General features: G+C 37.9%; 44 protein-coding genes and 6 pseudogenes (2 of these 50 cut by a window edge). 37 read left to right on the top strand and 13 right to left on the bottom strand.

Annotated elements, in window-relative coordinates; translation table 11 throughout:
• The 5 genes in view from thiL to tsaD are tightly spaced (each overlapping or abutting the next) and all read left to right on the top strand, a layout consistent with a single transcriptional unit that may run on beyond the window.
• Nucleotides 1-487: the final stretch of a thiamine-phosphate kinase gene (gene thiL, locus NSQ61_RS13645; RefSeq protein WP_340807337.1), read on the top strand. It extends 521 nt beyond the left edge of the window; only the last 487 of its 1,008 coding nucleotides appear in the window; its start codon lies off the left edge, out of view; its stop codon occupies nt 485-487.
• Entirely contained in the window at nt 474-950 is a 477-nt protein-coding gene (gene tsaE / locus NSQ61_RS13640; protein WP_144598518.1) for a tRNA (adenosine(37)-N6)-threonylcarbamoyltransferase complex ATPase subunit type 1 TsaE, read from the top strand. Before thiL ends, tsaE begins: the two co-directional genes overlap by 14 nt.
• Nucleotides 931-1,626, top strand: a complete 696-nt coding sequence (tsaB, locus tag NSQ61_RS13635; protein ID WP_340807334.1) for a tRNA (adenosine(37)-N6)-threonylcarbamoyltransferase complex dimerization subunit type 1 TsaB — start codon at nt 931-933, stop codon at nt 1,624-1,626. Before tsaE ends, tsaB begins: the two co-directional genes overlap by 20 nt.
• Nucleotides 1,596-2,075 carry a ribosomal protein S18-alanine N-acetyltransferase gene (gene rimI / locus NSQ61_RS13630; protein ID WP_340807332.1) on the top strand — a complete coding sequence of 160 codons (480 nt, stop codon included), beginning with the start codon at nt 1,596-1,598 and terminating at the stop codon, nt 2,073-2,075. The genes tsaB and rimI overlap by 31 nt, the downstream gene beginning before the upstream one ends.
• Nucleotides 2,075-3,094, top strand: coding sequence for a tRNA (adenosine(37)-N6)-threonylcarbamoyltransferase complex transferase subunit TsaD (gene tsaD / locus NSQ61_RS13625; RefSeq protein ID WP_094245002.1), 1,020 nt, complete (start codon nt 2,075-2,077; stop codon nt 3,092-3,094). Before rimI ends, tsaD begins: the two co-directional genes overlap by 1 nt.
• Before the next feature lie 272 nt (nt 3,095-3,366).
• Here the strand turns inward: tsaD and NSQ61_RS13620 are convergent, their stop codons facing one another.
• On the bottom strand, nt 3,367-5,289 hold the full coding sequence (locus tag NSQ61_RS13620; RefSeq protein WP_340807327.1) for an ABC-F family ATP-binding cassette domain-containing protein: 1,923 nt from the start codon (nt 5,287-5,289) through the stop codon (nt 3,367-3,369).
• A gap of 311 nt (nt 5,290-5,600) precedes the next feature.
• On the opposite strand from NSQ61_RS13620, the gene NSQ61_RS13615 reads away from it, so the two are divergent.
• The 3 genes from NSQ61_RS13615 to tatC are packed head-to-tail and all read left to right on the top strand — an operon-like array spanning nt 5,601 to nt 7,199.
• Nucleotides 5,601-6,242, top strand: coding sequence for a redox-sensing transcriptional repressor Rex (locus NSQ61_RS13615; RefSeq protein ID WP_063388684.1), 642 nt, complete (start codon nt 5,601-5,603; stop codon nt 6,240-6,242).
• A 14-nt stretch (nt 6,243-6,256) separates the two neighbouring features.
• Entirely contained in the window at nt 6,257-6,430 is a 174-nt protein-coding gene (locus tag NSQ61_RS13610; RefSeq protein WP_063388685.1) for a twin-arginine translocase TatA/TatE family subunit, read from the top strand.
• Between the two features lie 22 nt (nt 6,431-6,452).
• A complete protein-coding gene (tatC, locus tag NSQ61_RS13605) occupies nt 6,453-7,199 on the top strand; it encodes a twin-arginine translocase subunit TatC (RefSeq protein ID WP_066248101.1) in 747 nt (248 codons plus the stop codon).
• A gap of 92 nt (nt 7,200-7,291) precedes the next feature.
• On the opposite strand, the gene NSQ61_RS13600 is transcribed toward tatC, so the two are convergent.
• Nucleotides 7,292-7,495, bottom strand: a complete 204-nt coding sequence (locus NSQ61_RS13600) for a YdiK family protein (RefSeq protein WP_063388687.1) — start codon at nt 7,493-7,495, stop codon at nt 7,292-7,294.
• Between the two features lie 4 nt (nt 7,496-7,499).
• Nucleotides 7,500-8,231 (bottom strand): CPBP family intramembrane glutamic endopeptidase, encoded by a 732-nt coding sequence (locus NSQ61_RS13595; RefSeq protein WP_066248103.1) that lies wholly within the window; start codon nt 8,229-8,231, stop codon nt 7,500-7,502.
• A gap of 248 nt (nt 8,232-8,479) precedes the next feature.
• Between NSQ61_RS13595 and groES the strand changes: the two genes are divergently transcribed.
• Together groES and groL are read left to right on the top strand one after the other, a co-directional pair.
• Nucleotides 8,480-8,764, top strand: a complete 285-nt coding sequence (groES, locus tag NSQ61_RS13590; RefSeq protein WP_063388689.1) for a co-chaperone GroES — start codon at nt 8,480-8,482, stop codon at nt 8,762-8,764.
• Between the two features lie 53 nt (nt 8,765-8,817).
• Nucleotides 8,818-10,440 (top strand): chaperonin GroEL, encoded by a 1,623-nt coding sequence (gene groL / locus NSQ61_RS13585; RefSeq protein ID WP_063388690.1) that lies wholly within the window; start codon nt 8,818-8,820, stop codon nt 10,438-10,440.
• Between the two features lie 419 nt (nt 10,441-10,859).
• On the opposite strand, the pseudogene NSQ61_RS13580 reads toward groL, so the two are convergent.
• From NSQ61_RS13580 to NSQ61_RS13570, 3 genes and pseudogenes are all read right to left on the bottom strand, one after another.
• A pseudogene (locus tag NSQ61_RS13580) lies at nt 10,860-11,694 on the bottom strand (DUF817 domain-containing protein).
• Between the two features lie 387 nt (nt 11,695-12,081).
• Nucleotides 12,082-12,303, bottom strand: coding sequence for a helix-turn-helix domain-containing protein (locus NSQ61_RS13575; protein WP_063388940.1), 222 nt, complete (start codon nt 12,301-12,303; stop codon nt 12,082-12,084).
• Nucleotides 12,304-12,313: 10 nt separating this feature from the next.
• The gene (locus NSQ61_RS13570; protein WP_063388939.1) at nt 12,314-12,796 is read right to left on the bottom strand and encodes a DUF2975 domain-containing protein; all 483 of its coding nucleotides are present in this window, start codon (nt 12,794-12,796) and stop codon (nt 12,314-12,316) included.
• Nucleotides 12,797-13,454: 658 nt separating this feature from the next.
• Here NSQ61_RS13570 and NSQ61_RS13565 point away from each other — a divergent pair.
• Nucleotides 13,455-13,916 (top strand): annotated as a pseudogene (locus NSQ61_RS13565) (DDE-type integrase/transposase/recombinase); the annotation flags it as partial.
• A 160-nt stretch (nt 13,917-14,076) separates the two neighbouring features.
• Here the strand turns inward: NSQ61_RS13565 and NSQ61_RS13560 are convergent.
• Entirely contained in the window at nt 14,077-14,511 is a 435-nt protein-coding gene (locus NSQ61_RS13560; protein ID WP_066248109.1) for a VOC family protein, read from the bottom strand.
• A gap of 381 nt (nt 14,512-14,892) precedes the next feature.
• Here NSQ61_RS13560 and NSQ61_RS13555 point away from each other — a divergent pair.
• Nucleotides 14,893-14,988, top strand: a pseudogene (locus NSQ61_RS13555) (ABC transporter permease); the annotation flags it as partial.
• A 470-nt stretch (nt 14,989-15,458) separates the two neighbouring features.
• Here the strand turns inward: NSQ61_RS13555 and NSQ61_RS13550 are convergent.
• Nucleotides 15,459-16,286: a sugar phosphate isomerase/epimerase family protein gene (locus NSQ61_RS13550; RefSeq protein ID WP_130158259.1), complete on the bottom strand. Its 828-nt coding sequence runs from the start codon at nt 16,284-16,286 to the stop codon at nt 15,459-15,461.
• A gap of 791 nt (nt 16,287-17,077) precedes the next feature.
• On the opposite strand from NSQ61_RS13550, the gene NSQ61_RS13545 reads away from it, so the two are divergent.
• From NSQ61_RS13545 to NSQ61_RS13515, 7 genes and pseudogenes are all read left to right on the top strand, one after another.
• Complete coding sequence (locus NSQ61_RS13545; protein ID WP_339212190.1) at nt 17,078-18,676, top strand: M48 family metallopeptidase; 1,599 nt, start codon at nt 17,078-17,080, stop codon at nt 18,674-18,676.
• Between the two features lie 35 nt (nt 18,677-18,711).
• Nucleotides 18,712-19,002 (top strand): hypothetical protein, encoded by a 291-nt coding sequence (locus NSQ61_RS13540; protein WP_130158054.1) that lies wholly within the window; start codon nt 18,712-18,714, stop codon nt 19,000-19,002.
• A gap of 712 nt (nt 19,003-19,714) precedes the next feature.
• A pseudogene (locus tag NSQ61_RS13535) lies at nt 19,715-19,885 on the top strand (circular bacteriocin, circularin A/uberolysin family); the annotation flags it as partial.
• Between the two features lie 125 nt (nt 19,886-20,010).
• Nucleotides 20,011-21,687: a hypothetical protein gene (locus NSQ61_RS13530; RefSeq protein ID WP_130158053.1), complete on the top strand. Its 1,677-nt coding sequence runs from the start codon at nt 20,011-20,013 to the stop codon at nt 21,685-21,687.
• Complete coding sequence (locus NSQ61_RS13525; RefSeq protein WP_117017319.1) at nt 21,680-22,405, top strand: ABC transporter ATP-binding protein; 726 nt, start codon at nt 21,680-21,682, stop codon at nt 22,403-22,405. Before NSQ61_RS13530 ends, NSQ61_RS13525 begins: the two co-directional genes overlap by 8 nt.
• Nucleotides 22,402-22,956, top strand: a complete 555-nt coding sequence (locus NSQ61_RS13520; protein ID WP_130158051.1) for a stage II sporulation protein M — start codon at nt 22,402-22,404, stop codon at nt 22,954-22,956. Before NSQ61_RS13525 ends, NSQ61_RS13520 begins: the two co-directional genes overlap by 4 nt.
• Nucleotides 22,957-23,833: 877 nt before the next feature.
• Nucleotides 23,834-24,484: a cupin domain-containing protein gene (locus tag NSQ61_RS13515; protein WP_327863434.1), complete on the top strand. Its 651-nt coding sequence runs from the start codon at nt 23,834-23,836 to the stop codon at nt 24,482-24,484.
• A gap of 439 nt (nt 24,485-24,923) precedes the next feature.
• On the opposite strand, the gene NSQ61_RS13510 is transcribed toward NSQ61_RS13515, so the two are convergent.
• Entirely contained in the window at nt 24,924-25,064 is a 141-nt protein-coding gene (locus tag NSQ61_RS13510) for a hypothetical protein (RefSeq protein WP_327863433.1), read from the bottom strand.
• Between the two features lie 229 nt (nt 25,065-25,293).
• The gene (locus NSQ61_RS13505; RefSeq protein ID WP_063387636.1) at nt 25,294-26,058 is read right to left on the bottom strand and encodes a DeoR/GlpR family DNA-binding transcription regulator; all 765 of its coding nucleotides are present in this window, start codon (nt 26,056-26,058) and stop codon (nt 25,294-25,296) included.
• Between the two features lie 311 nt (nt 26,059-26,369).
• Here NSQ61_RS13505 and iolA point away from each other — a divergent pair, with 311 nt between their 5' ends.
• From iolA to NSQ61_RS20330, 16 genes and pseudogenes are all read left to right on the top strand, one after another.
• Nucleotides 26,370-27,833 (top strand): methylmalonate-semialdehyde dehydrogenase, encoded by a 1,464-nt coding sequence (gene iolA, locus NSQ61_RS13500; RefSeq protein ID WP_130158049.1) that lies wholly within the window; start codon nt 26,370-26,372, stop codon nt 27,831-27,833.
• Between the two features lie 178 nt (nt 27,834-28,011).
• Nucleotides 28,012-28,827 (top strand): 5-deoxy-glucuronate isomerase, encoded by an 816-nt coding sequence (gene iolB, locus NSQ61_RS13495; RefSeq protein WP_094245021.1) that lies wholly within the window; start codon nt 28,012-28,014, stop codon nt 28,825-28,827.
• 26 nt (nt 28,828-28,853) lie between these two features.
• Nucleotides 28,854-29,831 carry a 5-dehydro-2-deoxygluconokinase gene (iolC, locus tag NSQ61_RS13490; protein WP_094245022.1) on the top strand — a complete coding sequence of 326 codons (978 nt, stop codon included), beginning with the start codon at nt 28,854-28,856 and terminating at the stop codon, nt 29,829-29,831.
• A gap of 25 nt (nt 29,832-29,856) precedes the next feature.
• A complete protein-coding gene (gene iolD, locus NSQ61_RS13485; protein WP_066248127.1) occupies nt 29,857-31,767 on the top strand; it encodes a 3D-(3,5/4)-trihydroxycyclohexane-1,2-dione acylhydrolase (decyclizing) in 1,911 nt (636 codons plus the stop codon).
• A 15-nt stretch (nt 31,768-31,782) separates the two neighbouring features.
• Complete coding sequence (gene iolE / locus NSQ61_RS13480) at nt 31,783-32,676, top strand: myo-inosose-2 dehydratase (RefSeq protein ID WP_063387631.1); 894 nt, start codon at nt 31,783-31,785, stop codon at nt 32,674-32,676.
• Between the two features lie 158 nt (nt 32,677-32,834).
• Complete coding sequence (locus NSQ61_RS13475; RefSeq protein ID WP_340807315.1) at nt 32,835-33,833, top strand: Gfo/Idh/MocA family protein; 999 nt, start codon at nt 32,835-32,837, stop codon at nt 33,831-33,833.
• Between the two features lie 13 nt (nt 33,834-33,846).
• Nucleotides 33,847-34,866, top strand: a complete 1,020-nt coding sequence (iolG, locus tag NSQ61_RS13470; RefSeq protein WP_066248131.1) for an inositol 2-dehydrogenase — start codon at nt 33,847-33,849, stop codon at nt 34,864-34,866.
• A 102-nt stretch (nt 34,867-34,968) separates the two neighbouring features.
• Complete coding sequence (locus NSQ61_RS13465; RefSeq protein ID WP_340808129.1) at nt 34,969-36,453, top strand: sugar ABC transporter ATP-binding protein; 1,485 nt, start codon at nt 34,969-34,971, stop codon at nt 36,451-36,453.
• Nucleotides 36,453-37,445 carry an ABC transporter permease gene (locus NSQ61_RS13460; RefSeq protein WP_063387628.1) on the top strand — a complete coding sequence of 331 codons (993 nt, stop codon included), beginning with the start codon at nt 36,453-36,455 and terminating at the stop codon, nt 37,443-37,445. The genes NSQ61_RS13465 and NSQ61_RS13460 overlap by 1 nt, the downstream gene beginning before the upstream one ends.
• A gap of 192 nt (nt 37,446-37,637) precedes the next feature.
• Nucleotides 37,638-38,999 carry an IS4 family transposase gene (locus NSQ61_RS13455; protein ID WP_094245809.1) on the top strand — a complete coding sequence of 454 codons (1,362 nt, stop codon included), beginning with the start codon at nt 37,638-37,640 and terminating at the stop codon, nt 38,997-38,999.
• A gap of 50 nt (nt 39,000-39,049) precedes the next feature.
• On the top strand, nt 39,050-40,036 hold the full coding sequence (locus NSQ61_RS13450) for a sugar ABC transporter substrate-binding protein (RefSeq protein WP_117017312.1): 987 nt from the start codon (nt 39,050-39,052) through the stop codon (nt 40,034-40,036).
• A 210-nt stretch (nt 40,037-40,246) separates the two neighbouring features.
• Nucleotides 40,247-41,245, top strand: a complete 999-nt coding sequence (iolG, locus tag NSQ61_RS13445; protein WP_340807311.1) for an inositol 2-dehydrogenase — start codon at nt 40,247-40,249, stop codon at nt 41,243-41,245.
• A gap of 117 nt (nt 41,246-41,362) precedes the next feature.
• Nucleotides 41,363-42,229: a class II fructose-bisphosphate aldolase gene (locus NSQ61_RS13440; protein ID WP_063387626.1), complete on the top strand. Its 867-nt coding sequence runs from the start codon at nt 41,363-41,365 to the stop codon at nt 42,227-42,229.
• Between the two features lie 200 nt (nt 42,230-42,429).
• The gene (locus NSQ61_RS20335) at nt 42,430-42,708 is read left to right on the top strand and encodes a transposase (protein WP_445659451.1); all 279 of its coding nucleotides are present in this window, start codon (nt 42,430-42,432) and stop codon (nt 42,706-42,708) included.
• A 188-nt stretch (nt 42,709-42,896) separates the two neighbouring features.
• Nucleotides 42,897-44,174: an IS110 family transposase gene (locus tag NSQ61_RS13435; protein ID WP_340807310.1), complete on the top strand. Its 1,278-nt coding sequence runs from the start codon at nt 42,897-42,899 to the stop codon at nt 44,172-44,174.
• Between the two features lie 387 nt (nt 44,175-44,561).
• Nucleotides 44,562-44,666: pseudogene (locus NSQ61_RS20330) on the top strand (DUF3231 family protein); the annotation flags it as partial.
• A 599-nt stretch (nt 44,667-45,265) separates the two neighbouring features.
• On the opposite strand, the gene NSQ61_RS13430 reads toward NSQ61_RS20330, so the two are convergent.
• From NSQ61_RS13430 to NSQ61_RS13420, 3 genes are read right to left on the bottom strand one after another with little or no spacing between them, the layout of a single operon-like run.
• The gene (locus tag NSQ61_RS13430) at nt 45,266-46,570 is read right to left on the bottom strand and encodes a (Fe-S)-binding protein (protein ID WP_066248135.1); all 1,305 of its coding nucleotides are present in this window, start codon (nt 46,568-46,570) and stop codon (nt 45,266-45,268) included.
• A gap of 1 nt (nt 46,571) precedes the next feature.
• Nucleotides 46,572-47,981 (bottom strand): FAD-binding oxidoreductase, encoded by a 1,410-nt coding sequence (locus NSQ61_RS13425; protein WP_066248137.1) that lies wholly within the window; start codon nt 47,979-47,981, stop codon nt 46,572-46,574.
• Nucleotides 47,982-48,005: 24 nt separating this feature from the next.
• The gene (locus NSQ61_RS13420) at nt 48,006-48,713 is read right to left on the bottom strand and encodes a FadR/GntR family transcriptional regulator (RefSeq protein WP_063387623.1); all 708 of its coding nucleotides are present in this window, start codon (nt 48,711-48,713) and stop codon (nt 48,006-48,008) included.
• A gap of 458 nt (nt 48,714-49,171) precedes the next feature.
• On the opposite strand from NSQ61_RS13420, the gene NSQ61_RS13415 reads away from it, so the two are divergent.
• Together NSQ61_RS13415 and NSQ61_RS13410 are read left to right on the top strand one after the other, a co-directional pair.
• Nucleotides 49,172-50,494 carry an MFS transporter gene (locus tag NSQ61_RS13415; protein WP_339195645.1) on the top strand — a complete coding sequence of 441 codons (1,323 nt, stop codon included), beginning with the start codon at nt 49,172-49,174 and terminating at the stop codon, nt 50,492-50,494.
• Nucleotides 50,495-50,655: 161 nt separating this feature from the next.
• Nucleotides 50,656-50,791 (top strand): annotated as a pseudogene (locus NSQ61_RS13410) (IS5/IS1182 family transposase); its annotated part runs 23 nt beyond the window's last position; the annotation flags it as partial.

The raw sequence follows: 50,791 nt of genomic DNA, 5'->3' as shown, positions 1-50,791 counted from the left end.
TCTATTAAACGATGAGTTCAATTTGCCGGAGGACGATTATCAATATTTAGTATCTCGCCATAGACGTCCGAAGCCGCAAGTAAAAGCGGGCAGGATTATTTCTGAAGTGGATCGGGCGAGCCTTAATGATATTAGTGACGGTATTGCAAGCGAATTGAATGAGATAGCTGTCATGAGCAACGTACAAATCGTCGTACATAAAGATCTTCTTCCATTAAGTGATTCAATACAATTATTGCCGTTAGAAAAGCAATTTGAGTGGGCTATCACTGGAGGAGAAGATTTTGAACTGGTAGGAACGACTTCTAAACATTCCTTTGAAGTATTGAAAAAAAAATGCGAGCAAGAAGGAATACGCATAACGAAGATCGGAGAAGTATTTGAAGGCAGCCCATCGGTTTATTTGCAAGAAAAAAATATTCGCAAACGGCTATTAAGCAAAGGCTACAATCATTTTAAAAAAGGTGATTCATTTGGATCAATTTGAAATAAAAACAACAAATCCTGAAGAGACAGGGAATATGGCGATGAAGCTGGCTCAGCACTTACAAGCGGGCGATGTGATTACGCTTGAAGGAGATCTTGGAGCAGGCAAAACTACATTTGTGAAAGGACTGGCAAAAGGTTTGGGCATTGGCAGAACAGTGAACAGTCCTACTTTTACAATCATGAAGGAGTATACAGACGGCAGACTGCCGCTTTATCATATGGACGTTTATCGGATTGAAAATAGCGATGAGGATTTAGGGTTTGATGAGTTTTTTGATGGAGACGGTGTAACAGTTGTAGAGTGGGCGCATTATATAGAAGATCAACTGCCGGAGGAAAGACTGGATATATTCATCCGTTACATTCAGGACAATGCAAGATCTCTAATTTTTAGGCCGAAGGGAAAAAGATATATTAAGCTGTGTAAGGAGTTTTTCACTGATGACGGTATTAGCGATTGATACATCAAACGACTGTTTAGGCATTGCGTTAGTAGACGAAACTAAAATTATTGGCGAATATATGACGAACTTGAAAAAAAACCATTCTGTTCGTGCAATGCCGGCAGTTGATTATCTTTTGAAAGAGTGCCACGTTCAGCCCAGCGACTTAACAAAGATTGTGGTTGCCCAAGGTCCTGGCTCTTATACTGGTGTGCGAATCGGTGTAACAATTGCTAAGACGCTTGCATGGGCTAGAAACATTCCTTTAACGGGCGTTTCCAGTCTTGAAGTGCTTGCACTGAACGGGCGTTTTTTTGACGGGTTGATTTGCCCTTTATTTGATGCAAGAAGAGGACGAGTTTATACCGGGCTGTATGAATTTAAAGAAAACATACTTTGTGTGAAAGAAGACAAAAATATTCTGCTAGAAGATTGGTTGAATGAAATAAAACAGCTAAAAAAGCGGGTGCTCTTTTTAGGGAATGACGTTTCTCTTCATTTAGATCTGATCAAAGAAATAATGGGTGAGCTGGCAGTCATCGGGGATCCGTCATTGCACCAGCCGCGTCCGGGATTGCTAGGTTTGCTGGGAATGACTAGAGAAGCAGTCAATGTTCATCAGTTTGTGCCAAATTATTTAAGGTTAGCAGAGGCGGAAGCGAAATGGATCGAGCAGCAAAAAACGTCAACATGATTAATAATCAAGTAAATGTTCGAAAAATGACAGTTGAAGATATACATCGTGTTTATGAAATCGAACAGCTGTCATTTTCGGTTCCTTGGACAAAGGAATCATTTTATCGGGAATTGGTCCATAACCATTTTGCTACTTATTTAGTAATAGAATATGAAGGAAAAGTTGTAGGGTATTGCGGTTTATGGGTGATTGTTGATGATGGGCAGATTACCAATATTGCTATTTCTCCAGCGTATCGGGGAAAAAAGCTGGGAGAGACCCTGCTTAGAAGCGTTTTAAACGTAGCAAAAGAAAAAGGAGCCAAAGCCGTTACATTAGAAGTCCGAGTTTCGAATACGGTTGCGCAATCATTATATAAGAAATTGAATTTTGAACCAATCGGAATACGGGAAAACTATTATACGGATAACCAAGAAGATGCGATATTAATGCAGGTGAATTTATAATGAAAGATCGATTAATTTTAGGAATTGAAACAAGCTGTGATGAAACAGCAGCTGCCATTGTGAAAAACGGAAAAGAAATTGTTGCACAAGTCGTTGCTTCCCAAATTGAAAGCCATAAACGTTTTGGCGGAGTCGTTCCAGAAATCGCTTCACGCCATCATGTCGAGCAAATTACTCTCGTATTAGAAGAAACGTTAAAACAGGCGAATCTTTCGTATCACGATTTGAACGCCGTAGCCGTGACAGAAGGACCGGGGCTGGTTGGTGCATTATTGATTGGAGTCAATGCCGCAAAGGCTTTAGCTTTTGCGTATGATCTTCCACTAATCGGAGTACATCATATTGCAGGACACATTTATGCAAACCGTCTTGTGAAAGAATTTTCTTTCCCGCTGATTGCATTGGTTGTTTCCGGCGGCCATACAGAGCTTGTCTATATGAAGGAGCACGGTTGTTTTGAGGTGATTGGGGAAACACTTGATGATGCAGCAGGAGAGGCTTATGATAAAGTAGCGCGAACATTAAACCTGCCTTACCCGGGCGGGCCTCATATCGACAGGCTAGCACATGAAGGAACTGCTTCCATTGATTTGCCGCGAGCATGGCTTGAAGAAGGCTCGTTTCATTTTAGTTTCAGCGGGCTGAAGTCAGCGGTGATTAACACTCTTCATAACGCGGCGCAAAGAGGGATCACGATAGATCCGAAAGATATGGCTGCAAGTTTTCAGCAAAGTGTTGTAGAAGTTTTAGTGGAAAAAACTGTTCGTGCCAGTGAGAAGTATCAAGCTAAGCAAGTTCTTTTATCAGGCGGAGTAGCGGCGAATAAAGGATTAAGAACTGCTATGGAGGAAGCATTCAAAAAGAAAAAAGGGATCGACCTCGTCATTCCACCATTGTCCTTATGCACAGATAATGCGGCCATGATTGCAGCTTTCGCTGATGTACTTTATGAAAAAGGAATTTTCGGTGATTATCGTATGAATGCTCATCCTGGATTGGAATTAACGTCATATATATAGGCAAAATAGGGTCGAATGAACAGCGGCCCTATTTTTTTATTTTAACCACAGGTTATCCACAAAGAAAATCTTCATTTTGGATAAATAAGACGAAACGTTGAAATAGAAGAAGAAAAAATAAGGTGAAACATGTGGATAACTAAAGGGGTTTGTTGTGGATAATGTGAACAAATAAGAAAAATATTGTAAGGTAAGGAACTAATGATGTGGATAACTGTTTGAGAGAAACATGCTGAAGGAAACAAAATAAATAAAAAACCGGCATGAGCCGGTTATTCAGAAAGAAGTGATTCCCATTCCTCCATCAGCTGTTCTAGTTGTTCCGTTAACATGACATTTTGATCATGAAGTTTTTGAGCTTTTTCATGATCTTGGTATATATTTGGATCGCAAAGCATTTCATTGTTTTCAGCGATCGCTTCTTCAATTTCTGCTATTTTGTTTTCAAGTTCTTCAATGCGGCGCTGTCTTTGCCGTTCTTTTTTTTTCAATATTTTTTCTTGTTCATAAGATATTTTTCCTTGTTTTTGCTCTTTGGTTTCGATAGTTGGTTCTTTCAACTGTTCAAGCTCGATCATCTCCGCTTTTTTTGCAATGTAATAATCATAGTCCCCGATATATTCGGCAATGCCTTCCGTGGATAATTCAAAAATTTTGGTCGCGATTTTGTTGATAAAATAACGATCGTGCGAAACAAACAAGATTGTTCCAGGAAAATTTATCAGAGCGTTTTCCAATACTTCTTTGCTGTCGAGATCCAGATGATTCGTAGGTTCATCCATGATGAGAAAGTTAGCTTTTTTTAGCATTAATTTCGCTAAAGCGAGCCGAGCTTTTTCTCCTCCGCTTAAAGACGAAACGGTTTTCAGCACTTCATCTCCGGAAAAAAGGAAATTCCCTAAAACCGTTCGGATTTCTTTTTCTGTTTTTTCGGGATAGTCATCCCACAATTCATCTAAAACCCGTTTAGATGAAGACAAATCCGCTTGTTCCTGGTCATAATATCCGATTTGGACATTAGATCCAAACTGAATTTTTCCGCTCAGCGGCTTTAAGCGGTTGATGATCGTTTTTAATAAGGTAGATTTTCCAACTCCGTTTGGCCCTATTAAGGCAATTGAGTCCTTCCTGTTGATCGAAAAGTTAATATTTTTCACGATCGGAGTTTTTTGATCGTAGGAAAGGGACAAATCAATGGCTTTTAACACGTCATTGCCGCTTTGCTTTTCGATTTCGAAGGAAAAGCTGGCTGACTTCTCGTCCCCAGCGGGTCTGTCCAGTATTTCCATTTTCTCAAGCATTTTCCTTCTGCTTTGCGCACGTTTCGTTGTCGATGCTCTTGCTAAGTTTCGTTGAATAAAATCTTTCATCCGCGCGATTTCTTCTTGCTGTTTTTCAAATTGTTTTAATTCCCTTTCGTACGCTTCCGCTTTTTGTTTTAAATAAGCGCTGTAATTCCCAACATACTTCGTACAAACTGTTCGTGATATTTCATAAACAGTGTTGACAACGCGATCTAAAAAATACCGGTCATGGGAAACAATTAGAACCGCTCCATTATAATGCTGTAAATATTGTTCGAGCCAGTTTAATGTTTCCATGTCGAGATGGTTTGTCGGCTCGTCGAGTATGAGCAGATCCGGTTTTTTCAACAGGAGCTTTCCGAGTGCTAACCGGGTTTTTTGTCCTCCGCTCAAAACCGAAATTTTAGTTGAATAGTCGTAATCAGCAAACCCTAATCCATGCAGCACAGAACGGATATCCGCCTCATATTGATATCCGCCATTTTCTTTATATAAATGTTGGAGTGAATCATATTCCTTCATTAAGCTTTGCAAAGCATGAGAATCTCCAGCTGAGGAGATAGCTGCCATTTTTTGTTCAATATTTCGCAGCTCAGCTTCGATGTTCCGCAGCTCTTCAAAAACGGTTAGCATTTCATCCCATATCGACTTAGTTGATTCTAATCCTGTGTTTTGTGCCAGATAGCCGATTGTTAAATCTTTTGGCTTCACAATTTCACCAGAATCAAAGGGCATTTCACCGGCAATGATTTTCAATAATGTTGATTTTCCGGCTCCATTGCGGCCTACAACGGCGATTTTATCTCCTGTTTGGATTTCCAGCTTAATATTCGATAAAATAAGGTCAGCACCATAATATTTTGTGATTTTGTTTAACTGCAATAAAATCATCCATAGTTCACCTCAATCTTTGCTAGAATAAGTGTAGCCTATATATTTGACTGCAGGCAACTGACCTGATGAACAAAAGGACAAGAAATTGTAACAATCGTTCAAAAGACACGAATAAAAAAATAGTGTATAGTTTTTATATAAGGAGAGTTTGGAGAAAAAACAAATAAAAAGAAATGTAGACGGAGAAGAAGATCAGGATGGAAGCGTTATCAGTCTGATATTGTTTCATACAGGCGAGCAGCCGCTTGCTAGAAAACATAGTTAAAAACAAAATTAGTCAGGTTGTTTTGGATTGCGAGGGATGAGCATTGAATCAAGATCAATCTAAGATACCGCAAGCAACTGCAAAAAGATTACCTCTATATTATCGGTTTTTGCAAAATTTACATGCCTCGGGAAAACAACGTGTTTCCTCTCAAGAACTGAGTGAAGCAGTCAAAGTAGATTCTGCGACAATTAGAAGGGACTTTTCATATTTCGGAGCGCTGGGCAAAAAAGGTTATGGATATAATGTCAATTATTTGTTATCATTTTTTAGAAAGACGCTTGACCAAGATGAGTTGACCAAAGTTGCCCTCATTGGAGTCGGAAATTTGGGAACAGCTTTTTTAAATTACAATTTTACAAAAAATAACAACACACAAATTGTTATTGCATTTGACATTAATAAACGAAAAGTAGGAATGAAAATTGGTGGAGTTCCAATTTATCATTTGGATCAGCTAGAAAGTGAATTGCCTGATGATGTGCCTGTTGCGATATTAACGGTCCCGGCAACTGCCGCTCAAGGAATAACGGATCGGTTAGTGGAAAAAGGCATAAAAGGCATTTTAAATTTTACGCCGGCTCGCTTAAATGTTCCGGATAAAATTCGGATTCATCATATCGATCTATCTGTTGAACTTCAGGCTCTTGCATATTTTTTAAAACATTATTCGAATGAAGATTGAAGGAGCGATATTAAATGCCAACAATTGGAATTGGAAGCTTGCTGTTGATTGTATTTGCAGCTCTGCTTGTTTTCGGGCCGAAAAAACTTCCTGAGCTTGGAAAAGCTATAGGAGAATCATTAAAGGAGTTTAAAAGTGCCACGAAGGGCTTAGCAGACGATGATGAAGAAAACAAGAAAAATGAATAGCAAGAAGAATGGATGAATAATGATGAGCGAAAAAAAAATGTCCGTGTTGGAGCATATAGCGGAGCTTAGAAAACGGCTGATTATTGTAGTCGTTTTCTTTTTCGTTGCTATGATTACTGGCTTTTTCATAGCGAAGCCAATTATTGTTTTTTTACAGCAAACTGATGAAGCAAAGCAATTCGCCTTAAATGCTTTTCGTCCTGCAGATCCATTGATCGTTTATATGCAGATTACATTTATTATTGCTTTAATTCTAACTTTCCCTGTTTTATTGTACCAGCTTTGGGCGTTTATCAGCCCAGGACTGTATGAAAAAGAAAGGCGGGTCACATTAAGCTATATACCGTTGTCGGTTGCTTTATTTCTTTTAGGAATAAGCTTCTCTTATTTTATTTTGTTTCCTTTTGTCATCGATTTTATGGGGCGGCTTTCCAATGATTTAAACATTCAACAAATGATAGGAATAAATGAATACTTTCGTTTCCTGCTGCAGTTAACATTGCCTTTCGGACTGTTGTTTCAGCTTCCCGTTGTCATTATGTTTTTAACAAGACTCGGGATCATCAATCCGGCGTTTTTGGCAAAGGTTAGAAAATATGCGTATTTTGTATTGCTTGTTATCGCAGCGATTATTACGCCGCCTGAAATTGTGTCGCATTTAATGGTCACGATTCCGCTATTCATTTTGTATGAAATAAGTATCATTGTTTCAAGATTTGCTTACAAAAAAGCACAGTCTTCTCAAATAAAAGAATCAGATCAAAAGTAAAACCGATGGGCTGTTATAAACATATCCCTCTTGTGAAGACAGTATAGGCTTTTTTCCTACTGTCTACACAAGAGGGATAATATCATTACACCTCATCGGTTGTTTTTTGCTTTCCGAATTTTATATGAGAAAGTGAACATGCGGATGGAAACAGCAAAATCAAACGTGGCTAAAATCATTAAAATCATATTTGTAGCTGTCCACATACCATTTTCAGCATGATGAATTGCTAAATATGTAAATAGAACTCCCATGATAAAATAGAAGAGTCCCATGGAAACGGGATGAAAATTCATAATCTTAGCTGCCTCCAATAATGATTTGTATTTGTTCCATTTGCTTCATCATGTTTTCAATCTCATCATGATAAATTGTTTGAATGATGACTACGATTGTATTCATCATTGTATGGGCAAAAATAGGGACTAATATGCGTTTTGTTTTATAATATAAAAAAGCGAACGTAAACCCCATTGCTGTATAACGCAATAAAAGTTCAGGTTCCCCATGCACGATGCCGAACAATAGCGAGCTGACAAGCGCGCCGATCCAAAAATTCGTTTTTTGATAAATCACCCCGAAAATAATTTTTCGGAAGATAATTTCTTCAATAATCGGTCCTATTATTGATGTGACAATAATCAAATAAGGCGTTGCTTCAATTAAATCCATAATAACTTGAGTATTTTCCGACATCGGATTAACTTTAAGTACATATATTTCAATATTGCCAACGATTGTTTGAATGAAAAAAGCTAAAAAAACTCCGAAAACAGCCCATATGGCAGATTCGCCGAAAGAAGCTTTTTCAATCCGGACATTATTTTTCCGTTCATGACGAAGGAGAAATAAAATAATGACGAACGCAGCAGTAAAACTTGTAATCGACCAATATGCTTGCGCTTGAAAAAGTCCTGCATTGAGATTTTCATCGTCGCCAACACCCAGTTCATAAAAAAGGGGAACTCCAATATAGGATGAGAGCTGCATAATGATGTACGTAATGATGATCCACCAATATTGCTTTTTCACGAATAGTTCTCCTTTATAAAAGATTCATATGACTATTTTAACACACAATGGTTTTAAGAAAGAAAAACAATTTTGACAAGGTAAGCACTTAATGGAGGATGTTAAAATTTTTTTAAAAGAGACTTGAAAAATAGAGGAGGTTTCTTTAATATAATAATTGGTGTTAGCACTCGATAGCAATGAGTGCTAATAATGAATAAGGAATAAATTTTGAAAATCTCAAAAGATATTTGAGGAGGTTGTTTCCCTTGTTAAAGCCATTAGGTGATCGCGTTGTAATTGAACTTGTTGAAACAGAAGAAAAAACAGCAAGCGGCATCGTATTGCCTGACACAGCTAAAGAAAAACCTCAAGAAGGTAAAGTAGTAGCAGTTGGTACTGGTCGTGTATTAGACAGCGGTGAACGTGTTGCAGTTGAAGTTGCTGTTGGCGATCGCATTATCTTCTCAAAATACGCCGGCACAGAAGTAAAATATGACGGCAAAGAATACTTAATTTTGCGTGAAAGCGACATTTTGGCTGTGATCGGCTAATAGAGACAGCCCAATATCATAGACAATTTAAATTTTGAGGAGGTTTTCGCAACATGGCAAAAGAAATTAAATTCAGTGAAGAAGCACGTCGTGCAATGCTGCGTGGTGTGGATAAATTAGCAGATGCGGTTAAAGTTACTTTAGGACCAAAAGGCCGTAACGTTGTTCTTGAGAAAAAATTCGGTTCTCCGTTAATTACAAACGATGGCGTTACGATTGCAAAAGAAATTGAATTAGAAGATCCATTTGAAAACATGGGTGCAAAATTAGTTGCAGAAGTTGCTAGCAAAACAAACGATGTTGCTGGGGACGGTACAACTACTGCAACAGTTTTAGCTCAAGCAATGATCCGCGAAGGACTTAAAAACGTAACAGCTGGCGCAAACCCAATGGGTGTACGTAAAGGTATTGAAAAAGCAGTTGCTACAGCTGTTGAAGAATTAAAAGCAATTTCTAAACCAATTGAAGGAAAAGAATCAATTGCTCAAGTTGCTGCTATTTCTGCTGCGGATGATGAAGTAGGTAAATTAATTGCTGAAGCAATGGAACGTGTTGGTAACGATGGCGTTATCACTATTGAAGAATCTAAAGGTTTCACTACTGAGCTTGACGTTGTAGAAGGAATGCAGTTTGACCGCGGATATGCTTCTCCATACATGGTAACAGATTCTGATAAAATGGAAGCTGTTCTTGAAAATCCATACATTTTAATTACTGACAAGAAAATCTCTAACATCCAAGAAATCTTGCCAGTTCTTGAGCAAGTTGTACAACAAGGCAAACCTTTATTAATCATTGCTGAAGATGTTGAAGGCGAAGCTTTAGCAACATTAGTTGTGAACAAACTTCGCGGTACATTTAATGCTGTAGCTGTAAAAGCTCCTGGATTCGGTGACCGCCGCAAAGCAATGTTAGAAGATATCGCCATTTTAACAGATGGTGAAGTTATTACAGAAGATTTAGGTTTAGATCTTAAGAGCGCTACTATTTCTCAATTAGGCCGCGCTGCAAAAGTTGTTGTAACGAAAGAAACAACTACAATTGTTGAAGGCGCAGGCGCAAGCGACAAAATTGCAGCTCGCGTAAATCAAATTAAAGCTCAATTGGAAGAAACAACTTCTGAATTTGATAAAGAAAAACTTCAAGAGCGCTTAGCAAAATTAGCTGGCGGCGTAGCAGTTATCAAAGTTGGTGCCGCTACTGAAACAGAATTGAAAGAACGTAAACTTCGCATCGAAGACGCTCTTAACTCCACGCGTGCAGCAGTGGAAGAAGGAATTGTCTCCGGTGGTGGTACAGCTCTAGTTAACGTTTACAAAAAAGTTGCTGAAATTGAAGCAGAAGGCGACGTGCAAACTGGTGTAAACATCGTTCTTCGCGCTTTAGAAGAGCCAGTTCGCCAAATCGCTCACAACGCTGGTTTAGAAGGCTCTGTTATCGTTGAACGCTTGAAAAAAGAAGAAGTTGGAATCGGCTTTAACGCTGCTACAGGCGAATGGGTGAACATGATCGAAGCTGGTATCGTTGACCCAACAAAAGTAACTCGTTCTGCTCTTCAAAACGCAGCATCCGTTGCCGCTATGTTCTTAACAACTGAAGCAGTTGTTGCTGACAAACCAGAAGAAAACAAAGGCAACGGCAACCCAGGCATGCCTGACATGGGCGGAATGATGTAATAATTGCTCAAAAATCTTGGAACACCAGGGTTTCCTGGTGTTCCTTATTTTTTTGACCACATTTTGACCACGAAAAAATCACAAATTTTTATAAAGCTTCTCATAAGTTTCACTGGGCTTTTGGGGAGCTTCTTTATTATTAATGGCGCAACATTATTTTCTTTTTAATAGAATAACGATGTAGAGAAATGATAATTAATAGGGACAATATTTACTGACTAGGTACCGTCAACAATTTTGTGTAATGTAAGATAGATAGGGGATCGCTGAAATGGATTTGGAATAGAGAGGGACTGTTTCCTCCACGGGGTTGTCCAAAAAATCAGTTACCCTGACTTTTTGGACAGCCTCTTTTATCGTGACTCCAAAAAGGCGCCCGATAACTGAATAACACGTGAGCTTTCATTAGTGGGTATAGCCTAAAAAGAACCTCTATCTCGTTCCTTTAAATGATTATCAAACGCCTCTTTAAACCTTATCCTTCTTGGGTGAAACAATTTTTCCCTTAACCTGCTTTAACGTCGCTACTATAAGAAAGCTAACAATCACTAATAAGAACCACGAACTTACCTTTCCTAGATGAACGAGGCTCCATGCATCGGTTTGGTTTGGATATTCCCAAGCTCCAAAGAACGTTGCGATATTTTCGGCTATCCATATAAAAAATCCGATGAGAACAAAAGAAAGTACGAGTGGCATACGGTAACGAGTTCCATCAACCTCGAATGCGACCCATGATTGCCAAAAAACGATCATTACAATTCCAGTTAACCACCAACGAACGTCAATCCAATAATGGTGGGTGAAAAAATTTAAATAAATCGAAGCTGCAAGAGGTACAACTACCAAAAATGGTGGCCAATTAACCAGTTCAACCTTAAGCCTCCTCCACGCCTGGCAAAGATAACTCGCTACACTTGCGTACATGAATCCACTATACAAAGGCACTCCAAAAATTTTGAAATATCCTTCCTCTGGATAAGACTAGGAGCCCATATGTACCTTGAAAAGTTCAAGAGCAAGTCCAATAAGATGGAACAATGTGATAACCTTTAGTTCATCCCGTGTTTCAAGCCCAGAACGCACCATCCACCACTGCATCAGAAGGCAGATGATGAGCAGCCAGTCATACCGTGGCAGGAAGGGAAGTGGCATGATTTTTGTGAAAGCCAAAGAGGCAAAAATAACGACAGGAAACAAACATGATAGAGCCTGCTCCCAACCAAAACGAACGAGTTGTTTTAGGGCTCTCATGATCTGTGCCTCCAAAGGTTTTTTCTGAATATATGTAAGCCCTGCTTAGTATAGTAGCTAAATAGATTTAGGGTTATGTACATAGGTTCACCACCGAATAATTTCTTTTATTTTAAAAGGCTGTTTAAAGAAGATTTATATCATCTAATTCCTTTTTATTCCAAAACATTATGAATGGTTAAACTCATGAGTAACTCCCCTTATAAATTTGATTCATTTGATACTGGATATTATTACAGCAATGATAGAAACTCAGAATATCATGGTGGAATAGGAGATTGCCAACGAAAAAATGAAATGTTAACCCTCCTACTGCCACCATTTTTGAAAGAATTAGTACTTATAAAAAATGTCAACAATAACATCCTGTAAAATATCACCGCTTTATTATCCTTGGGTGTCTTCGTCACTTCTGTATTCTAAAATATCTCCAGGCTGACATTCTAAAGCCTTACAAATCGCATCTAAAGTTGATAATCGAATCGCTTTTGCCTTTCCATTTTTCAATATAGAAAGGTTAGCCATCGTTATTCCAACCCTCTCCGAAAGCTCTGTAACGCTCATTTTCCTTTTAGCCAGCATTACATCAATATTGATTATAATTGCCAAGTTATTCACCTCAGATCGTTAAATCATTTTCTGATTTTATATCAATGGCAGCTTTTAAAAGCTTTTGAAGAAGAGCTGCAAAGACTGCAATAATCGTTGAAGCAAAAATAACGCCCAATCCGATTAGCATGATACCTGGGGCGTCTTCTAACTTCGCAGCGATATAGAAGAATGGCAAACCTGGCACATACAATAAACTGATTGTGATTGCACAGTATTTTATATTCTTTAAAGCCTTTACAGATAATTCCGAGAAAGCTTTGTTCTTGTCAATATAACTTAAAAGTTTAAAAGCTTGATACAGAGCAAAGAAAAATGGTACCGCCGATACATACATAACTATTAATAAGCTATATAGTACATAAGCGAACTCCGAATCACTTTCTGCTGCTTCTTTAGCTAACATAGGCAACCCAAATATACATAAAGCAAGAACTGGAGTTCCGATAATAAAAACAGCTATTTTTAAAAACAATGTTGATCCTTGTTTCATAAAAACAACCTCACTTATTTATTGTTAATTTGATTTTAATACGCATTTTATCGTTTTACAATAAATTATTATTTAATTTTATTATATTTTTATTGTTTTATAGAAATATCCTTTTAATTTTAGACAAAAATAAAAAGCATTCCTCATTTCAAAGAAATACTCTATAACTTAAACTATTCAATTTACAACTTGTTCAACTAACCTGTAACGTTAATTTAAATACATGAAGCTGCACGGGATAGTTTAGTTATCGGAATTAAGTAAATTTATAAAAACTATATTTTTATAAAATAATGCTTAAAATAGGTGCACAATAACTTCTACATTAAAAATCTAGTATTATTAAGGCTTCAAAAGGTGTCAAAACATAGTGACATAAATCAAAGGAGAAAATAACATGAAATATAAAACATACAAAGCAACAAATTTAACATACCTTAAAACTGCTGGGGGCTCATACGTGTATAAGCATGAAGTTGCTTGCTGAACTGCAAAGAGGCGATACTTTGGTCGTGACAAAATATTTCTAAGTGGCTTATGATGCTAAAGGTCATCAGTTAAGCAACGTATCTATTCCCATTAATTAAATTTTGGTGTGTTTTGTTCAAATAGCAACGATGTTCTTTTTTCAAATGGGTGCGTTTCTGCAATAAACAGAAACGTGTTGAAAAGGGAATTTGACCCACAAGAGGATTAACAGTTGTAGTTAGCGACTTAACATACGTGAGAGTGAAAAAATGGCATTACATCTGTTTATTTGTCGATCTTTATAATCGAGAAATTATCGGCCATAGTGCAGGTCCCAACAAAGATGCCTAACTCGTCTATGAAGCATTGTCGACTGTGAAAGCTGATTTGCAGCAAATTCAATTATTCCACACAGACAGAGGCAACGAATTCAAAAACAAGACCATTGATGAAGCTCTAGATACTTTTCAGATTAATCGGTCGTTAAGCATGAAAGGCTGCCCCTATGACAACGCAGTAGCTGAAGCAACCTTTAAAATCATGAAGACCGGGTAAATATTTCGAAAGTGTAGAACAACTCAAAATGGAATTAGATGATTATGTTCATTGGTTTAATCATATTAGAATCCATGGAACGCTAGGGTATTTGAGCCGATGGAGTATAAAGAAAAACACCTCAAAAAAAGTGTCTCGTTTAGTGTTGACATACCACAGTTTTCTACTCTACTATAAATTGTGTATAACTTTGCGGGTAACTTGATTCGTACAATAAACCAATTTAACTTCGTATTATGCTTATAATGCACCAATTGTTAATTTTCCCTTTTTTCCTCCCAAAGTCGTGTGCGTTCTTCAAAACTCACTTCTTTGTGTATTTGATGCAGCATCCATTGATAGCCGAAAGGGTCAATAAATATGGCATTTGACACTCCGTAATCAGGCATTTCAGTCACCGGTTGCACCTCAGTACAGCCCGCACTGGTCACCTTTGAAAATGTTTCCTTGATGTCAGGAACAAGGATGTTAAACCAAATCGTTTTAGGTTCATCCGGGTTTGGGGCTTTCAACCCGAATTTTGGGTTTTCATCCAACATGTGAAAGCGTACTCCGTATAGGGTAAAAATGACTTCATTTTCACCTTTAGGAAAATCTGTAACCTCAACACGCTCGATATCGAATATTTTTTCGTATAATTCCAATGCTTTCAAGCTGTCTGTAACAACCATATCAATTTCTACTCCAACCATTATGTACACACTCCTTTTATAGCTTCGCTATTTCCTGCTAATACGCAATAAATATGCATTAACTATTGTCATTATATACCTTTATCATAATCATCACAATGTCTGTGCCAAAATACCTATTAACCGTTTGACTTCTTCCTCTAACTCTTATATACGCTTGTTTTTAGCAATGATAAGGACATCTTTGCTTGCATCTGTCATTTCCCGTTTTAACTTGCGTTCAGTATTGATATTTACTTATGTAAAAAAATAATAGATAGAGCATACACAAAATACCGTGTAGCCTATCTATTAGCATAGTTTAGATAAGAAATTCTGGATATAATTTAGTTTTTTCAGAAAGAAGTTTGTTTAATAGTGATATGGAAGATTACAAAATGCGGCAGTATTTTTGTTGCGCTTGCATCGATTGGGTTTTGGTCGGATGCAAAAACATCGATTATGCCAATGATGTATAACATTGGAAACTACGGCAAAGGCCAAATAATCGGATTGCAGAGAAGCAGCATACTTAAAAATATAGAAATTTGAATCAAATTTCAAAACGTATTGATTCATGTGGCTGCTTAAACGGAGTGAATGACCAAATGGCGCTTTCGACGAAATCCATTGCTTTTAGTTAGCCCGCAAATGCTGTTCATTTGATTCCTATAAACTTGGTATGGAGTCTGTTTGAAAAACAAAAACATTCCCTTCCTGTATAACATTCATTTCTATATTCAGGCATGAGCTTTTGCAAAAAGGGGCAGGTGATAGGACTTTGCACGGCATACAGACCAGTCTATCACCACACCCGCCCCACAGGTTGAATATGATGCCACTGTACAAGGCTTTGATTGTATAAAAACTCAATGATTCACAAGTGATTTCAAAAGGTCTAAACAGGGATTAAAATGTTTTTGAAATCATATCAATCGAAATAAAACGACTTCTGTCAGGAGATTTCTTTATACTTGAACTTTCATTTCATCCCATTGTTTTAGTTGTCTTAAAGATTCTTTATAGTAATTGACCACCACATCTAAATAGTTTCCATGCTTAATCGGCGTAAATGGATTGGGGCCTTCTGCGACCATTTCCATTATAATCGGTCCTTTGAAACCAATTTCATCTAAAGCTTTTATTTGACCTCTAATATCAGAGTGTCCGTTACCTATAGCTTGCCTATTGGAATCAGCGACATGATAAACACCCAGCTTATTCCCTGCGTCCTTGATTGCCTGAATTGGACAAGCCTCCTCAATATTCATATGATATGCATCTAATAATATATAAAGGTTGTCGCTTTTTACTTCATTAATTAATGAAATCGCTTCCTTTGCTGTTAAGATTTGATGGTTCTCATACCGATTGAGTACTTCAAATACAACTTGAAGGCCAACTTCCTCCGCTTTATTTACAATCTCCTTCGTACTAGCTACAAGCAAATCCCAGTCTTTTGTTAAATCTCCGCATCCATGTATTTTCCCAACATCACCATGTAAGCAGATTCTGTTGGCGCCTAAATTTTTCGCCCAACTGATTAGGTCTAAAAAATATTGTAAGGCACTAGCTCGAATATTTTCATCAGAACTGGAAATGTCTACATTTTCAGGTGTTACGGACAATACCTTCAAGTCATATTTTTTTAAAATCGCTGCTAACTCTTCCGGAGATTGTGACAAATCCCCTTGGACTTCCACTCCGTCAACACCAATCTCCTTGGATATTTTACATTTCTCTTCAAAATCTATATCTCCAAACGTCCATAAACAAAGACCATAATCTCTTTTCATATTATTTTCCCTCCGGCAAGTAGTAATTTATACAATTCTATTATTTATAGATTGTATCAAAATCTGAAATATTCTGAATACTATAAGTTATAAGATTTTGAATCTGTTAAGCTTTCACAGATTCAATACTAGTTATTGCAATTTTGTTGAAACGGATCTAGTCCTGTTATCTTAGTTTTACAGTTGGCGGATCAAATATAATAGTAATTTCCGATTCAGAATCTATAACTTTAATTCCTTCTTCCATTCATTGTTTTGCAGCTTCAAACAGGTAAGTCCTCAGCTTGTTCTTTCTTCATTTACAAGATAGTCTAATTCTTCTTATATCAGATTTTCTGCTTCTTCCGGCCTATTATTTCATCTTTCTTTCCAATAGTTAATATTTCCTGTTTTACACGTATTTCCTGTAATAAAATTTACAATTAACCCTATATATGGTAATTGATAAATAAAGGGGCATGCAAAAAAATTGTCGTCTCTTCATCATTTTCTGTAAACAATATCTTTTGCTACACTTGTTTTAATTGCAGGAGAAGTATTTGAACCGGTAGGACTGCAGGTTCTGGTTCCAAATCTAGATCATGATGTGGCTGTTGCTCTTCTTAATCAAGTTGAGCCTTTTTTAATATGGCAGTTTGTTTTATTGTATTTTGGTGTTAAAGCATTATTGAAATCTGAAAGACGGGTTGCTCCTTTACTTATTGTAAGTATTATCTTTGTAGCAAACTTGACATTAAAAACAATTCCATCGATTATGACAAGTTTCCTATAAATTAAGGAGAGTAGTTATTATGAAAAAAAGAATGCTCATATTTTTATTGGTCACGGCGTTTTTTACAGTTTCGGTTATTATGGTTGAGTTAAGTATCCGTTCAGCTGTTTTATCGCCATTTATTCTTCTCGATTCAAAAAAAAATGTAGGAGTCCAGAAGCTTTTAACTGGCTATTCCATCTACCAAGGGGACTATCTTTTAGATATTGAAAATACTGAAGAAGACTCTACCAATCGTCCGCTCGCTTTTCATATTGGACCTATTGATTATCAATTTACCAAAGTCAATACAGAAAACATTATCTTACCTGCTCGAGAAGAGCTGACTGTTATGACGAGAAGAGGGGTTAAACCGTCTTTTAGTAAGGAAGTGACGATTCAGTCTAGTAAGAGGAAATTTTTTTTTAATGAATATATAATACGTGCTGCAAAAAATGATGGATCATTCTCCATCCAATTGAAGACGGAGTTTAGTAAAACTCTTACTTTTTTGATATATGGTTGTTCATTTTTATTGCCTTTTCTTTTGGCATTGTTTATTAACAAGGTTCTTCCATGCCGCAATCTTTTTACATTGTTTGTTCCGTTTATCTTAGCTGGAATCCTTCCATTGATATTAAACTATCATTTTTCGATGGGTTACGCACTACTTTTAACAAAATCATACATTTGGAGCATTTTGTTATGTATCTTTCTCCCGACGTTTTTATCAGTTTCATTGACAACTGCTATATACCAATGGACGATAAAAAGTGATGAGGATATTGAAGGAGAGTCTGAAATGGAGGAATCAGATTTCCTTGAATTTTCAAAAAGGGAAAAAGTTATAATTTTTGTACTCACCATAGGAAGTCTTGCTTACTTTTTCTCATTTTTCCTTTTTCCACTATCCCTATATGTAAAAATTGTGGACAAATGGTATTTATTTGCTGCTTGGTATTTATCGTTAACCCTTATTATAATGCTAGTTTATACTGTAATACATCGTTTCATGGGGAACTATGAAAATGTGGGATTCACCGAGCAATTTTACTCTTTGAAAAAAACGATAGAAGCTGCATGTAGTATAAACGTTAACCTATTTACGAAGAAAGAGTCCGAGAATGAGACGAATGCTTGGGTGTATAGTACTCCTTTTGCATCTAAAAAAAGCATTAACATTTACATGACAGAAGGTTTGATAAAAAAATTTACTTTAGATGAGGTAAAGGCAGTGTTATTTCACGAAATTGGACATATCAAACGAAAGCATGGTCGTTGGATACTGTTTATTACTTTTGGAGTAGCGACGCTTATTAGTTTGCTGATGTTCTTTACTAGAAAAATTATGCTAGGATTTGGATGGGGACAGTATATCCTTATTTTCCCAGTTGGTATAATCGCTTTAATAGGGCTCACAGAATGGCTTCCGAATAAAATTAGTAAAATGTTTGAACACCAAGCAGATGAATTTGCTGTAAGGCAATTGGGGAATAAGGAGTTATATATTCAAACATTAATGAAGTTAGAGCGAATCAGTGAAAAAGAGAATGACGAGTTTGACTTCAAAAGGAAAGAGTGGAAAGAAACTCATCCATCCTTCCAAAAAAGAATTAACTTTATCAAGGACTTGGTATGAACGTGAAAAATATATTTCGACTTAAGGCGTTTGGTATGGCATTTTTGGAAAGAAATCGAGATGTTTTTTTACTTTCACTTTTAATTGTTTTAATAAGTTTTTGTGGACCAATGATTTATTTGCAGTTAACTGATGTAAGAGAAGCAACAGACATGGAACAGGAGGCTGTAGTAATAGTTTCAGAAAACCTCGATGATGAGGAGCTTACGTGGCAGTCTATATTTTTTCATAATTTCATGATTTTATTGCCAGCATGTATTGGTGTGTTTTCATTTGGTTTCGTTTTTTTGGTATATCCTTTTACAAGGATATTTATTAAGTACTAGTAGGGGCTGTCTTTGAAAGTCAAATCGCCATTGAAAATAAAAAATCATAAACACCGATATATTAACGTTTCTAAAGCATTAATGGGGGCGTCAATAAGCCGTAAAAACGACTTATTAAACACCCCCATTCTCTTTTTGATTTGTATTTAAATATACAATTTTTCATGTGTTTTTGGAATCCTAGCAATTATACTTGTTGGGGCATTCGCACTAAAGCCTGCAGTAGTGACTTTTAAGTGATTAAAAAAGCCCTTTTTCCAAAAAAAGAGATATTAAAGATATGTCTTATACTGTTTGTGCTCTATGTATTTTTTCTTCCCTTGGCAGCGTTAATGGAAGGTCTTATACAACAAGGCTTTGAGAAATGGGGCCTTATATGAAAAAAATTTGGCTTATATGGAACAATCGGACACGGTTAACTATTAATAAAATTGTGTACCAGGATGAAAGCATGATAATAGTTAGTAGTTCCTATTTTACAAGTGTTATATGGAATTTAATTTACAATCAACCCTATATATGGTAATCTAGGGGATTGAAGGTATTTGTATAAAATTGCTAATTTAGGAGATAGTATCAATGAAGCAATGTGTAGACCTGAAAAAAAGGATTTCTTGCTAGTCTTTTAACTTTTGCATTAGGTTTAATGGCAGCTCAAGTTACTACTGAAATAGGAACTGTAAATTCATCTTTCGCATGATTAGCTACTAAACTCGGAATTAAACAGGCTACAGCAGGGCTTATTATTGATTTGGTTTCTGGAGGTTCAACTCTTTGGTCGATTGTAGCGGCAGTAGCTGGACTTAGCGGCGCAATTGGAGGTATTACTGCAATTAAAGCCGTTATTCAAAATTCAGGAAGAAAATATGCTATTGCTTGGTAATTAAAGCTGAAAGAGTACAAGCACAAGCTGCGGAAATCCGGCAAAACTTGTATTCGCAGCTAATACTAAAATTAACATGCCCCTTCTTTTTTCTGTTTACCTAGTCAGGAGGTGCCAATTCAATAATGTTTACTAGTAATTCTGTCTTTTCTTTTATAGATAAAATGATCAATATAATAAAATATAACAGAAAATCTGCTCTGCGAAAATTTTTAGCAGACTGGCAGCTGGATAAAATTGATCTTAGAAAGATATATAGATGGATTACACTCATTGTGATTTTTATTATGAGTGCTTTGTTTTTTTTCACAGTATTTTTAACTGGTTATATCATCAAGGATCTAGATGCAAATACATGGTTAAATGCCTTTTTGAGCTTTGTAATATTTCTTGCTTTCTTCAACTCATTAAGTTTCTTTAATAAAAAATCTTCTGTTTTTTATTATGACACGACAAAAATGTTGTCTCAATTAAAAAGTTATAGAGTGTTGCAAGTCATTGCTTCTATTTATGGTGACTCATTGAAAAATACAGTGATAATGTGGTTCGTTTTGTTAATGCCTGTAGTTTTAGGGATACATATAAATTACCCAAGTTTTGAGCTGAAATTTTTGATTTACTATTTTCCGCTATTTAGTCTATTAAGTTTAATAATGACTATGTTTTTTTCATACTTCCGCTTTTTGTTTGCCCATTTTTTTTATATACAATCACTGCGTTTATTAAATCGCTTTTTTCTATTTATAGTCGTTGCGCTCTTATTTTTTTTATTACCCTTCACGATCGCTTCACTGTTATTCAATTCACAAAAATTTGGAATTAAATTAGCAAATATTGTGATAAAATATCAGTCTTTTTTAATGGAACTCGGTCTGCCTAAGGACATATATAATCTGGAATTTCATATACTTTTCATCGTTTTTCTTTTCATGCTATCCATAGCTGGTGTATTCACTTTGATATGGATCAAAACATTAAATCATTTAGATTTAATACCTTATTACCAAATTCGTACCCGTAAAAACTCTATATCTGATAAAGATAAGTTCATAAATACGAATAAATATTTTTTTGTAAAAGACATACTTCATATTAAGCGTGTTAGTTCATGGTTTATTGGGCATATAGGAAAAACTATATTAGGCTTGCTAGTATTTATCGGAATTGCCTTGCCAGTCGTACAACATTTTATTGATTCAACATCACCGTTGTTTTTTTTATCCATTATAACAGTATTTGCTTTTGCCATATTTCAAATTGTTGGCGAATCACTAAAAATGATATTAGCGATTGATACAGAGGCCAAGAATATACACTTGCTTGTTTATACCAAATATACAATGTGGGATATTGTCAAAGAAAAATGGTATATATATTTTATTTTTACATTTCTAGTCACTTTTTTCGTCGTCTTATTATCTTCTGTTTTTATAAATGTAAATATTTTTCTGTATGCTTTATCAATCACTATTATGCTCACCTATGGTGGACTGAGTGGTTTATTTCAAATATTCTCAACAGCGTTATACCCACGGATAAATTGGGAGCATCCCTATGAAATTGGTGAATCCCATAAAGCTAATTTTATAGAAAGCATTTTAAATAATGGTCTAACTTATCTATACACGGTTTTCATAGGAGGATTACTGATCGCAGATCAATTTTTCGGATTAAAATTAAACACTATGGTTGCATGTATTCTTATATTAATTCTCGTTGCTTTTTTCTTTTGCGCTTATGCCATCGTTGCTGCGTATACTAAACAAATTTCAGTCAGGGAGGTTTTCTTAAAAAATGATTAAGGTGAAAAATTTATCTAAAAGATATGATGAAAATATCGTTTTAGATAACCTTAATTTCCAAGTGGATACGGGTTGTATCTATGGGATTGTTGGTACGAATGGTGTTGGGAAAACTACCTTTCTACGTATCCTTGCAGGTTTATCCAAACCAGATAATGGTGAAATATACATTGATAATATGAATCCTGTTGGTAATAAAAGCAATAAAAAAATAAGTTTTGTTCCTGATTCCGCTTCTTTATATGAATATTTAAGCGGGGAAGAATATCTTTTGTTCTTTGCATCTATTTTAGATGTTCCGAAAGAGTTGCGAAAAGATAAAGTTTCTTATTTAATTGACCTCTTCAATTTAACATCAGCAAAAGATGAATTGATTAAGACATATAGCCACGGAATGAAACAAAAGGTATCTATTGCATCAGCATTATTGAACGATCCAGATATATTATTATTAGATGAACCTTTGACAGGAATCGATTTAATCAATTCACATATTATAAGACAGTATATAAAAAAGTTTGTAAAAGCAGATAAAACAGTTATTCTAACGACACATTTACTTGAATTGGCACATTCTCTATGCGATAAAATAGGGATTTTACATAAAGGTAAAATTGTCGAGGAATTTTCAACCAATAAATTAAGTCTCGATTCAATAGAAAAGCGTATTACATCAGTTTACTTAGGTAAAAATTCTGGAGAAATGATGAGCAAATGAATTTTCAGGGAAGGGGTATAAAAGATGTTGTTCGTAAGCTTGTATCTAATAACAAAATATTGTTTGTCATTTCTTTACTTTTATTTTTTGGGGGGATGGCAGGGGGGTATTTGTTTAGAATAGATGCAGTAAGAGGAGACTTAAACTATATACAGGCTTCTGATGTAGAAAACTTACTTTTTAATAATATAAAGGCATCACTAGTTATTGCTTCAGGATTACTTTCTCTTGGTATTTCTACTGTTATATTTTTGATAACTAATGGGTTAATAGTCGGTTCCTCTATTCAGCAGCAATTGGAGCTTGGATTGTCTATTTCAAGTATTTTTGTAAAGCTAATCCCGCATGGAATATTTGAGATACCTGCGATATTAATAAGTGGAATCATTGGATTAAAAGGCGTATCAATTATTATTGAATATTTCCGTACTTCTTTAAGTGCAAAACAGCTAATAAAACAGACGTTATTTGAAATAACCCTATTAACCAGTATAATATTAATTTTCCTTACATTGGCAGCAATAATAGAATGGTATATAACCCCATTATAATATTGGAGGTCATGTCATGAGTGCAAAATTTGCAAATTTTCTATCAACTGCTCTTTTTTTCTTAGCATTGATCGTTATAGTACTAACTAAAAATCTATATTTAGGTTTATTCCCCTTAATTTTGTCTATGTTTATTCTTGCTTGGCAATTAGGAGGAAAGATAAACAATAAAATGTTAAAATTCATTTTTTGGGGCTTTGAATTTCTGTTTCTTTTTATACTCTCATTTTTTTTAATAAATCATCTTCTTACGAGGGGTATATAAATGAATATTATGAATAAACCAAGTATCAAGTTAGTATGGTTTGGAATATTGGTAAATTAGTTATTGTTTAACATTTTATTTTTTACAATTAGGAAGTACTCTTCTCTCAAACAGAATGCTGAATTTATAACCATTGACCAAGGAAGGCTTAGGCAGTATGTGATTTGCTTATCCCAAAAAGTATAGTCTTACATTGGTCAGTTGTGCAACTATTTTCGAATTAAAACAAAGTCATTATTGTTTTCAAAAATGATTTTGACTGAAAAATAACTGGCCAAATCACAAAATAGAGATGACGTTGATATTGAGCTGCCTGATGTTTTTGCAACGATAAAAGTTCAACTATTTCGCTCCGATTAATGTGTACGTCTTCATGACAAAATTCCATCCTGCATATATAGCGAATCGGTCAAGGGGAAAATTGCCTTTGGCTGCGAGAAAGCTCAAGGAAGTTTCGGCATATTACCCTTTCGGAAAAGATTATCCCTAATTTTTTATCGCCCATATTTTAGGTACAGGGAGATCTTTGGCTTTTTTATTTAGGTACTTGCACTACTAATACGTGTCTGCATAGATTATGGTGAAATATTTAAACACAAAGGATGAGTGCACATGGTTGCATATTTGGATTACACATCACCTAAAACGCAATTCACCTTCGATGTCAACAAGAGTAGATCGTTCACAAAGGATAAACACAACTTTATAAATATCTTGGGAATTAAACAGTTAAACACATTAGAAAACATATCTTTATTGGATATTTTTTTAAGCAAAAATAATGTTATAGAACCTCACTATCATCAAAATGCAGCTGAGCTGGTCTATTGTATTTCCGGTGCTGCCACTGTCTCGATGTTGAACCCATTTACAAAACAAATTCATAACTATCCAATTAAGCCGGGGCAGGTGGTAAATATTCCGCAAGCATGGTGGCATTACGAAGTAGCAACCAAGGATAATACACACCTTCTGGCAATATTTGATGCCCCGACTCCTGAGGTGATTTTAGGTTCAGATATCTTAAAGCTTACTCCGTCAAATATCATGGCGCATACTTATTGCCTGAATGAACAGGAATGGAAGAAAACTATAGCTCCTATTCAACCGAACACATTTATCGGCCCACATAAAAACTGTAAACGTAAGAAATATGAAAATGATCAAACTAGCTCGACCCGCCAAAATCCAAATTATATCCATCATTACCATCATTACCCTTATAATTACCCATTCGCATCTTATGGTCCCAGCCTTTTCTAAGGCAGAGCCTTTAAAGGAGGTATTTTTCCTTTGATAGGTTTTGTTTTGAGGATTTACTAAAAATTCCAGTCGTATGATACAGTTCCTGATTATAGAAATCTTATGGCAATTCTCTTTTTTTGTTGAAACCATCTCTTAGATGAGGAAAAGGTGGTTGGAAACATTGCTTCGTAAGCTGTTGGGGTATAATCACCGGAAGAATGTTTCAGGAAGAACTTGCTAAGCAAATATGCGGCGGTGAGCGACATGTGGTGTAGCTCCTCAACTCATGAATTCGTTTCGCAAATATTCTTAAACCCTTGGGCAATCCAGTAAAAGGATTTGTCCAAGGGTTTTATGTTTGCCGAAGGAGGTTTTCATGATTTGCCTTAAAAATCTTTATACATACTTTGCAACAGTTAGTTCCCAAAACGAAAAAAAGGCGGGGGTTTTTGCATAACTAAGTTGATTTTTGATCAAGCGGTGTTGAAGGGAGGGCTTCTTTGTTTGCAAATTGTCCAATTGTAGCCGCAGGTTTAAATCCTTTTTGCCAATTGGTTCGACCAGCAGCTTGAAAATAGAATAATCGAATGGCTTTCACTCTGTTGTGTCCGTTAAAATAAAAACATTTACACTTATCTACTGAATGAATCAATTTCTTCCTGTTCCATAGAATAGCAGGAACGATTTCGAAAATCTATTAAAATATGTCTCCATCGTTAAAGGTGAACAAGCTTGAGGAAATCATGATGAGAACAAGGATTCAGTCACCTCAAAAACAATTTGACAAAAGAAAAAGCTGCTAGCCGCTTGTCAACGATGTTTTATGTTTAATTTTCATTATCAGCAATGACAAGCTGGATATTGTGTTTTTTGGCAAATTCCTGGTATTGCTCGCTCGGAGCAGTGTCCGTAATAATATAATCAACCTCATCAAGACGGCAATAAGTCATTAAAGCGTATTTATCAAATTTATCATGATCTACCAATAAATAAACTTGTTCACTTCTTTTTACAATTGTTTGTTTTATTTCGCTTTCAAGCGGGGAAGAGTTCGTTACGCCATTTGAAATGGAGATGCCGGTTGATGCCATGAAAGCTTTATTAATATTGTAGCTTTGTAATATATCCATATTTTTGAGACTGACGAACGATTTCGTTTTACGTTCAAATACTCCACCTGTTGTCAGAACGTTTAAGTTTGGATAAGGGTACGAATTTATGATAAAGTCCAAATTGTTTGTGATGATCGTAACCTGTTTTGTTTGCAAATATTCCACCATTTCCAATGTTGTTGTTCCCGAATCAATATAAATAATATCGCCGTCCTCAACATATTTTGCGGCTGCTTTGGCAACGGCTTTTTTCTGCTTTTGATTGCGGGTTTGTCTGACCGTAAATGATTCTAATGTTGTATGATTAACAGCAACTCCTCCGTACACCTTTTTGATCGTTCCCCGTTCAACTAATTGTTGAACATCGCGCCGGATGGTGTTTTTTGACACATTGAATTCCTTAACAAGTTCGTCCAACGAAACGGTTTGATGTTCAAAAACATATTTTTCTATTTGTTCTATTCGTTTAGATTTTAACATGTGGATCCCTCTTGCTTTCTTTAGTTTTCACTGGCTAATATTTGAAACAAATTATAAAGTTAACCAAAACTTAACCATCAACGTTAATTATATCTATATTACCCTATAAGTTCAATAATAATGAAGATTTAGCCGATTAGTCGCAGAAATATTTTTAAATTTTTGTTGACTGAAAACGCTTTTAATATTATCATAAAAATCGAGATATAACCAAAATATAACTAATATATAACAATAATATCATCAATTTTTTAAAAAACATACCAACTATTTATGGTCAACTAGTGTTGATGAATTAAGGGGGACAGAAAATGTCTAACGCATTAAAATTAAAAAATTACATTAATGGCGAATGGGTTGAAAGTAAAGCAACAAAATATGAAGATGTTTACAATCCTGCTACAAAAGAAGTAATTGGCCAAGTTCCGCTTTCTACAAAAGAGGAAGTGGATGAAGCTGTAGAAGTTGCCAAAAAAGCTTTTGAGGAATGGAAAAACGTCCCTGTTCCTCGCCGTGCAAGAATTCTATTTAATTTTCAGCAGCTGTTAATAAAGCATAGGGAAGAATTAGCGCGGATCATTACGATTGAAAATGGAAAAAGTTATTCTGAAGCATTAGGAGAAGTTCAGCGCGGAATAGAAAATGTAGAGTTTGCGGCAGGAGCGCCTACTTTAATGATGGGGGATTCCTTATCAACGATTGCGACTGATATTGAGGCGACCAATTACCGCTATCCGATCGGCGTGGTCGGCGGGATTACTCCGTTTAACTTCCCGATGATGGTGCCTTGCTGGATGTTCCCAATGGCAATAGCGCTTGGCAATACTTTTATATTAAAACCATCTGAAAGAACGCCGCTCTTAATCGAAAAATTAGTCAACTTGTTTACAGAAGCGGGTCTTCCAAAAGGTGTATTAAATGTGGTAAATGGAGCGCATGATGTTGTCAATGGAATTTTGGATCATTCGGATATCAAAGCGATTTCGTTCGTTGGCTCCAAGCCGGTTGGCGAATACGTTTATAAACGGGCTAGTGAAAATTTAAAACGTGTTCAGGCGTTGACTGGAGCGAAAAACCATACGATTGTGTTAAAGGATGCCAACTTGGATGATGCTGTTACCAACATTATTTCTTCAGCATTCGGATCAGCAGGAGAACGATGCATGGCATGTTCAGTTGTGACGGTGGAGGAAGAAATTGCTGATCAATTTATCGCCAAGTTAAAAGAAGAAACAGAAAATATTAAAATGGGCAACGGCCTTGATGACGGTGTCTTGCTAGGACCGGTCATCCGAGAAGAAAATAAAAAACGCACGATCCGTTATATTGAAAAGGGTGTTGAAGAAGGCGCAACCTTGGTATGTGACGGACGCAATCGCGCAACTGACGACGGGTTTTTTATCGGACCAACGATTTTTGACCATGTTACAACTGATATGACCATTTGGAAGGACGAAATTTTTGCACCTGTCTTATCGATCATTCGGGTGAAACATTTAAAAGAAGCGATCGAAATTGCAAATAGATCTGAGTTTGCCAACGGCGCATGTATTTTTACAACGAACGCTCAAGCCATTCGCTATTTCCGTGAAAATATTGATGCAGGTATGCTAGGCGTTAACTTAGGAGTGCCGGCTCCAATGGCGTTCTTCCCGTTCTCCGGATGGAAGTCTTCGTTCTTTGGAACATTGCACGCCAACGGAAAAGACAGCGTTGATTTTTATACGCGCAAAAAGGTTGTCACAGCGCGCTATAAAACGCCAAGTTTTGAATAATAGATTGGTAATGTGATAGAAGATTCATCCTTCAGGCTCATTATTCAGCTTCATGAGCCTGAAAATGAATCGGAAAAGAGAGCGCGACGGCTTTGTCAAAAGCTTTAAGAAAACAATTGTTTTTTCGGTTTTTTTCCTTTAAGAAAAAGAAAATCGCCGCCATGTGAGGGAGGTATATATGAGTCATTTGCTGCGAAAACCGAACAAGAAAGAAATCGAAAAGGGAGTAATGGTTGTTCATGAAGTAACATCAGAAAACTCTCCTTTGGAATATGTGGGATTTAAAGTCATCGATTTAGATCCGAACGCAAAATATTCGGAATTATTAGGAAACCAAGAATGCTGCATCGTCGCCTTAACGGGAAAAATTAATGTTTCAGTCGGTGATGAAAATTTCGAAAATTTAGGCACGCGGGAAAGTGTTTTTGAAAAGATCCCGACGGACAGCGTATATGTTTCCAATCAGCGCCATTTTGAGGTTGAAGGAGTAACAAAAGCGCGCGTTGCCTTATGCTATTCCCCGTCTGAACGTCAGCTGCCTACGAAATGGATTAAAGCAGAAAATGTAGGAATCGAGCATAGGGGGATACTTAACAATAAACGTTTTGTCCACAATATTTTGCCTGATTCAGATCCAAGTGCGAATAGTCTTTTAGTGGTGGAAGTGTTTACGGAAAGCGGCAATTGGTCAAGCTATCCTCCGCATAAGCATGACCGTGATAACTTGCCAAATGAGTCGCTATTGGAAGAGACCTATTATCATGAAATGGATCCGCCTCAAGGATTCGTTTTTCAGCGAGTTTATACGGACGATCGTTCACTAGATGAAACGATGACAGTTGAAAACGGCGATGTTGTCATCGTGCCGAAAGGATATCATCCGGTCGGCGTACCAGACGGTTATACCTCTTATTATTTAAATGTTATGGCAGGCCCGAAACGGATTTGGAAATTTTACAATGACCCTGATCATGAATGGATATTGAAACGTTAAAAAATACAAGGAGCTGTTTATCAAAGATGAGATATGATTTCAATACTGACAGAGAATTTGACATCATTGCAATTGGCCGTGCATGCATTGATTTAAACGCTGTGGAATACAACCGTCCGATGGAAGAAACGATGACTTTTACAAAATATGTTGGAGGCTCTCCGGCTAATATTGCCATTGGCTGTTCAAAATTAGGGCTGAAGGCTGGATTCATCGGAAAAATTTCAGACGATCAGCATGGCCGTTTTATTGAGCAGTATATGCGCAATGTTGGGGTTGACACATCCCATATGGTCGTTGATCAGGAGGGGCATAAAGCCGGATTGACTTTTACAGAAATTAAAAGTCCGGAAGACTGCAGCATCTTAATGTATCGTGAAAATGTAGCAGACCTCTATTTGAAACCGTCCGAGGTAGATGAGGAATATATCAAAAGATCCAAAATTTTGCTTGTTTCCGGTACGGCGCTATCTAAAAGCCCTTCGAGAGAAGCTGTTTTGAAAGCGATCTCTCTGGCGAAAAAACATGATGTGAAAGTCATATTTGAATTGGATTATCGCCCGTACACTTGGATATCTACTGATGAAACTTCTGTTTATTATTCATTGGTGGCGGAAAAGGCAGACGTTGTGATCGGCACCCGCGACGAATACGATATCATGGAAGGAACAAAAGACGGGAAAAACGAGGAGACCGTTCGCTATTTATTTCAGCATTCGCCCGACCTGATTATCATTAAGCATGGCGTTGAAGGCTCTTATGCGTATGCGAAATCAGGTGAAACATTTCAAGCGAATGCTTATCGGACAAAAGTATTAAAAACGTTCGGTGCAGGGGATGCATACGCTTCAGCCTTCTTGTATGCGCTAATTACAGGCAAGGACATTGAGACGGCTTTAAAATACGGGAGCGCCTCAGCAGCTATTGTCGTCAGCAGACACAGCTCTTCTGATGCAATGCCGAAAGCAGAAGAAATCGAACAACTCATTGCCGAAAGATCATAATTGAATACGATCAGGGGTGAAAAAGATGGGAACTATCCGGTTGACAACAGCTCAAGCTTTAATCAAATTTTTGAACCAACAATACATTCACGTTGACGGTAAAGAATTTCCCTTTGTGGAAGGAATCTTCAATGTGTTCGGACATGGCAATGTTTTAGGAATTGGCCAGGCGCTTGAGCAAGATCCCGGCCATTTAAAAGTAATTCAAGGGAAAAATGAACAAGGAATGGCGCATGCAGCCATTGCTTACAGCAAACAAATGCTTCGGCAAAAAATATTTGCCGTCACCACGTCGGTTGGACCGGGGTCGGCCAACTTGGTCGCGGCAGCGGGTACAGCTCTTTCCAATAATATTCCCGTCCTTCTGCTCCCTGCAGATACCTTTGCAACCCGCCAGCCTGATCCTGTTTTGCAGCAAGTGGAACATGAATATAGTACGGCGGTGACAACCAATGATGCGCTCAAGCCCGTATCAAGATATTGGGATCGGATCACACGCCCTGAACAGTTGATGTCAAGTTTAATCAGAGCTTTTGAAGTGATGACAGATCCGGCCAAAGCGGGTCCTGCGACCATCTGCATTTCGCAAGATGCCGAAGGGGAAGCGTTTGATTTTGATGAGAAATTTTTTGAAAAACGGGTGCACTATCTTGACCGCAAATTGCCGACCGATCGAGAGCTAAAGGGAGCTGCAGAATTAATAAAATCAAGCAAAAAACCACTTATCATTGTGGGCGGCGGTGCAAAATATTCCCAAGCGAGGGATATTTTAATCAAGCTTTCCGAGAAGCACGATATTCCGCTTGTCGAAACGCAAGCCGGAAAATCGACAGTCGAATCAACATTTAAAAATAATTTGGGCGGAATCGGAGTAACCGGAACATTAGCTGCCAATAAAGCGGCTAAAGAAGCGGATTTGATTATTGGAGTGGGAACAAGATATACAGATTTTACGACTTCGTCGAAAACAGCGTTCAATTTTGAACAGGCAAAGTTTTTGAACATTAATGTCAGCCGTTTGCAGGCCTATAAAATGGATGGTTTTCAAGTAGTCGCAGACGCCAAAACAACTTTGGAGCTGTTATTCCCGCTGTTGGACGGGTATAAAAGCGAATTCGGAGATCAAATTGTCGAATTAAAAGAGGAGTGGCTGAGAGAGCGCGACCGTTTAAGCAAGATAGTGTTTGACAGGGAAAACTTTACACCGGAAATAAAAGATCAGTTTTCCCAAGAAGTGCTGAATGAATATGCAGATGCGTTAAATACAGAATTGGCGCAGACCACTGCATTATTGGCGATTAATGAAGCGGTTTCGCCTGACAGTATCATCATCGGTTCAGCTGGTTCATTGCCTGGAGATCTTCAACGCTTATGGCATTCAACAGAACCTAACACATACCATATGGAATACGGGTATTCGTGTATGGGATATGAAGTGTCGGGTGCTTTAGGAATCAAGCTTGCGCAGCCTGACAAAGAAGTTTATGCCATGGTGGGCGACGGCAGCTTCCTCATGCTGCATTCTGAATTGGTTACAGCCATTCAATATAATCATAAAATTAATATTTTGCTGTTTGACAACTCAGGATTTGGCTGTATTAGCAACCTGCAAATGGGCAATGGAATGGGAAGCTATTATTGCGAATTCCGAACACATGACAATCAAATCATGAACATTGATTATGCAAAAGTGGCTGAAGGCTACGGAGCCAAAACTTACCGTGCCAATACAGTCGAAGAATTGAAAGCAGCATTAGAAGATGCCAAGAAACAAAATGTATCTACTTTAATAGAAATGAAAGTGCTTCCAAAGACCATGACAAATGGCTATGAAAGCTGGTGGCATGTCGGGGTTGCGGAAGTCTCTGAAAAGGAAAGTGTGCAAAAAGCATTTAAAGAAAAACAAGAAAATTTAAAAACTGCCAAACAATATTAAAGAAGGAGACAAACAATGGGAGAGCAAGACATCTTATGGGGAATTTCGCCGATCGGCTGGAGAAATGATGATATACCGGAAATCGGAGCTGAAAATACGTTGCAGCACCTTTTAAGCGACATTGTTGTCGCAGGTTTTGAAGGCACCGAAGTTGGCGGCTTTTTCCCTGAGCCGAAAGTGTTAAACAAGGAATTGAAGCTGCGAAACTTAAAAATAGCAGGACGGTGGTTTAGCAGTTTTATTATCCGCGACGGCATAGAAGAAGCTAAACGGGCTTTCCATCAGCATTGTCAATACTTGTATGAAGTTCATGCAGATGTGGCAGTAGTTTCTGAGCAGACTTACAGCATTCAAGGTACCGATAAAAATGTTTTTTCCGAAAAGCCGCACTTTACAGATGCCGAGTGGACCCAATTGTGCGAAGGCCTGAACGAACTGGGAAAAATCGCTGTGCAGTACGGTTTGAAATTAGTTTATCACCATCATATGGGAACGGGGGTTCAAACCCTTCCGGAGATTGATCGGTTAATGGAAAACACTGATGCAAACTACGTGCACCTGCTCTATGACACAGGCCACATCTATGTTTCCGATGAAGATTGCCAGCAGCTATTAAACAAGCATATTGACCGCATAAAACACGTGCACTTTAAAGATGTAAGAAAAAAGATAATGGAGGAGTGCAAAAAAGAAGGAAAATCATTCATGAATTCCTTCTTAAGCGGAATCTTTACGGTACCAGGGGACGGCTGCATTGATTTTACCGTACTTTATCAAAAACTATTGGACCATCAATACAAAGGATGGATTATCGTTGAAGCCGAACAAGATCCGTCAATAGCCCATCCATTGGAATACGCTTTAATTGCTCGTAAGTATATAAATGAAAAATTATTAAACAACTCTTAAGCAGGGCATGGAGGATGAAACAAACAACAGTTTCGCTCTTTTAAAAAAATGTCACCCGTTAATCGAAACAATCGATTCGTAACTTTGATTGTAATGGGATGCTGGGCGGTCATGATTTTACCTTTGCCGTTCAGAAAATTTTGTGAAAGGTGATCAAAATGGAAAAAGTAAAGTGGGGAATTATGAGTGCAGCTAATATTGCTTACGAGCAGCTTCTTCCTGCCCTGAGACAATCCTCTCGTTCCGAAGTTGTAGCGATTGCGAGCAGAAGCAAAGAAAAAGTCGCCCGATTCAATATTCCAAAGGTTTATAGTGATTACGATCAATTGTTAGAAGATGAATCGATTGATGTAGTTTATATTCCTCTTCCAAATGCCCTGCACGCCGAATGGACAATAAAAGCTGCACAGAAGGGAAAGCATATTTTAGTAGAAAAGCCTGCAGCTGTTAGTACGAAAGAATTATTGAAGGTTCAGGAAGCTGTAGAGCAAAACAACGTAATTTTTATGGAAGCCTTTATGTATCAATTCCATAAACAACATGCACGTGTAAAGGATTTATTGGCTTCGGGGATGATCGGAAGCATATTGCATGTAAAATCACATTTTTCTTGGAGTTTGCAAGACCGGGATGATATTCGTTTAAACCCCGCATTAGGCGGAGGAGCTATGTGGGATGTCGGGTGTTACGGAGTTCATGCGATGAGCCAGATCATCGGAATAAAACCAGAGAAAGTTGTTATGTTGGGGGAAGTTGACCCTGAACATAAAGTGGATATGTTATCAACTTGTATTTTTGTAGATGAGTTTGGAAGAACAGCCGAAATTACCGCCAGCATGAAGCTGCCATTTATTAATCGGTATGAAATTATAGGAGAGCGCGGAACCATTTTAGTAGATTCCTCTTTTCGGCCTGATGTGTCATCAGATCAAAAGGGCAAAGTAATTGTAAAAGATGACAATAACGAAATAATACTGTTTGAAACATATAAAGATAATCAGTATTTCAATCAAGTGGAGCATGTAAATGATTGCATTATCAACGGAAAACAACCAGTTTATGGAATCCGAAATTCTATTCAAGTTATTCATTATATAGAAAAAGGTTATGAATCTTTGCGCAATCAATCCGTAGTAGCAAGTCTAAATAAATTTTAGGAAGGTAATGAAAATGAACAGAAAAATTCGCTGTGCAGTGATCGGGCTGGGACGTCTTGGATATTGGCATGCCGTAAACGTTAAGACAAAAATCCAATCCGCTGAACTAGTATACATTTGTGATAGAAATGAAGAGCTTGCCAAAAAAGTTTCCATAGAATTAGATGTTCCTAACTTCACTACAAATCCAAGTGATATTTTTTCAAATGATCGGATTGAGGCTGTTATCATTGCTTCTCCTACGAGTACGCATTTTGAACTGTTGAAGGAAGCAGCTTTTAGCAATAAAGCAGTTTTTGTTGAAAAACCGCTTGTCAGCAATTTAGACGAAGCGAAAGAAATTTTTGAAATAATGAAGCGGCATAACACAATTTGTCAGGTCGGCTTTATGAGACGGTTCGATCCAGCGTACGCTGAAGCCAAAAAAAGAATTTTAAGAGGAGATATCGGAAAACCAATTTATTTTCGGGGAATTTCCCGAGATCCAGCATCGCCTCCTGAAGAATTTATAAAAAATAGCGGCGGTATATTTATTGATATGGCCATTCATGATTTTGACATTGCAAGGTATTTAATGGAATCAGACGTTGAAGCAGTATCAGCTCACGGCAAAGTTTTAAAATATCCGTTTATGTCCAAATATCAAGATGTGGATCAATCTCTCTGTTATTTAGAATTTGAATCGGGAGCCGTTGGTGACGTTGAATCCAGCAGAAATGCCCATTATGGCTATGATATACGTGCGGAAGTAATAGGTACGGAAGGAACTATTTTTATTGGCGGCTTGCGTCAACATAACATTCAAGTTTTGACCAGTTCTGGCGCAGTTCATGATATTGTTCAAGATTTTCCGACTAGATTTAAAGACGCCTATTATCTCGAGCTGGAAGACTTTTTCAATGCTTTACTAGAGGGGTATCAACCTAAAGTAACTGTTGAAGATGGAGTAAAAGCTCAAGAAATTGCTGTTGCGGCACAAGAATCGTTTTTTAAGCAAGAAAAAGTTTCCTTGAAAACATCTAAAATATTATGATTTTGTCTTCAGAATAGCTGTTGATTCTCTTAATAGATTAGTTCCTATACGCAGAGAAAGGAGGAAAAAACATTGGCTAGTGCTGAAGGAAGCTTACTGGTGATGAAGGGCATTAAAAAAAGCTTTTCAAATAATCATGTTTTGAAGGGCATTGATTTTGAAGTGAAACCTGGGGAAGTTCATGTGCTGTTAGGCGAAAATGGGGCTGGTAAATCAACGTTGATTAAAATTTTGACGGGAGCTTATCAAAAAGATGAAGGAGAAATTTATTGGGAAGGCCAGCCGGTTCAAATCAGCTCACCTTTGGATGCCATGCAGCTTGGAATAGCAACGATATACCAAGAACTAAACGTGATTCCAGAGCTGAAAGTCTATGAAAATATATTTTTAGGCCGGGAAATTAAAGGGAATGGAAAATTTTCATTTATCAACCACAAACAAATGAAAGAAAGCGCGAAGCAATTTTTGCAGATGCTTGGACAAGATCCAGCTATTGCAGAGCAGCCGCTCGGTTACTTAGGAATAGGTCAGCAGCAGCTAGTTGAAATTGCGAAAGCTCTTACTTTAGATGCGAAATTAATTATCATGGACGAACCAACAGCGAGTTTGAGCCAGTCGGAGGTAGAACAGTTATATAAAACGGTCGAACAATTAAAAGAAAAAGGAATTGCTATCATATTTATTTCTCATAGACTTGAAGAAATTAAACGAATTGGCGATCGAATCACTATTTTAAGAGACGGCTTTAAAATCGATACACTTCCAGTAAAGACAACGAGCACGGATCATTGGATTGAATTGATGGTAGGTAGAACTCTTGAAGAAAAATATCCAAAACAAACCTTTACGTTAGGGGAAGAAGGCTTTCGAGTCGAAGATTTAAAAGTTAGCGGCTTTAAAGAACCTGTCAGCTTTAGTATTCGCCGCGGCGAAATTGTCGGTATTTCCGGGCTTGTTGGTGCCGGCAGAACGGAGCTGGCAAGAGCCATTTTTGGTGCAGATAAAAAGGAAAAAGGGAAGATCTATGTTGACGGAAAATTAGTCGACATTAAATCACCTAGGGACGCCATCTCTGCCGGAATAGCCTTTATTACAGAGGATAGAAAAAGTGAAGGTTTGCTGCTGGATCAACCGTTATACATGAACATTGTCCTTGCTAATATGGATAACTTTAGAAAAAAGAGCAAATTAATAGATTTGAAAAAAATCAAGCAGGGAGCCATGGGCTATGTAAAAGAATTGAAAATCCGCCCGGGAAATATTGAACTGAATGCAAGAAAGCTGAGCGGAGGAAACCAGCAAAAAGTCGTTATAGCCAAATGGCTTTGTACAAAAGCGAAAGTCTTTATATTTGATGAACCGACACGTGGTATCGACGTTGGCGCTAAAGTGGAAGTATATCGGTTGATGAATCAATTAGTTGAAAATGGAGCCATCGTTTTAATGATTTCATCTGATTTGCCGGAAATTTTGGGAATGTGCGATCGCGTACTGGTGATGTCTGAAGGAAAAATAACAGCAGACTTTCCTATAAATGAAGCTTCGCAAGAGAAGATTATGAAAGCGGCTACAGGAGGGAGTAATTGATGAGAGAGTTAGCGGTGAACAGCTCGGAAACGAATGTTGAAAAGAAATCTGTCAAGCATTACCTTAGTAAGTTTGGCGCTCTGATCGGGCTTATCATTTTATGTACAGTTCTCACGATTCTATCGGATAAGTTTTTAACCATCAACAACATCATGAATATCGCCAGACAGTCATCCATTAATGCATTGTTGGCTTTAGGGATGCTCTTACCGATTTTGACTGCAGGTATCGACTTATCGGTCGGATCCATTTTAGCTATTTCAATCATGTTAATGGGGATTGTTTCCGTTAATATGGGCATGCATCCCATTTTAGGAATTCTTGTTTGCTTATTAGTAGGATGTTTTTTTGGGTGGCTAAACGGAATATTGCTGACAAAGCTTAAATTGCCTCATCCGTTTATTTCTACTCTTGGAACAATGAACATAGCACGTGGTTTAGCGCTGATTGTAACAGCAGCTGCACCTATTGCCGGATTTCCGTATTTAATTCAATTTTTGGGGAGAGAATTTGTCGGTCCAATTCCTGTGAGCTTTTTGCTAGTTATCGTGATGTATATCATTTTCCATATATTTTTAACTAGAACAAAAACCGGAAGATATATTTATGCAATTGGAGGAAATAAAGAAGCAGCTCATTTATCCGGAATCAATGTTGATCGTGTTCTTGTCATTGTTTATACGATCAGTGGTTTTATGGCATCGCTAGCAGGATTAGTTATGGTAGGAAGAGTAAATTCTGCCTTCCCGCTAGCAGGTTTATCATATGAATTGGATGCCATTGCAGCGGTAATTATTGGCGGAGCAAGCTTTTTTGGTGGAGTTGGAACAGTTTGGGGAACTCTGATAGGAGCTTTAATTATTGCTGTGTTGAGAAATGGCCTTAACTTATTGAATGTTTCAGCAGATTTTCAAATGGCAGTCATAGGATTTGTTATTATAGCGGCTGTTTATGTAGATGTGATTAGACAGAGAAAAAGCAAGAAAGACTAACTTTTTCAAAAATAGTGTTAACTCAACTTTCTCACAGTAAATTGGATTTCTAAGCCTTACGGTTAATGGGTTTGTTGGTTGTTTCGAATACTTCTTGACATAAAAATTTGCAAAAAAAAAACACCTCAACTTTTGGTATAGTTTAATTGTCCAGAAAAAACATTACCAAAAGCAGGTGAGGTGTCTCTTATTATGATAACGAATAACAGACTGAACAATCAACTACCAAAAGAAGTAAAAGCTATATTTGATGAACTTGAAATCTTAAAATATTTAAGGAAAGTGGGAATTAACAAGGGTTTCGGTTATTCCTGCGCCTATTTATTCCAGCTAGTTTTTAGTTTAGTTTTTGAAGGCAAAAATTTGTTTCGACTTCTTCAAAGTAAAAAAGCTAAAGATTTGCCGGAAAAAAACGCTATTTATCGCTTCTTAAATAACCCTCAATACAATTGGCGCAGGTTTTTACTTGTTTTGAGTACTTTCACCATTATGAAGGTAAGTAGTTTAACGAGACACGACCGTCCGAAAGTGCTGATCGTGGACGACTCATCTTATGAACGAAATCGCAGTAAAAAGGTTGAACTGCTTGCTCGCTGTTTCGATCATTCTTCTCAAAAAATGCGTTATTACAAAGGATTTCGTATGCTTACACTCGGCTGGTCAGATGGTGCTACATTTTTGCCTATTGATTTTGCTTTATTAAGCTCTACGAATTCCCAAATCAATGGGATTGATAACCGAATCGATAAGCGTACATCCGGTTATAAGCGGCGTGTCGAAGCTTTACAAAAAGCGCCGGAAGTTATTCCCAATATGATTAAACGGGCACTTTCTCAAGGAATCGATGCCTCATACGTTTTAATGGATACATGGTTTACCCAACAGCCTTTGATCAAGTCCATTGTGGATCAAGGGTTGGATGTTATTGGAATGGTGAAGGATACAAAACAAAGATATCAAGTGAACGGTGAATGGGTGAGCCTAAAAAAACTATACCAAACAGCTAAACCATCACAACATCAAAAGGGTATTTTGCGCTCTATTCACACAACGATGGCAAATGGCGTACCTGTTAAAGTGGTATTTGTCCGTAATCGTAATAAAAAGAGACAGTGGCTAGCTATTTTGAGTACAGACTGTACTTTATCGGATCAAGAAATCATTCGTATTTATGGGATACGTTGGGATATTGAAGTATTCTTCAAAACAGTCAAATCCTTATTGAAACTCCAAAAAGAGTTCCAAGGAAGATCTTATGATTCCATGATCAGCCATACCACTATTGTGTTTACAAGGTACATTGTTTTGTCTTGGCAAAACCGAGTAAGTACAGATTATCGAACATTAGGCGGCATTTTTTATGAACTTTGTGATGAAATCGATGAACTAGATTGGGCCTTTGCACTTCAACTACTCATTGAAATTCTTGAAGATGCACTTCAAAATGTAAATCAAAAGATTAAAAAATTCATCGAAAGTCAATTACGTAAATGGATTGTAGTTTTGCCTAATTATATCAAGGCTTATTTACCAAAATTGAGCTGCGAAAGTTGAGTAGTGTTAATATTAAAAAATTTATTTATAAATTCAAGGGGGATGATTTTATGAAAAAATGGGTGAAATCTTTAGGTGTTGTAGCAATGGCTGCTAGCATGATTATTGCATCCGGATGTGGGGGTGAAAAATCTTCAGGGGGAAGTAGTGAGAAAGAAGGCAACGAATTAGAAGGTAAAACAATATCAGTCGTTTTAAAAACGTTAAGCAGCCCATATTGGAAATATGTAGAGGCTGGTGCGAAAGCAGCTGGAAAAGAATTGGGTGTTGAAGTAAATGTTGTAGGACCAGCTTCAGAGTCTCAAGTGATCGAACAAGTAAATATGATTGAGGACCAAATCAATCAATCGCCGGGGGCATTAGTTGTTTCGCCAACTCAGCCTTCAACTGTTGTTCCTTCACTAGAACAGGCTACACAACAGGGCATTCCTGTATTGCTCATTGATACAGACGCAGAACTGAAAGATAAAACAACATTTATTGGAACAGAAAACTTCACAGCTGGTCAGGAAGCTGGAAAATTGCTTGCATCAATGTTGAATAAAGGGGATGAAGTAGCTCTTATTAGCGGTGCTCTTGGGAACACTGCAACAGATGAGCGTATAAAAGGAGCCAAAAAAGCTTTAGAAGATGCTGGGATGAAAGTAGTAGCTGAACAACCGGCAGATAGTGATAAATCAAAAGCGATGTCAGTAATGGAGAATATATTACAGAACAATAAAAATATTAAAGGTGTATTTGCTGCAAACGATGATATGGCACTTGGAGTGCTCCGGGCAGTTGAAGCTAAAGGAATGAAAATCCCGGTCATTGGCACAGACGGTACAGTTGAAGCTGTTGAATCGATTATAGCCGGAAAATTAGCCGGAACAATTGCTCAAAGCCCTTATGACATGGGATATTTAGGAGTTGAAAATGCAATTAAAGCTATAAAAGGTGAAAAAGTTGAAAAAAGAATTGACAGCGGCATTGATGTCATCACAAAAGAAAATGCGCAAGAAAAATTAGAATTCTTGAAAAGCATTACGAAAGAATAAATTTTTGTTAACTGATGAAAAGATGGTTGTTCGCAACAACAAGTGTGTCGGACACGTAAAACCATTAAATAGCTCGAGCTTCTTTAGCTCGAGCTCATTAATATAATGATCCTTTATTTACTTAAATAAAAAACTTTTAATGATGAGCAAGCAGATTTCATCATGCCAAATGATGGTCATTTTCTTGGTGAAAATGGAGGAGATCGGAACATGATAAACATTGGAATTATTGGAGCAGGGAGAATCGGGCGGCTGCATGCAGAAAACATGCAGCATATACCAAATGTAAAGATTAAAGGAATATCGGATGTAATGATTGCTCAAATGGAAGATTGGGCAAAAGAAAAGAACATTTCAATAGTTACGGATAATTATGAGGATCTTTTACGTGATCCGGAAATCCATGCCATTTTTGTTTGCTCTCCAACTACTACGCATGCCGAAATTATTAAAAAGGCTGCGGCGGCCGGTAAGCATATCTTTTGTGAAAAACCGGTTAGTTTTTCAGTTGAAGAAACAGTAGAGGTAATTAAGGAAGTTGAAAAGGCTGGCGTCAAATTTCAAGTAGGATTTAACAGACGCTTTGACCCGAATTTTAAAAGGCTACACGATCTTGTTCAACAAGGACAAATTGGAACACCTCATATTTTAAAAATTACTTCAAGGGATCCAAAACCGCCAACCATTGATTACGTGCGGACTTCAGGCGGTTTATTTATGGATATGATGATCCACGATTTCGATATGGCTCGTTATATTGTAAACAGTGAAGTAGTTGAAGTTTTTGCTCAAGGAGCCGTTTTAATTGATTCAGAAATTGGCAAAGCCGGTGATATCGACACGGCGGTTGTAACACTAAAATTTGAAAATGGTGCATTAGGTGTCATTGATAATAGCAGACAGGCCGTTTATGGATATGATCAGAGAGTAGAAATTTTTGGAGATAAAGGGGCGGCAACTGCTGATAATTGCCGGCCGACAACAGTTGAATTATCAACATCTGACCATGTTGTGAAGGATAAACCGCTCTATTTCTTTCTTGAACGTTATTCTGAAGCCTATATTGAAGAAGTTAAGCAATTTGTTCATGCTTGCATGGATAATGAATCTGTTTTGTGCAGTGGATTTGATGGCTTGCAAGCACAAAGAATTGCCAAAGCTGCGCAAGAGTCATTTGAAAAAGGAGTACCGGTGAAAGTCGAGTTTTAACAAACCATTTAAGAAAAAAATTCGTTGTTTTTCATTGAAGATTTTGTATAGAAAACGTAATAGCAAGTACAGATTTTCCCCAGAAAATAGTCGGTATAGGAAAAGGATGATGAATAAATGCCTTTAGTGACAATGCGAGAGATTTTCGCAAGTGCAGAAGAGGATAATTTTGGAATCGGTGCATTTAGTGTTGCAAATATGGAAATGGTTATGGGGGCGATCCAAGCGGCAGAGGAATTAAGATCGCCCATTATATTGCAAATTGCCGAAGTTCGTTTGAAGCATTCTCCACTTCATTTAATCGGCCCATTAATGGTTGAAGCTGCGAAACAATCTGTTGTCCCAGTAGCAGTTCATTTTGATCACGGTTTAACTTATGAAAAAATCAAGCAGGCACTTGATATCGGCTTTACATCTGTCATGTATGATGGATCACATTTACCTTTAAAAGAAAATATAGAAAAGACAAAAGAAATTGTTAAACTGGCGAACTTCTACGGTGCAACCGTTGAAGCTGAGATTGGAAGAGTCGGAGGAAGCGAAGATGGGTCAGAAGATATCGAAATAACTATTACAGGGGTTGAAGAAGCTGAGAAATTTGCTGAAGAAACAAAAGTAGATGCATTAGCAATTGCAATCGGGAACGCCCACGGCGTATATAAAGGTGAACCAAATTTGCGGTTTGACCGTTTGAAGGAAATTGATGAGCGAGTTGAAATACCGCTTGTATTGCACGGTGGATCGGGAATCGAAGAGAATGATTTTAAAGAATGCATTAAGTTAGGAATTAGAAAAATTAATGTTGCTACTTCAACCTTCAACAATGTTATCAATCATATAAATAAAAATGTCCAATCTTCTTGCTATACAGATTATTTTGTGTTTCATCAAGATGTTATCCGTGCCGCATATGAAAATGTCAAATACCATATTGAGATTTTCGGAAGCTCCAATCGAATAGAAAAATTGATGCAAAAAATATAGTTTTCTGTACGCTTATTCCCAAAAGATTTATTCCTGCCGGGGAATCGAAAAGCTCATCCAAGAAAATATTGAGAAACTGGCGGCTTTTTCTTTACCCAAGCCGAAAGCAGTCATTGCGGATGCAGGCTATGGCAGTGAAGAAAACTATGTATATGCAGTTGGTGATGAGAAAGAGCCTCGATTTGATTTTCTGATTCCTTATGGAACCTATGTACAAGAACAACACACAAATACAAAAAGGACACAAAAATGCGAAAAACTGGACGTATTGTGAGCAAGATAATTGTTTTATCTGCCCAAATGGAAGGAAAGTTGCGTTTAAAAAATACCAAAACAAAAAGGACCCGTCTGGTTATGAACAAAGCTTCAAAATCTATGAATGTGAAGACTGTAGTCATTGCCCTCTAAAATCAAAATGCACGAAAGCGAAAGGGAACTGTAAAATTATTACAATAAAAGGATATGTAGGGTGCATGTAATAAAATTTGACCACTTTTTTGAGAACTGGTCTATAGAATAAGTGAGGACTACTTCCTTACTAAGAAGAAAGGAGCATTCCTGTTAGAAGTTTTTTCGGGGACTTGAATAAAAAAAGCCCTCTTGGTATGATTCGGGGGTGTCAATCGGATGAATTGACCCCTAATTTGGATACCAAGGAGGACTATACATGAATTCTATCTCAAACAAGAAGATTAATCAAGTCACCGATCAAACGCTCGTCGTTGGCATGGATATCGCGAAAAAGAAGCATTACGCCTGCTTTGTGGATGAGCGAGGGAGGGTGCTGAAAAAATCGTTTCCCGTTCCGCAATCCAGAGAAGGGTTGGAATGGTTGTACCAGTGCATCGTGAAAGCGATGGAGGAATTTGAAAAAACGGAAGTGATCGTTGGCATCGAGCCAACGGGACATTATTGGCTCAATCTCGCTTATTTTCTTGACGAGAAGGGCATTCCTCTCGTCATGACAAACCCGATGCACGTGAAGCGCTCCAAAGAGCTGGACGACAATCTTCCAACCAAGCATGATGCGAAAGACGCGCTCGTCATTGCCCGGTTAGTGAAAGACGGCCGATTCAGCTATCCGCGCATTCTGAAAGGGATGGAGGCCGAACTGCGCGTTGGAGCGACATTTCGCTCCAAATTGGTGGAAGAACAGGGAGCGATTCGAAATCAAATGATTCGCTGGCTTGATCGATATTTTCCGGAGTTTTCCCAAGTCTTCCCGTCATTTGGGAAAATGGCGCTCGCGGTGCTGGAATATACGCCATTTCCGAGTGATCTGGCAGGAAAAGAGCTGGAAGAGGTGCTGGCCCTTTACCGGCAAAGTGAGGGATTACAATCGCCACAAAAGCCGAAAGCGAAGAAGCTGATGGAACTGGCCCAACACTCCATTGGCGTAACGGAAGGACAACAGATGGCCCGTATCGAAATCGCCACACTTGTCCGCCGGTACCGCCAATTGGAGAAAGAAATCGAGGCATTGACCCAGCAACTGACGGAACTTGTGCAAACATCCGTGGAATACGAATGGCTCAAAACGGTTCCGGGCTTAGGGGATGCGACGATCGTGGAACTGTTATCGGAAATCGGGAGTTTTTCCCACTATCAGGATCCGCGCCAATTATTGAAACTTGCGGGACTGACCTTACGGGAAAACTCCTCCGGCCAACACAAAGGGCAAAAACGGATCTCGAAGCGTGGAAGAAGGCGGTTGCGCGCCCTCCTCTTCCGCGTGATGATGCCGATAATCCGCCACAACGAAGCGTTTCGACAGTTACATGAATATTACACGACACGGCCCGATCATCCGTTGCGCAAGAAGCAATCCATTGTGGTGTTATGTGGGAAATTACTGAAGGTACTGCACGCTGTGTGTACGAAGCACCAGGCGTTCGATGCGAAGCGAATGATGCAGGACATCTTTGGTCTCGAAACGGCGGCTTGATGCCTGCATGCCTTACGATTCCCTAGACAACAAGGATGACACGGAGAAGCTGGCACGATATCATCCATTCGACCTTGAGTCCCTAAAGGAGCTTCGCCAGCCTCTGCCTGATGACTAGACCGAACGAAGGAATGTAGGCACAAGGATGCCCAGAGACATGGGAGGGTTCGTCATCATCAGCGATGCAGAGATCCAAGGTGCATTCCATACATTTACCACCATTACAACCAAATTAAACCAGTAGTGGCAGCGAAGCGCACCCACCCAATGTCATATATATACAGATTTGAGAAACAAAGTTAGAAAACGTGTCGAAAAAAATTTTTTTGACACCCCTGAAACGGCTACAACCGTTGATATATCAACATTTATAGAGGGAGGTTTATTATGGGAATTTTAAGCGATAATCCAAAAGAAGAGCCAATGCACTACGGAGAAATATTTGGCGTATGGTCGTATTTACAAACGGCTAAAGGATTTGTTGCCGGATATCCGGTTTAGTTTGTTACCAAACTAGGGATTCTTTGGCTGAGAATGGCAATATCAAGGTGTTTATGACTTCGTAATGAATCGTACTTGGCTGTTCTCGGATATGCGGAATTTACAAACCTATATGAATAAACAGAAACGTTAATAAAACGTCATATAAAGCTTCATGTTCTTACTTTTACAGACAGATTCTCTATGCCAATACGAAAAACGTTGCTCTGAAACATCGTCCAATTCAATGTAACTGGACACATTTTGGAGATTTTCAGCGTGAAGAAAATCCAATTGTATTAGCGGATCGAATTTTTTTTCGGCTGACTTGATTACATCGGCTAACAATCAAAAGGGTTATTTGAACTTGAGGCTGGCTATAATCTTTCCTTTCCATCCGTGTGTCGGAGCAGGTAAAATAGATGATCGATGGAAATTATCGAAAAAAGGTGGAAGAAGTCGATTAAAAAGGAATTAAATGATAAGTGAAAACTTTTAAAAAACGCACCTGAAAAAAAGATGGAAGTTTTCCTTTCAGGTGCGGAATGTCATTTTTAATGCTTCTGTCAAATGTACAATAAACACGTATCCAGCATAAGTGTAAGCAAAATTTATGAAATTCCGGCAGCTTCGGCCAAATATTCGACTAGATGCAATGCCCGCACAGAATCAGACAGTTTTTCGCGTTCGATACCAAGCTTCATCTGTATGAGACATCCTGGGTTGGTCGTAATCACGACTGATGCTCCGGTCGCTTTCGTATGCTTCATTTTCTCATCAAGGATGTCCATTGAGGCATCATAGTTAATAATATTATAGATTCCTGCTGAACCGCAGCACATGTTTGCTTGCTCCATCTCAACAAAATTAATTCCTGAAATACTTTTTAGAAGGTTTAAAGGCTCCTCAGTCACTTTTTGAACATTGGTCATATGACACGAAGGCTGATATGTGACTCGTTCTTCCGGATTTGACCGAAGATTAGGCAGTCCGCCGCAAGCGACTAGCACTTGGCTGATATCTCTTGATTTTGCAGTGAACGCAGCCGCTCTATCAGCCCATTCTGGATCATCTGCGAGCAGGTGGTCATATTCATGCAGCATAGCTCCGCATCCTCCGGCATTATTCACAATAAAATCAACGTTCTCTTGTTCAAATGCGGCGATGTTTTGTTTTGCGAGACGCTTGGCTTCCTCTATTTCACCAGAGTGCGCATGCAGTGCGCCGCAGCATGTCTGATTAGGGATGACAATGACATCACAACCCGCTTCTGCAAGCAGCTGTACAGACAACCGGTTGATGCGATGGAACATAGCATCCATGATACATCCGGTGAAAAATGCAACTGTATATTTTTTTTCACCTTTTGCTTTCGCTTTGGAAGGAGCTTGTTTACGCTCTGCTGGTGAAACTGCCTGAGACATTGTCGCTTCGAATTCACCTAAATGATAAGGCAGCTTTTTCATAATACCAGTTTTGCGCATCGCTTTTTGCAATCCGCTTTTCTCATAAAGCCAAAACGTATTGCCGATCACATTCATGGCTGTTTTACTAGGGAATACGTTCTGAAACATTGTCTTTCTCAGCAGACGAACAGGAGCTTTAAATTTCTTGCGTTTCACAAGTGCAGCCCTTGCTGATTCAAGGATGGAACCATATTCCACTCCAGTCGGACAAGCCGTTTCACAAGCCCGGCATCCAAGGCATAAATCCAACGGCTCTTCAAGCACTGATAGATCCGTGATTTTTCCTTCGCCAACCATTTTGACTAAATTAATACGTCCGCGCGGTGAATGTGTTTCTATTCGCGTAGTTACATATGTCGGGCAGACGGGCAGACAATAACCGCACTGTACACAGCTGTTCGTTTTATTATATTGAAATTCTTCCCTTAGTTCTTCTAGAGATTCTTTCATGTTAACTCAACTCCAATTTCTGCCCCTTTTCGGGGAAAATTTTTCCTGGATTCATGATGTTATTTGGATCCCAAACTTTTTTAATCCGCTTCATCATATCCAGACCGACTGGTCCTAATTCCATTTCCATAAAAGGAGCCTTCATAGTTCCGATGCCGTGTTCGCCTGAAAGCGTTCCGCCAAGTTCAACTGCTGCTGTGAAAATTTCAGCGACAGCTTGTTCTACGCGGCGCATTTCTTCTATGTCGTTTTTGTCGCAAATAATGTTTGGATGCAGGTTGCCATCACCTGCGTGACCGAATACGACGAGGTGAATATTATATTTATCTCGAATTTCCTGCAATCTTGCGCACATTTGAGGTATTTTGCTTCGTGGTACGGTGGCATCTTCTGAAATTTTGGTCGGTTTTATACGTACGATAGCCGGAGATACCAGCTTTCGAGCTTTCCAGATCTCCGCTTTTTCCGCTTCATTTTTTGGAATGCGAACAGCTCTTGCTCCGACAAGATAACATAGTTCCGCTGCTTGTTTGATCTCATCCTTTAAAGCTAAAGGATGGCCGTCGAGCTCAATGAGAATAATCGCTTCTGCATCTACAGGCAGGCCTAAAGGCTCGTAATTTTCGACCGCCACAATCGAAGCTTGATCCATTAACTCCATTTTGGCAGGCAAAATACCTGACGATAAAATTTTTGAAATGGCGCTTCCCGCATCAACAAGGCTGTCAAATACCGCCATAATGGTTTCGGAAGCGGGCGGCTTTGGAAGAAGGCGCAAAATTGCTTTTGTAATGATGCCTAAGGTTCCTTCTGATCCGACAATGAGTTTTGTTAAATCATAACCGGTTACATTTTTTACAGTGCGTCCGCCAGTATGAATGATTTCACCCTCAGGAGTGATAACCTCCAAACCAATCACATAATCTTTCGTTACTCCGTATTTTAATCCTCTTGGACCTCCAGAGTTCTCAGCTAAATTTCCACCAATAGTAGACACATGTGAACTGCTTGGATCTGGAGGATACATTAATCCTTTTTTCTCGGCTGCTTTGTGAATATCCGCTGTTAATACTCCCGGGGATACAACGGCGATTAAGTCTTCTTCATGAATTTCAAGTACATCATCTAATACCGATAAATCCAATACCATACCGCCTTTGACAGGCAGCGGGCCGCCGCTTAATGATGTGGCTTGACCGCGAGGATAAACTGGGATCTTCTCGCGATTGGCAAGCTTCACAAGGGATGCTAATTCTTCCACGCTCTTTGTTTGAATGACCACATCCGGCAGAAATGTTCCGAAAGAGCCGTCAAATGAATAGCTGAAACGGTCGCTCTCATCAGTGAGTACTTTACCGGTTTTAACTATTGATTTAATCTCTTCAATATGACTCGGTGTAACTACCTTCATATGAATCTCTCACTTTCCAATTTTCTATATCGTATAATCTCTTAAAAGCAGACTTAATTTTTTCTCAGCATTTTTTAAATGGATGAGACATTGGATTTTGGCGAGGTCCGGTTCTTCTGCTTCGATTGCTTGTAAAATATTGTAATGTTCTTGATATACAGCTTTTCGTTTTTGTTTTAACTCCACGTTAGGTCGCAACGTAATCTTTAATGTTTTTTCATAAAGAGAGGATAGATTTTCAAGTGTTTGAATTAAAACTGGATTATGTGTAGCCAAAATAATCGAACGATGGAATTCGATATCGGCCTCTGTTGAAATGTCTCCTTCTTCTAAAGATTCATTTTCCATTGTTTTTAAAATTCGTTTCATTTGCTCTAGCTGTTCAGGTGTACGTCGGAGTGCTGCTAAATATGCTGCTTCCGGCTCCAAAATTTTTCTCATTTCAAATAAATATTTAATGCTGTCCACATCATCGCTCTCAATTCGAATACGCTGTAATAATGATGAATTTGTTGATTCTTCTACATAACTCCCGCCGCCTTGACGCGAGGAAATGACACCTGCTGCACGCAGCATACTTAAAGCCTCGCGAATAGGTACTCTACTTACACCGAATTGAGCAGCCAACTCCATTTCTGTCGGCAGCTTAGAGCCTGGTGGAAATTTTCCGATTTCAATTTGTTTCAATAATTCACGAGATATCATTTGCGAAACTTTTTCTTTTTTGGCCATGACTCCCTCTCCTTTCGTCGTTCTAAAATAGGGAATGGACGAAATTTGTATAACAAATTTATTGATTAATATAACAAATTTATAATAATTTTTCAGTATTTTTTTGAATTTTTAATTTACAACACACTATTTTATGATTATAATAATCAAAAAAAATAAAAAACACAAGATATACAGTGAAATTTGTATTACTAATTTGTATTACAAATAACAAGTTGTTAGAACATGTTATTTACATTAGGATCCAACACAAAATAGGGACCCTTTATTCTAGCCTGAAAATGTAAACACTTACATTTTATAAGATTTTTTGGCCTTCAGCCTGTGCACTTTAAGGTGTGTTGATTCCTAATTGTAAATAAAGTGAAGTAATTTCGTTTCAATAATTTTCGGAACATTTACTTCATTCAATCTATACAGTTTTTTCTATATTCATTTTAAATTTAGGGGGAGTGGGTATGGTGAATGACGCAGTATCTTTGGAAAAGCAAACAGTGCGAAAAGTAACAAGGAGGATTATTCCATTTGTATTTTTCCTTTATATTATTTCGTATTTGGACCGGGCTAACATTGGTTATGCCGCTTTGGAGATGAATGATGCCCTTGGTTTGACCAGCCAGGTTTTCGGTCTGGCAACTGGTATATTCTTTATCGGCTATTTTCTTTTTGAAGTACCAAGTAATATTTTGATGGAGAAGTTTGGCGCCCGTGTCTGGATTGCGCGAATCCTCATTACATGGGGAATTATATCGATGGCGACTGGGTTTGTACAGGAAGCAAGTCATCTTTACATTATTAGATTTTTGCTCGGTGTTGCAGAAGCTGGCTTTTTCCCGGGAATTGTTTTGTACTTAACATATTGGTTTCGGGCAAAAGATCACGCAAAAACCATTGCCATGTTAATGAGTGCGATTCCTGTATCATATATTATCGGTGCTCCACTTTCGACATGGATTATGGACAACATTCATTGGTTCAATGTTGAAGGCTGGCGCTGGATGTTTTTAATTGAAGGTGCTCCGGCTGTGATTTTTGGGATCGTGACCCTATTTTATTTAGCGGATAAACCAGAGGATGCAAAATGGCTCACCGAAGAAGAAAAGAATTGGCTAATTGCTGAATTGGAAAAGGAAAGAGTAAAAGAAGCAGATGGCAAAAAGGGTTCTGCAAAGCATAGCGGACATATAGAAGCTCTTCGTGATGCAAAAGTGTGGTACTTTGCCATTATTTATTTTGTTTATATTGCCGGTACTCTTGGTGTCAGTTACTGGATGCCGCAAATTATTGATGGAATGTCAGCGTCTTTATCTAATACACAAATTGGTCTAATTGCTACCATTCCTTATATTGTTGCTACTATTGCCATGAACTGGTGGTCAGCCCGCTCTGACCGCAAAGGAGAAAGATGGCTTCATGCTGCCTTGCCGCTCTTGGTAGGGGCAATAACATTGATAGGCGCTGGAGTAACACTCCAACCTGTATTGGGCATGTTATTCATCACTTTATCACTTACAGGCATGTATTGTTATAAAGGTCCTTTTTGGGCGCTGCCTACAACAATGCTTAATCCAGCAAAAGCAGCTGTTGGGATAGCTGTAGTAAATTCGATTGGCAATCTTGGCGGTTTTATCGGTCCATATGCAGTAGGAGCATTGAAAGATTTGACGGGAGGAACAAGTGCCGGGTTGTATTTCTTAAGCGGCTTACTTGTGTTTGCTTTCTTTATGTTACTTGTCAAACGAGAAAAACCTAGAGCTGACATCCAAAAACAAGCAGTATAAGTGATGTCTGGCACTGCTCGAAGAGGAAAAGGACAAGGGAGAAAATTCCTTATCCTCAGGCTGTCGAGAAACTTCGACAGCCATTATTTTTATTTATAATCTTTATCAGTTTACCGTGTTAATTTATTATAATATTAGTTAGGATAATAACCATGTGAACTACAAATAAAGAGAGTCAAAATGAATATAAATTTGTTGTATTGAGGAACTTGTACCGGAAGATCACCTTTTACGAAAAATAGATCAATACATATATCACTGAAAAGGTTAAGGATTTGTATTGCCCGGATAACGGAA

Source organism: Aeribacillus sp. FSL K6-1121 (assembly GCF_038003725.1).
GTDB lineage: Bacteria > Bacillota > Bacilli > Bacillales > Aeribacillaceae > Aeribacillus > Aeribacillus composti.
The sequence above is the reverse complement of the archived record's forward strand: the minus strand, read 5'-3'. Positions and strand labels throughout refer to the sequence as shown.

Excerpts from the sequence above, each read along its gene's own strand:
- rimI (WP_340807332.1), top strand. The coding sequence starts at position 1,596 with ATGGATCGAGCAGCAAAAAACGTCAACATGATTAATAATCAAGTAAAT.
- iolG (WP_340807311.1), top strand. The coding sequence starts at position 40,247 with ATGATAAACATTGGAATTATTGGAGCAGGGAGAATCGGGCGGCTGCAT.
- NSQ61_RS13475 (WP_340807315.1), top strand. The coding sequence starts at position 32,835 with ATGGAAAAAGTAAAGTGGGGAATTATGAGTGCAGCTAATATTGCTTAC.
- tsaB (WP_340807334.1), top strand. The coding sequence starts at position 931 with ATGACGGTATTAGCGATTGATACATCAAACGACTGTTTAGGCATTGCG.
- NSQ61_RS13600 (WP_063388687.1), bottom strand. The coding sequence starts at position 7,495 with ATGAATTTTCATCCCGTTTCCATGGGACTCTTCTATTTTATCATGGGA.
- NSQ61_RS13415 (WP_339195645.1), top strand. The coding sequence starts at position 49,172 with ATGGTGAATGACGCAGTATCTTTGGAAAAGCAAACAGTGCGAAAAGTA.
- NSQ61_RS13460 (WP_063387628.1), top strand. The coding sequence starts at position 36,453 with ATGAGAGAGTTAGCGGTGAACAGCTCGGAAACGAATGTTGAAAAGAAA.
- NSQ61_RS13620 (WP_340807327.1), bottom strand. The coding sequence starts at position 5,289 with ATGATTTTATTGCAGTTAAACAAAATCACAAAATATTATGGTGCTGAC.
- tatC (WP_066248101.1), top strand. The coding sequence starts at position 6,453 with ATGAGCGAAAAAAAAATGTCCGTGTTGGAGCATATAGCGGAGCTTAGA.
- NSQ61_RS13610 (WP_063388685.1), top strand. The coding sequence starts at position 6,257 with ATGCCAACAATTGGAATTGGAAGCTTGCTGTTGATTGTATTTGCAGCT.
- NSQ61_RS13545 (WP_339212190.1), top strand. The coding sequence starts at position 17,078 with ATGAAAAAAAGAATGCTCATATTTTTATTGGTCACGGCGTTTTTTACA.
- NSQ61_RS13525 (WP_117017319.1), top strand. The coding sequence starts at position 21,680 with ATGATTAAGGTGAAAAATTTATCTAAAAGATATGATGAAAATATCGTT.
- NSQ61_RS13520 (WP_130158051.1), top strand. The coding sequence starts at position 22,402 with ATGAATTTTCAGGGAAGGGGTATAAAAGATGTTGTTCGTAAGCTTGTA.
- NSQ61_RS13550 (WP_130158259.1), bottom strand. The coding sequence starts at position 16,286 with ATGAAAAGAGATTATGGTCTTTGTTTATGGACGTTTGGAGATATAGAT.
- iolB (WP_094245021.1), top strand. The coding sequence starts at position 28,012 with ATGAGTCATTTGCTGCGAAAACCGAACAAGAAAGAAATCGAAAAGGGA.
- NSQ61_RS13570 (WP_063388939.1), bottom strand. The coding sequence starts at position 12,796 with ATGAAACAAGGATCAACATTGTTTTTAAAAATAGCTGTTTTTATTATC.
- NSQ61_RS13505 (WP_063387636.1), bottom strand. The coding sequence starts at position 26,058 with ATGTTAAAATCTAAACGAATAGAACAAATAGAAAAATATGTTTTTGAA.
- iolG (WP_066248131.1), top strand. The coding sequence starts at position 33,847 with ATGAACAGAAAAATTCGCTGTGCAGTGATCGGGCTGGGACGTCTTGGA.
- groL (WP_063388690.1), top strand. The coding sequence starts at position 8,818 with ATGGCAAAAGAAATTAAATTCAGTGAAGAAGCACGTCGTGCAATGCTG.
- NSQ61_RS13425 (WP_066248137.1), bottom strand. The coding sequence starts at position 47,981 with ATGAAGGTAGTTACACCGAGTCATATTGAAGAGATTAAATCAATAGTT.
- NSQ61_RS13530 (WP_130158053.1), top strand. The coding sequence starts at position 20,011 with ATGTTTACTAGTAATTCTGTCTTTTCTTTTATAGATAAAATGATCAAT.
- iolD (WP_066248127.1), top strand. The coding sequence starts at position 29,857 with ATGGGAACTATCCGGTTGACAACAGCTCAAGCTTTAATCAAATTTTTG.
- tsaD (WP_094245002.1), top strand. The coding sequence starts at position 2,075 with ATGAAAGATCGATTAATTTTAGGAATTGAAACAAGCTGTGATGAAACA.
- NSQ61_RS13430 (WP_066248135.1), bottom strand. The coding sequence starts at position 46,570 with ATGAAAGAATCTCTAGAAGAACTAAGGGAAGAATTTCAATATAATAAA.
- NSQ61_RS13560 (WP_066248109.1), bottom strand. The coding sequence starts at position 14,511 with ATGGTTGGAGTAGAAATTGATATGGTTGTTACAGACAGCTTGAAAGCA.
- NSQ61_RS20335 (WP_445659451.1), top strand. The coding sequence starts at position 42,430 with ATGGAACCTATGTACAAGAACAACACACAAATACAAAAAGGACACAAA.
- iolC (WP_094245022.1), top strand. The coding sequence starts at position 28,854 with ATGAGATATGATTTCAATACTGACAGAGAATTTGACATCATTGCAATT.
- iolA (WP_130158049.1), top strand. The coding sequence starts at position 26,370 with ATGTCTAACGCATTAAAATTAAAAAATTACATTAATGGCGAATGGGTT.
- iolE (WP_063387631.1), top strand. The coding sequence starts at position 31,783 with ATGGGAGAGCAAGACATCTTATGGGGAATTTCGCCGATCGGCTGGAGA.
- NSQ61_RS13450 (WP_117017312.1), top strand. The coding sequence starts at position 39,050 with ATGAAAAAATGGGTGAAATCTTTAGGTGTTGTAGCAATGGCTGCTAGC.
- NSQ61_RS13440 (WP_063387626.1), top strand. The coding sequence starts at position 41,363 with ATGCCTTTAGTGACAATGCGAGAGATTTTCGCAAGTGCAGAAGAGGAT.
- NSQ61_RS13420 (WP_063387623.1), bottom strand. The coding sequence starts at position 48,713 with ATGGCCAAAAAAGAAAAAGTTTCGCAAATGATATCTCGTGAATTATTG.
- NSQ61_RS13515 (WP_327863434.1), top strand. The coding sequence starts at position 23,834 with ATGGTTGCATATTTGGATTACACATCACCTAAAACGCAATTCACCTTC.
- NSQ61_RS13465 (WP_340808129.1), top strand. The coding sequence starts at position 34,969 with ATGAAGGGCATTAAAAAAAGCTTTTCAAATAATCATGTTTTGAAGGGC.
- NSQ61_RS13455 (WP_094245809.1), top strand. The coding sequence starts at position 37,638 with ATGATAACGAATAACAGACTGAACAATCAACTACCAAAAGAAGTAAAA.
- NSQ61_RS13435 (WP_340807310.1), top strand. The coding sequence starts at position 42,897 with ATGAATTCTATCTCAAACAAGAAGATTAATCAAGTCACCGATCAAACG.
- NSQ61_RS13540 (WP_130158054.1), top strand. The coding sequence starts at position 18,712 with ATGGCATTTTTGGAAAGAAATCGAGATGTTTTTTTACTTTCACTTTTA.